Here is a 56,166-nt window from a genome sequence, read left to right as displayed (position 1 = left end):
GAAGTGGTCCGGATCGGTCAGAATGCGGATCGCGGTGTAGTAGCCGATCACCAATGTGGCCGGTACGCCCGGGGCGAGATCCACCGGCACCAGCGAACCGTACTTCTTGCGCATCTGCCCATAGGCCCGGTGCGGGTCGGCCGTGAATTCCGGGGTGTACATGACGATGCGCGGCCCGGCCCCGAAGCCCGGTGAGCCGCCTACCGCGGACCGTGATTCGGGCGGGTGATGTGTATGCGTTGCCACAGATGAACTCCGAACTTTTGAAAACTAAAGAACCTTGACAATCGAGCAGACCCAGCACTGGCCTCAGTTACGTCAGAGCAGCGAGCTTTCGGCAGGTTGGTGACAACGAATTACGAACAAACTGCTCGCACGACTTCAGTCGCGCCGATCTGCCCCACGTGGGCAGCCCGTGTGGTGCGGGTCATGAGCCCCCTGCCGGTGCCCATGATCCAAATCCGTTGCCCCAGACCAGTTCTTGAGTGTCCGCCGTCATGATAGCCACCGCCCATGAGACGCGCAGCCCCAACGGCCGTACGAGCAAGCATTCGCCCGGCGTCAGCAGATCAGGGCCCCACGGGCAGGCGTCATTCGGCTCGCCGGTTGCGGCCTACAGCAATCTTGCGGACCACGGTCAGGACAGTAACCACCATGACCGTCACCAGTTCCAACAGGTTCCAGGCGATCTGGTTCTCCGGGGCGGATTCGGCCGCCGCGATCGGTGGTCGGTGCGGGATGGTGGGGGTCGGCGTTTCCGGAGCGATCGCGAGTGCCGGTGCGGCGGCGGTGAATTCCGGTGCCGGTGCGGGTGGAGCGGGTATCGGTGGCGCGGGCGGCGGCGGGCCGAGTTGGAGCGGTATGCCCGGTGCTGCCGGTTCCGGGACCGGGAGTAGGAGCAGACAGGTCAGTAGTGCGCTGCCCGTCATCGCGCTGCCGACCACGACGCTGCCGAGCCCGGATCCGCTCGAACCGACCGAACCGGTGCCGATCAAACCGGATCCGGTTATGCCACTGCCGGTCACGCCGCTGCCGGTCGCCAGTCCGAGCAGTATTGTCGCGCTTCCCATTACGGCGCTGCCGGTGCAGGCGGATTGGACGCTGCCCGGGTCGAGACCGAGGGACTCGCCCGCTCCGGCCGTCGCATCCGCGCGCCCGCTGGCGGGTGGGTCATCGACACCGCTTTCGATGCCTGCCGTGTCGTCCCGTTTCGGATTGCCCGACCTCGCTGTCCCGGCAGCCGCACTGCCGGTGGCGACGCTGGGTTCGAGATCCAAGACGCCGCCATAGGAACCACTCCCGGAATCCGCGGCCGCACTCCCGGTCCCGATTGCGTCGCCAGCGGCACTCCCGGTGGCGATATCACCCATGACCGGCCACTCGGGCGCGGGCGGATCCGCGGCCGCGGGCCCGCCCATGAACAACGGCAGCGCCGTCGCCACCGCCAATCCCACTGCGGCCCTCCGTCTTTGCACAACCGACGCCATAATGCCGATATCCCATCCGTCGCAGCTCCGCGGGTGTCGAGCAGCCCGTCAGGTGATGTGGTCATACCGGGACATGGCGTATTCGAAGGCGTCCTTCGGGACACTGTTTCCGCCGGAGAACGGCCGGTCGAGGTTGTAGATCGCCAGCACCGTCGAGCCGACGACGATACCGAGCAGCGCGGTCATCAGCAGACTGCGCTTGGTGACCTCCACCCCCGACAGCACCGCGGTGCACAACAGCAGGATGGTGCCGAACCACAAGGCCGCGTAGAGGAATACCGGCATCTGGTAACTCGCGTCCATGGCCCGGTCCTGGCGCGCCTCGGCAGCCGCATCGAGGCTGGCCATGGCACTCGTGCGCAGATCCGCGACGTCCGGATCCGTCGTATTCACCGAAGCCACGGCATCGCGCAGGCTGTCGAACGTGTCCTGTGTGGGTTCACTCAGCCGCCGGTCCCCCTGCATGACCGGCCACTCCCGGTTGAGCACCTGATCGGTGTAATCCCGCACCAGGCCCTGGATCTGGCGATGCTCCTGATCCGGCATGGAATGTGCGGTCCAATACGTATCCACCAACGCCTTCGCTTCGGCAATGGTGTGATTGTGCGCGTTGTCGTACTCCTGCCAGCAGATCACCACCACGAAGGCGACCACCGCCAGAAACAGCGTGTTGATCAGTTCCAGTACGAGGGACCCGGCCGCTTCCTCCTCGGTCGACACCCACGAATCCGGTCGCAGTCGATCTCCGATCACGAAGATGGCCACCGCGATGATCGCCGCTAGGACGGGCACGATGAATATCAACAGCATGTGGCGACGCACCTCCCGAAACACACCGACCAGATCCGCGCCGCTGATACTCGCCGAGGGCGACTATCAGCGGCGTCGATCAACCTGTATTCGGTGCGGAGACCCGGATGGATGGTGTCCCAACACATTCCGCGTGTCGCGGGTGGATCTCGATGGGCCGTTCCGTCCAGTTCCTTTGGTGGCGTATACGTAGCCGCGGCCATCGAGTACGGCGCCGATCGCAGCGCTGCGGACGGGATGCGGTGGTCGCGGCTGGCCGTCAGCGGCATTATCCGATGGTCATGCGACACTTCCGATGTCGGATCAGGCGTCGAATTCGATACGTCGGATGGTGCCCATACCGATCAGGGCGAGGACGGCGAGCAGCCCGTGTGCCGACACGAACCACAGTGCGATATCGAACGAGCCGGTCGAGGAAACCAGATAGCCGATGACGATCGGGGTGACGATGCCCGCGATATTGCCGAAGGCATTCATGGTGGAGCTCACGAAGCTGACCGCCTGCGTCGGCGCGATATCGGTGGTGATCGCCCAGCCGAGGGAACCGATGCCCTTACCGAAGAAGGCCACGGTCAAGATCGCCACGATCACGGTGGTGCTGTCGCTGAAGTTGGACAGTGCGATCAGGGTGGCGAGCAACATGCCCGCGGCCGCCGGGATTTTGCGCGCCGCCGTCAGTGATCGACCGCGACGCAACAGGGCATCGGACAGTATCCCGCCCACCAGGCCGCCGATGAAGGCCGCCAATGCTGGCAGTGCGGCGACGAATCCAACGTGCACCAGCGACAGGCCGCGTCCCTTGTTCAGATAGATCGGGAACCAGGTGATGAAGAAATAGGTCAGCGCGTTGACCGCGTACTGGAAGACATAGACGCCCCACAGCGGCCGAGTGGAGAAGACGCGCACGAGCATGCGCCGATCGAGTCGCTTGCGCTGAGTCGCGTTCTCGCCCTTGGTCGTATCGAGGTCGACCAGCGCGCCACCGGCGATGATCGCATCGAGTTCGGCCGGGGTGACGCGGCGGTGTGCGCGCGGCGGATACAGCCAGCGCCACCAGAACACCGCCAAACCGAAGCCGAGCACGCCGAGCAGTGCGAATACCCAGCGCCAACCGAATTGATCGGTGACCCAGGCCATCACCGGGGCGAACATCACCGTCGCGAAATACTGCGCCGAATTGAAAACCGCTGTCGCCCTGCCGCGTTCGGCGGTGGGGAACCACATGGTCGACACCCGCGCATTACCCGGAAATGCCGGTGATTCGAATACACCGAGCAGCAATCGCAAGCCGAATACGATCGACAATGCGATCAGCACCGGGGTGGTGATCAGACCGACCGAGCTGGTCGCCGCGGTGACCAGCGTCCACAATGCCAGGCTCGCCGCATAGACCCGTCGTGCACCGAATCTGTCGAGCAGCATCCCGCCGGGCAATTGCGCGACGACATAGGCCCAACTGAATGCCGAGAAGATGTAGCCGAGTTGGACGGTGGAAAATCCGAGGTCCGCCCGGACCGCGCTGCCGGTGATCGACAGGCTGCTGCGGTCGGCGTAATTGACGGCGGTGATGACGAACAACAGCCCGAGCACCAGATAGCGGGTGGGAATGCGACGAACCGGCCGTTGTTCGGTGGGTATCACCACGGCGCGGGCGCCCCCGCCGGCGGGCATGGTCTCACGTTTCAACATCACTGTCCTCCTGTGACCGGCCGGTGTGCGCCGGATCACCCTGCAATGGGTGTGAAAGGAGGCTAAAGGGCCGAAGCGATACCCGTCGAACACCAATTCGGTATTGAGCGATACTCAAATGAGAGGTTGCCGCTCGGAAACCGCCCAGCCTGATCTGATGCCATTCGAGTATCGGTCGATTTCCAAACAGTGTTGGACCGGCATCGGGCAGCGGACCTAATCTCCAGAGAAATCAGCATTTCCGTTGCCAGGAGGATATCCGTGTCGCAGTTATCCGCTGAGGAATTGGGACCCGCGCTCGGGCGCGGATTGCTCTCGTTCCCGGTCACCCATTTCGACGCCGAACTGAACTTCGACGAGCGGGCCTATCGGGATCACATCGGCTGGTTGTCCCGATACGAGGTCGCCGGCCTGTTCGCGGCCGGTGGGACGGGCGAAGGCTTCGCCCTGACCAGTGCGGAAATCGATCGTGTGGTGCGCGCCGCGGTCGCCGAGACCGCCGGACGGGTACCGGTGATCGCGCCCGCGAGCGCGGGCACCAGGGTGGCGGTGGAACAGGCGCGCACGGCCGAGGCGGCGGGTGCGGACGGAATCCTGCTGCTGCCTCCCTATCTCGTGGAAGCCGCGCCGGACGGCTTGGTCGAACATGTGGCCCAGGTGTGTGCGGCTACCTCGCTCGGGGTGATCTTCTACAGCCGCGCCAATGCCGCCTGTGACGACGTGACCGTGGCCCGGATGGCCGAGCGCAGCCCGAACCTCATCGGCTTCAAGGACGGCGTCGGCAATATCGAGTCGATGACGCGGATCTACGCCAGGATGGGTGACCGGCTGACCTACATCGGCGGCCTGCCCACCGCGGAAACCTTCGCGCTCCCCTACACCGAAATGGGTGTGACCACTTATTCCTCGGCGATCTTCAATTTCGCCCCCGAGTTCGCGCTCGATTTCTATCGTGCGGTCCGCGCCCGTGACCGCGTGACCGTCTACGCGCACCTGCGCGATTTCGTCATTCCGTATCTCGATATCCGCGACCGCCGACCCGGCTACCCGGTATCGATCATCAAGGCCGGTCTCACCGCGGTCGGCAGACCATCGAGCCGGGTCCGTCCGCCGCTCACCGACCTCACCGAGGCAGAACTCGCCGAGCTGACCGCGCTTGTGAAGACGATCGCCTGACCCCGAAGGACCACCACCATGGACTCTCCCATCCTCGACCGGATCACCAGCGTCAAGATCTCTTCGGTCACGGTGCCCCTGCCGACCGGGATCAGCGATGCGAAGGTGCTGACCGGTCGACAGCGGCCTATGACCGAAGTCGCCGTGCTCTTCGCCGAGATCAGCACCGAAGCCGGACTCGAAGGCATCGGCATCGGCTACTCCAAACGCGCGGGCGGACCTGGACAGTTCGCACATGCCCGTGAGATCGCACCCGTTTTGCTGGGCGAGGACCCCAGCGATATCGCCAAGATCTGGGACAAACTGATGTGGGCGGGTGCTTCGGTGGGTCGCAGCGGACTGTCGGTGCAGGCGATCGCCGCTTTCGATGTGGCTTTGTGGGATCTCAAGGCCAAGCGGGCCGGATTGCCGCTGGCGAAACTGCTGGGCGCCCACCGTGATTCGGTGCGCTGCTACAACACCTCCGGCGGATTCCTGCACGCACCCGTCGAAGAGGTTCTCGACCGTGCCACGGCATCGCTGGAACACGGCATCGGCGGCATCAAAATCAAGGTCGGACATCCCGACCATGCGGTGGATCTCGCTCGCCTCACCGCGGTGCGCGAGAAGCTCGGCGACCGGGTGCCGTTGATGGTCGATGCCAACCAGCAGTGGGACCGGCCCACCGCCCGGCGCATGTGCCGAGCCTTCGAACCTTTCGAGTTGGTATGGATCGAAGAGCCCCTCGACGCCTACGATTTCGACGGCCACGCCCAACTCAGCGCCACCTTCGACACCGCCATCGCCACCGGCGAAATGCTCACCAGCGTCGCCGAACACAGCCAACTCATCGCCGCCCGCGGCGCGGATATCGTGCAGCCGGACGCACCGCGCGTCGGCGGCATCACCCAATTCCTGAAGGTGATGGCCCTCGCCGACAGCCAAAACCTGCAACTGGCACCGCATTTCGCCATGGAAATCCACATCCACCTCGCCGCCGCCTACCCCCGAGAGCCCTGGGTCGAACACTTCGAATGGTTCGACCCCCTCTTCAACGAGCGCCTGGAAATCGCCGACGGCCGCATGCACCTGTCATCCCGCCCTGGCCTCGGCGTAACCATCAGCAACCAAGCCCGCGCCTGGACCACCGCCGAACACACCACCCACTCCTGACCACCCCAGCGCGCCGGTCAGATGATCACCATGTGCTGGTCGCGGCATTCGCCGAGAGACCACTCCACCAGCGCATGGTGATCGCCTGTCCACTTCGTCGGGGGGCGTCTACTGCGTCAGTTCCAGTTGTCGATCTTGACGTCGTGCGGGTCGGGGGCGCCTTTTCCGGTCTCCACCAACGCCTTCAGGCTCAGCAGGAAGACCGCCCACTTGGTGCTGCAATGGTGCATGAATTCCACCGGCTCCTTCCAGCCTTCGTGCTTGAAGAGCACCACGGCGTAGTCGTCGACCTGGTCGAGACTCCAGTCCACGCGGGTGCCGACCCACTCCTCGGGGCCTTCGACGACCTCCCAGCGCACCCGCTTGCCCGGGTCGAGCTCGAGGACCTTCATGTCGAATCCACCGGCATCGAAACGGAATTGGAGTACGCCGCCCACGTCATTGCCTTTGCCCTGGGTGTTGGTCGCCCACCAACCGGCCAGTCCCTCGACGGTGGTCAGGGCCGCATAGACCTCGGTTGTCGACGCTTCGATGGCGACTCGGTGCAGGATATCCACCATTTTCGAATCCTCTTTCCAGTGTTGGAATTTCACTTCTGCTGATCTTTTGTGCGCTGAATCGCCTCGGCGATCCGCTTGATGCGCCGGAGCCTGGCGTCCCACGCCGCCCCGACCGAGGACAACTGCGCGATCGCGCGGGCAAGTTGTGCCTCATCCACTCGATACCTCCGCTCCCGCCCCGCGGGCGTGGCGTGCACCAGACCGACGCGGTCGAGTACACCCAGATGTTTCGCGATGGCCTGCCGGGTCACCGGGAGCTGCTCGCTGAGGCTGGTGGCCGTGCCATCCCCGGCCGCCAAGAGCAGGTCGAGCATCCGCCGACGGGTCGGATCCCCGACCGCGGACCACAGGTCGTCGTCGACGGTAGCGGTCACGGGGTCGACACCAGCCGCGCGATGTACTCGCCGAGCTGCGGAACGAACCTGCCCCAACCCTCCACGTGGTCGAGATAGGTCTCCTCCAACTTCGCGGCCTCCCACCCCATTTCGCGGAATCCGGACTCGGTGAGCCGAATCCTGGTGCCCGCGCCCGACGGGGTGAGCTCGAAGGTGACCAGCAGCGAGTCGGCGAGGTCGGTCGATCCTTCCGGGTAGCACCAGCGGAACGAGAACAGCCGTGGCCGCTCGACGGTCACCACGGTGATCGGGGCGACATGCTCCCGATCACCGAAGACCAGCTCACCGACCGCGCCGGGAGTCACCTGGAAATCGGCCGCGTCGGACCACCATTCCGAGATGTGTTCGGGACTGCTGACCACCTCGAAGACCACCTCGGGCGAGGCGTCGACGTGGATCTCGCGTTCGATGCTGCCGTACTCCATATTCTGCCTCCATCTGCAATGTTTGGTTGCACATCACGCTAGTCGACCGCGCCGCATCACGCAACCATTGGTTGCGCATTGGTGCGACCGAGCCGACACAACAGAAACCCGGCAAGTCCATCACGCATGGTCAGCGGGTACGACCCACATGGCAGACCTCGACGCGGCATGCAAGGCGGTCGCCAAGGCCCTGGATATCGCCGCCGATGTAGTCACGGTCGTCAAGATTGCGATGCTTGCCGAATTGACGGCGCTGGCGCTGAGTTACGCCGCCATCATCGCCACCCCCGCAGGCCGTCAACCCCCCCTTGCTGCGCACCGCGGCGCGCTGGAAATGCGATCAGCGCCCTGGCAAGCGTGACATCACCCCGCCCGAGCAGAGTCCGACCACCGATGGTCAAATCCCCTGTGGGGGAAGGGAAGTCGGGGTGTGCCGGTCGGCTATCTCGGTGAGAGCCTGAGCCCACCCGTCGAGGCGATCGGCCGCATCGCGCAGGTCGGCGACGATGGTGTCGAAGTTGTGCCGCAGCACCGCGCTTTCGGGGACCGCGAGAATCCGCCCCGCAGCGGCGACCACCTGTTCGTATTCGGCGACGCCGGTATCGAGGCGGCCGAGCGCGAATTGCATGTTCTCGGTAAGGCCAACGGCGGCAACAGATTTCGAGCGCCCCATGGCGCCGAGTGCTTGTTCCATCGCGGTGATATCGGCGGCCAGCGCATGCAGCGCGGCGGCGCCCGAACCCGCGGTCTCGATCATGTCGGCGAGTTCATCCTCGGGAAGCCGATTCGAACGGGCGATCTGTGTGCCAAGGCCGTGTAACGCCTTTTCCGCGCGAACCAGGCGAGCGATCGGTCCGCGCGCGGAGGACCACGGCGGTGGCTGCTTGCGCGGTATGAAGGCGGCCTGCGGCAGCGGTGCGCCGCGCAATTGGAGGTAGCGGCGGGCGCTCAGTGCGGTACCGGTGACCAGCGCCACGGCTCCCCCACCGACCACCACCACGGCCCATACCGGTGCCGAAAGCACCATCAGCCCAACGGTTCCCGCGGTGGTGAGACCGCCGACTGTGCCCAGTTGGAAGCTGCGGCGGCGGGCCCTGCGGCGCTTACGCAATTCCCGCTCGCGCGGGTCCGCCCAACGTCGCACCGCGACCAGCGCGTGCTCGCCCACCTCGCGCAAACTGTCGGGCAGACTCCCCGGCTGTGGTGCGAGCGCGGCCTGTGCCCGCACGAGCGCGGCGCCGCGACGACGACCGCCCTTACCCGGTTCGCGAGGTCCCTGCGGGCTCATCGGTCTCCTCCAGGCCACGCGTTCGGCGCGACCCGCGGTGGCCGGACAGGCAGGGCCCGAGCATGACCGACGGCCGACCCGCCAGGTACCCGTGCCATGTCTTCCACCGAACCAGTCCTCGCCGAACTGTACTTATTTCGAACGCTGTACCTATTTCGAACGAGGCGCTACTGCTGCGCGGTCTGCCCCTTGTTCATCTGCGGCTGCGGCTGTGCCGGATTCGCCTGCGCCGCAGCCGGATTGATCGCGGTCGCGCCACCGGCGGGCAGTGCATCGCCGCGCATCGAGGCACGGATCTGCTCCAGCTTGCTGTGCCCGGCCATCTGGATGCTGGCCTGCTGCACCTCGAGCATCCGGCCCTGCACCGTATTGCCCGCGAGCTCGGCGGCGCCCAGCGCGTTCGCGTAGCGACGCTCGATCTTCTCGCGCACGGCGTCCAGGCTCGGCGTGGTACCCGGCGCGGACAACGTCGAATCCATCCGCTGCAGCGATGCCGAGACCTGCTCCTGCATCTTGGCCTGCTCCAGCTGGCTGAGCAGCTTGGTGCGCTCGGCGACCTTCTGCTGCAACAGCATCGCGTTCTGCTCGACCGCCTTCTTGGCCTGCGCGGCCGCCTGCAGCGACTGGTCGTGCAGCACCTTGAGATCCTCGACGGACTGCTCGGCGGTCACCAACTGCGCGGCGAATGCCTCGGCGGCATTGGTGTACTGGATCGCCTTCTCGGTGTCACCGGCCGCGGCGGCCTGATCGGCGAGCATGACCGCCTGGCGCGCATTGGCATTGAGCTTCTCGACATCGTCGAGCTGACGGTTCAGCTTCATCTCCAGCTGACGCTGGTTGCCGATGACCGATGCGGCCTGCTGCGAGAGGGCCTGATGCTGGCGCTGAGCTTCCTCGATAGCCTGCTGAATCTGGACCTTCGGATCCGCATGCTCTTCGATCTTCGAATCGAAGAGGGCCATCATGTACTTCCAGGCCTTGACGAACGGATTAGCCATCGATTGATCCCGCCTCCATAAGATGCGCCGCGCTTTACCGCGACTCTAGTGCGCGACCGTCACGCACCCGATATGTGCCTATCCTCCACCATCTGGCACCCGGGCCGGGCGAACCCGGCCCAACTGACGCCTAGTACAGAATCTATCCGCTTTCGGCACTGGTTCGCAGTGTCGGCCGCGGAGGCTACCTCTCGTCTATCGATCAGTTGCTCTTCACCAGAACCAGCATGTCCGCCTTGGGCGCCGGAATGACGATCCGGGTCTCCTCGGCGATGTGCGGCCGGGCACCGGCCACCGACATCGTGGCGGTCGCGGGCTCCGGCGCGGCCTCGGCGGGTTCGGCCGCGGCGGTCCGCTCCGCCTCTGGTGCGTCGGCGGCCTTGGCGGGCGCATCGGCAGGCAGGCCGTCGGCACCGGCCATGATCGTGCTCACATCCCAGAGCACCCGCGACAGCGGCACATCCAGGGCCGCGCAGATGGCGGCGAGCAGTTCGCTGGATGCCTCTTTGCGACCCCGCTCGACCTCCGACAGATATCCCAGGCTCACGCGCGCCGAGGTGGAGACCTCACGCAAGGTCCGGCTCTGGGCGAGACGAGCACGCCGCAGACTGTCCCCGATCGCCTCTCGCAGCAGCGTCATGTCGTTCTCCTTAGCTCCCAGTAACCGGGCCCGCATGCGCCTACCAGCGCTGCGCACGCCGTCCTTTCTGGCACAACGTCGAACAGGGGCCGGTTGGTTCCCACGGTGCAAACCAGATGCCGAAGCACCCAGCCAGCTGACCCTTTCGAGCGACCGGCAAGCAGTCGCTAACGGTCGCCTCCCACGATACGACGCAACTCCCGTACCGCGCTGTGCGTAGCGCCGATTCGGATCGCCCACCGGTCACCGTCCAGTTTCAGCCGCATGACCTCGGTATGCCCCGGCCCGGCCAGTCCAAGGAAGACCGTCCCGACGGCATGCCCACCCTGGGATTCGGGTCCGGCGACGCCGGTCAATCCGATGCCCCAGTCCGCGCCGCAGCGCAACCGCGCACCGACGGCCAACTCTTCGGCCGTGCTCGCGGCCACCGGCCCTTCGGTGGCGAGCACTTCGACACTGACACCGGCGAGGCTGTGTTTGAGTTCCGTCGCGTAGACGACCAGCCCGCCGCGCAGCACCGCACTGGCACCAGGCACCCCGGCGATGGTCGCCGCGAGCAGGCCCGCGGTCAGCGATTCCGCGGTCGCCACGGTCTGCCGGGCAGCACCGAGCTCGCGCACCAATTCGACGACGGGCGCTCCGGCTGTCAACGGATCGGTCATGCGCCGCGCGCCCGGCCCGGACCTCCCGCGAGCCACACCCGCGCCGCCTGCCCCACATAGTCCAGGCCGGTGATGACCGTCAGCGCGACGGCCACATACATCAGTGCCATACCGGCGGTGGCGAAACCGCCGTGCAGCGGCAACAGCAGAACCGCGATGGCGACGGACTGCACCAGCGTCTTCAACTTGCCGCCGCGTCCGGCCGGAATCACCCCGCGCCGCACCACCACCAGCCGCAGCAGCGTGATCCCGATCTCGCGTCCGCAGATGACCAGGGTGATCCACCACGCAAGATCACCGAGCACGGAAAGTCCGATCACCGCCGAACCGATCAGCGCCTTATCCGCGATCGGATCGGCGAGTTTGCCGAAATCGGTGACCAGGCCGTATTTGCGCGCCAATTGCCCGTCGAAGCGATCGGTGATCGCGGCGACGCCGAACAGCGCGGCGGCCGCGATCCGCCAGCCGGTCTGGTGGCCGCCGTCCGCGAAAAGCGCGAGCACGAACAGCGGCACCAGCGCGATGCGCAGCATGGTCAGCACATTCGCGATATTCATGAGCGGGACGACGGGATCGGCCTGGGCGGGCGGGAATCCGGTACGGACCGCGGGTTCGCCCCAGCGTCGATCGATCTCTTCGGGCTGCACGCTCACGCCTCCGCCTCGCTGGCGCTCGGCTCCGGCGCGTGCGTGCACGGCTGTGACATGGTTCGCTCGCTGCGCTCCCTCACGGCCTCCGCCTCGCTGGCGCTCGGCTCCGGCGCGCAGGCCACACCCACCGCTACGAGGCTCGGACGCATGCCGACGCGATGCGGTGAGCGGAGCGGGTGGATGTGCGGCACACGTTCAGAGTATCGGTAACCTGGCCGACTACTGTGCACCCCATGACCTCTCGGGGACCACTTGGTGGTTCGACTAGCGACGCGTATCCGGACGCGGCTGCGGCCGCGCACAAATCCGTACCCCTGGTGCGACGCGCCCGAACCTCCGATGTGCCCCAGATCAAGGCCCTCGTCGATGAATACGCCGGTCGGATTCTGCTGGAGAAGAACCTGGTCACGCTCTACGAGGCGGTGCAGGAATTCTGGGTCGCCGAACTCGACGGCCGGGTGGTCGGCTGCGGTGCGCTGCATGTGCTGTGGGCCGATCTGGGCGAGGTGCGCACCGTCGCGGTGCATCCCGATGTCAAGGGGCATGGTGTCGGGCGGCTCATCGTCGACCGGCTGGTCGCGGTGGCCAGGGAGCTCGAGCTGGGACGGCTGTTCGTCCTCACCTTCGAGGTGGAATTCTTCGGCAGGCACGGGTTCGTGGAAATCGACGGGACACCGGTGACCGCCGAGGTGTACGCGGAGATGTGCCGGACCTTCGATCCCGGTGTCGCGGAATTCCTCGACCTCAGCTATGTGAAACCGAACACCCTCGGCAATACTCGAATGCTGCTGAACCTCTGACCAGAACGGATCGATCGTGCCCATCTTCGCCGTGCACTACACCTATTCCGACGCCACCGTCGAGGCGCGCGACACCTTCCGCCCGGAACATCGGGCCTGGCTCAACGGTCTGATCGATGCGGGCGCCCTGCTGACCAGCGGTCCCTACCCGGACGGTTCCGGCGCCCTGCTGCTGTTCCAGGTCGCGGACGAGGCGGCCATCAAGGAACTGCTGCCGCAGGACCCGTTCGCCCGCGAGAACCTCATCGACGACGTGCGCGCGGTCGAGTGGCTCCCGGTGATGGGCGCATTCGCTTCCTGACCGATTCGGCTGCCCGCCGCGTGTCACCGCTCGACACTCGACGGTCAGCAAACTTACGGCGACACGCCGTGCCAGGTGCGAGCGAATCCGAGCCCGCCGACGCAGACTCCCCCGTATGCGCATATCCGTCGCGATTTTCGCGTCGATGTCGGTCGCCGGCCTCGCGCTCACCACCTGCTCGACGGCCACCGATTTCGACAACTCGGCAAACTTGGCTGCCGGGGATCGTCCCCTGCTACGACCGGGTGTGGTCGACGAGTCGAAATACCGCGCCGCCGACGGCTACTACTTCCGGACCGCGGATGGCGGCATCGCGTGCGGCTTCCTCGATGAGCCGTTCGGACAGCCGAAACGACCGGTCGGCTGCCAGGGCACGACCCAACCAACCCCGCCGACGATGCAGGCCTGCTGGAGCAGCGACCCGAGCGCGGCTGCCCTCGCGGTAGGCGAGAGCGCCGGATATCTCTGCGTGAACCGGGGGTTCTTCGTCGGAACCACAGCCGGGGCCGACGCCGACGGGCCGGTGCTGCCGGTCGGGTCGAGCCTGAGTGTGTCCGGCTTCACCTGTCTGGCCCAGCCCGTCGGGGTGACCTGCCGCAATGACGCGACCGGGCGCGGCTTCGAGATCGCGCCCGAATACAACCGGGTGTTCTAATCGCCGATCCGGCTCTCGGCGGTCCGGGCCGCGCCACAGGTTTTGAGCAGGCTCGCCACGGTCGCGATGAGCAGAATCCCGATGATCACGCCCAGCGAGACCGGCGTGGAAATCTCCGGCACCTCGATGTGCCGACCACCGTTGACGAAGGGCAGGGTGTTCTCGTGCAATGCGTGCAGCACCAGTTTGACGCCGATGAACGCGAGAATCGCCGAAAGGCCATAGGACAGGTAGACCAGGCGATCCAGCAGGCCGCCGATGAGGAAGTACAGCTGCCGTAAACCCATGAGCGCGAACGCGTTCGCGGTGAACACGATGTAGGGCTGCTCGGTCAGACCGTAGATGGCGGGGATGGAGTCCAGCGCGAACAGCAGATCCGCGAAGCCGATCGCCAACAGCGCCAACAACAATGGGGTGACCGCGCGCCGACCGTCGATTCGAGTGAGCAGTTTGTCGCCGTCGTATTCGTCGGTGGTCGGGAGCACCCGTTTGGCCAGCGCCACGATCCGACTGTCGCGCTTCTCCTCCTGCTCGACCTCGTGTCCGCTCTCGCGCAGCAGCTTCACGGCCGTATAGACCAGGAACAACCCGAACAGATAGAACACCCAGCTGAACGCGCTGATCGCGGCCGCGCCGACGGCGATGAACACACCGCGCATGACCAGCGCCAGCACAATGCCGATCAGCAGCACCTTCTGCTGGTAGATCCGCGGTACCGCGAAGGTCGACATGATGATGACGAAGATGAACAGGTTGTCCACCGAGAGCGCCTTCTCGGTGACGAAGCCCGCGTAGTACTCGCCCGAGAAGGTCGAGCCCCACTTCAAGGCGACGAAACCACCGAATACCAGGGCCAGTCCGATGTAGATCGCCGACCAGATGCCGGATTCCTTGAACGTCGGATCGTGTGGCGTGCGGACATGGGCGTAGAAGTCGAAGACGAACAGACCCAGGATCACCGCGATCGTCAGGGTCCACTCGAGTGCGGTTACGTGCATGCGGGCTCCGGTCCCCAAACGTCTGTCATGACAACAATCATGCCCGATTTGTCCGTTCTGTCGAGCTAGCCGAGGAGTTGCTGACTATAATTTCACATACGGGTCCGGCGGCCGCCACGTCGCTCTCGCGAGCATGACCGACGACTACCTCATTCTGAACAAGGCGAAATGGGACGAGCGCTGGACGAATCTCACACCGACCACCCGACTTTCGGCTATCCCTACTTCGAAATGCCTGAGCCCATGGTGCTTTCGTCCGGAACGACTTATGTCGAGACCGATACGGAATTCACGCAGATCGCGACGACGAGTGGAACCACGGACTCGGTGACGTGGTGACCGCACTTCTCGAGCACGGCATGGCGATCACCGGACTGGTGGAACACCGCAGCGTTCCCCTGGGAGGCATTGCCTGGGCAGGTGACGCGCGAGGCGAATGGCGAATGGCGACTCAGCGACCATCCCGAACGCCTTCCGCTGACTTACACACTGCAGGCACGGCCGACAACTCGCCGGTGGGGAATAAATGGGTTCCTCATCGCGTCTTCCGGTGTTAGCGTTGTCTGCAACGTAATCGATCGGTTATCGGAACCACGAAAGGCAAAGGCAATGACCAGCACCCAGGACCAGGGACTACGCTCCCTCGCCGGTGCCTGGCAATTGCGTTCCGGCACCCATCGGCCGATGTCGCAGCTGCGCCTGAACTGGCTATTGATGTCGCAGCTGGGACAGGCGAGTATCCGGAGCCGCCCCTGAGGTCTCGATTCGAGAAGGCCTGAACAGGGGCCGCTCCAGGCGAAATACTCGCCACGGAGCGGCCCCTTTTCCTGTCCAACGGATGTAGCTCAAAGCGGAAGAGCAACGATCTCCAAAATCGTGAGCTGGGGGTTCGAGTCCCTCCATCCGTGCTCATAACTCCATAGTAATTATACGGCAGTAGGCATTTCGTATTACAGGAATTGAATAACCCTGCCGCATAACGGTTTTGCGCCCGTGTAGCTCAGCGGACAGAGCAGCGTCCTCCGACGGCGCAGGTCGGTGGTTCGATCCCACCCGCGGGCACCAAAACCAGTCCCTCGTAGCCCAATTGGCAGAGGCACCGGACTTAGATTCCGGTAGATGCGAGTTCGAATCTCGCCGAGGGAACCAGTCCCCGCGGATTGCGTGGATCAGCGCTCGTAGCTCAACGGACGGAGCACCTGTTTACGAAGCAGGCGGATGAAGGTTCGAATCCTTCCGAGCGCACTGATGGGGTGTGGTGTCAACGCAGAATCCTGGCACTCCAGCGCAGACCAACTCCAGGCTCATGCAGGTTCGCCCCGGGGCTCTCATAAGGCCCTGCCGCGTGGTTCGACTCCACGATGAGCTACCACGTCACACTCGTCTGGCTCCAGTCTCGCGGCAACCAGCCGCGTTCGCGAGTGGTTTGCCGAGCCGGTGCCTGGTCGGTGTACAGATACCCTTCGGACCAGATGTAGCGGGCACCACCCCAGCGCGCGGCGGCGGTCACATCCGGAAAGAACCCGCACCCTTCGGAATTCGCGCTGGTATTGCACAACACCGGTATGCCGCTGATGGTCTCGTACGCCGCCAGAATCCGCGCGGTCGCGCTCTGTGCCGCGGCATCGATGGTCTGCACTCGCGCGGTACCGTCCAGCTGCACGGCGGGAATGCGGTCGGCCCACTCCGGGCGGATGCGGTGCTCGAAGGTCAGGTACGGATCGCTGCCGCCGGGTCCGAACACCTCCGCCGCCCGTTCCGCCAGGCACACTGCCGCCACCGACCGGTCGGCCGCCCGGCGCTTGATGCCGTTGAGCCGGTCCCGCATGGCCGAATCCGTTGCGGGAGCGAGGATGCTGCGGTTGCCGAGGGCGCGCGGGCCGATCTCCGCGCGACCCGAAAGCACCATCACCGGCTCCCCATTCCGGTGCAGTAACTCCGCCACTCCCCGCTCGTCACAGAGCTGTCTGCGCCAGTTGTCCGGCACCCCGCATACCTTGACTCGTGGACCTGAGTACACACCCCACCGCAGCGCCGGATTGCGACCCTTCCGGAACATCTCGCAGCACGCCGCGCCGATGGCGGCACCGGAGTCGTCGGGAAACGGCGGAATCCAGATCTCCTCGACAATCCCCCGCAGTCGCGAGTTCCACTTGACATCGAGGGCGCTTTCCCCGGTCACCACGAGCTTCGATGGCAAAGAAGCGGCCTGGCGCACAAGCGAACTCAACGTCGACAGTTCGCTCGAATCGGCGCGGAAGGTGGCGACCGAGCGGACCTTTCGTGCTGCCGCCACGACATGGTAGAGCCGCCCGACAGATCCACCGTCCCCGACCAAGACCAGCGCATCTTCCCCACGTGCCGCGAACGGACTCGTGCAATAGCCGCTCATGATGTGCTGGTCCACATGGTGATAGCTGACGTATTCGTCGGCGGCGGAACCGAATCCATGACCGCTGAAGCGGTGCCGCGCCAGCGGTATGGTGCGTCCGGGCCGATCCTGATACGGCGCGATCGTGAGCTCGATCGGACGGCCGCCGACCAGCGTCGCAATGCGCGCGGGCTCGGTCGAATCCGGCTCCGGCCCCGAACCGTCCACCACGAACCGGTCGATATCAGCGGGCGTCAATCCCTGCGCACGCAATATCTCGGCGACCTGGTCGAGATCGCCCAACCTGCGGTGCCGCCTGTTGTTGTCCAGTTTCTCCAGCTCGATGCAGAAAACCAGCCGGTCGCCCTCGATCACTGCGACCCCACCATCGTGCGACACTCTGATTCCGCAGATCACCACGCCGAACCACTGTACCGACGCCACCGCCGCCCACCGGCGGTGAGAATAGCTGCGGCCGAGGCATTTTCACTGCTCCGGGTTATCCGGCTCCGCGTCCCCGCCGCCGCGGATCGTCCACAGCAGACCCTCGAGCTCATCGGGCTTGACCAGCACATCACGCGCCTTCGACCCCTCACTGGGGCCGACCACGCCGCGGGTTTCCATCAGATCCATCAGGCGACCAGCCTTGGCGAAGCCGACGCGCAGCTTGCGCTGCAGCATCGAGGTCGAGCCGAATTGTGAAGTGACGACCAGTTCCACGGCCTGGACGAAGACGTCCAAATCGTCACCGATATCTGGGTCGACATCCTTCTTCTCACCGGCCTTGGCGGCGGTGACGCCCTCCTGGTACTCCGGTTCGGCCTGGTTCTTGGTGAAGTCGACGACCGCGTGGATCTCCTCATCGGAGATGAACGCACCCTGCAGCCGGGTCGGCTTGTTCGCACCCATCGGCAGGAACAGTCCGTCACCCATACCGATCAGCTTCTCCGCACCCGGCTGATCCAGGATGACCCGCGAATCCGTCAATGATGAAGTGGCGAAGGCCAATCGGGACGGCACATTGGTCTTGATCAGACCGGTGACCACGTCCACCGAGGGTCGCTGCGTCGCGAGCACCAGGTGAATGCCCGCGGCGCGGGCCTTCTGGGTGATGCGCACGATCGCGTCCTCGACATCGCGGGGCGCGGTCATCATCAGGTCGGCGAGCTCGTCGACAATGGCGAGGATGTACGGATAGGGCCGGTAGACCCGTTCGCTGCCCAGCGGTGCGGTAATGGCACCCGACTTGACCTTCTTGTTGAAGTCGTCGATGTGGCGCACCTTATTGGCCTGCATGTCCTGGTAGCGCTGTTCCATCTCCTCCACCAGCCAGGCCAGCGCGGCGGCGGCCTTCTTCGGCTGGGTGATGATGGGGGTGATGAGGTGCGGAATGCCCTCGTAGGGGGTGAGTTCCACCATCTTGGGGTCGATGAGGATCATCCGGACCTCATCCGGAGTCGAGCGCGACAGCAGCGATACCAGCATCGAGTTCACGAAGCTCGACTTACCGGAACCGGTGGAACCCGCGACCAGCAGATGCGGCATTTTCGCGAGATTCGCCGAGACGAAATCGCCCTCGATATTCTTACCGAGGCCGATCACCAATGGGTGGTGGTCATTTCGGGTCGAAGGCGCCTTGAGCACATCGGCCAGGCGCACCAGTTCGCGATCGGCGTTGGGCACCTCGATGCCGACGGCGGACTTGCCCGGAATCGGGGCGAGCAGCCGAACATTCTCGGTGGCGACGGCATAGGCGATATTGCGGGCCAGCGCGGTGATCTTCTCGACCTTCACACCTGGACCGAGTTCCACCTCGTAGCGGGTGACCGTCGGGCCGCGCACGAAACCGGTGACCGCCGCGTCGATCTTGAACTGCACCAGCACCTCGGTGATCGCCTCGATCATCGATTCATTGGCGGCACTGCGCTTCTTGGGCGGATCGCCGTCGGTGAGCAGCGTCAGCGGCGGGAGCGTGTAATCACCCTCGACCTCGCGGTCGGTGATGAACTCCAGCTGCTTCGGCGGCGGCGGGGTCTGGTCCTCGACCTTGATCGGGGCACGCTTCTTCGGCTTGGGCTTTTCTTCGGGCGCCGCCTCTGCCGCAATCGGTTTCGCATCGCGCAACGGCGGTTCACCGATGATCTCGGTCACCGCATCGGAGCCGCCGAATTCGTCGGGCGGGTAGTTCTCCTCGGGCGTGCGACCGCGCCGCTTCGACTTGGCATTGCGATGCAGCGGGAATCCATCCGCGTCGTAGTTGGCCGGATCGAAATCGGAATCGCCGTCGTAGTCACCGTATTCGTCGCCGCCGCTGCCGGTGCCGAAGTATTCGCGCAATCGTTGCGGTACCTCACGCACGGTGGTTCCGGTTACCAGCAGCACACCGAAAATGATGGCCAGCAACAGAATCGGCACCGAAAGCCAGGCGGTGAGTCCGTCGGTGAGCGGTCCGCCGACCACGAAACCGACGAAACCCGCTGCGCGCGAACGGCCGTGCGCATCGGTCGGCGATCCGGCCGCGACATGCCACAGACCGAGGACCGGCAATCCGATCAGCAATCCGCCGAGCACCAGCCGCGGCCTGATCTCCGGACGTGCCTCGGTCCGCATCAGGACAATGGCGATTCCGGTGGCCACGAACGGCAATCCGGCCGAAGCCGATCCGGAGACCGCGCGAATCGCCTCCTCGACCCAGTGCCCGATCGGTCCGCCCGCCGAGAGCCATACCGCCGCCGCGATCACCGCGCTGACGGCGATGAGGGCCAGTGCGATGCCGTCGCGACGATGGCCGTGTTCGATTTCGCCCGCCCGACTCACCGCCCTGGTGGTGGCGCCGAGACCGCGCGCGAGCATATTCCAGCCGCTGCTGATCCCACGGCTGAACACCGCGAGCGGTGCGGTATTCGACCTGCGCCGGACCGGGCGGCGCGCCGGTGTGGTGCGGGCGCGCGGTGCGGGCGAGCGGCGTTGCGCGGTGGTGCGAGCCTGGCCCGAACGAGATGCCGCAGTGGTCCTCCCCCGGGCCGATCCCGCCCGCGCACGAGTGGTCGTGGAGCTGCGGGACTTACCTGCCATGGACTCAGGCTAGCCGCAAACGCCCCATCCAGACCATCAACCACACAGGTATCGCACGTCCCTCGCCCGCCTCCCCGGGTATTTCGCCGGGCGTGAGTGCCACCGAAGTACCTGGCCGGACCGGAAGTAAGAGCTAGGCGGCTTTTGGGCGTACCCGATGGGCTACCGACGTGCGTACGAAGTCAGTCGTCGCGAAAATCGGTCGCTCTTGGCGTGTCGGCCTCGATCACAAAGAGCGATCCACCGCGAGGACGGCCTGCACATCCGCCGGATCACCCGCGGTTTCGATCCGGACCGCATCGCGCCCGAAGGCGTGCAGCAGCAGTTCCGATGGCTTGCCGGTCAGCGTCACCCGCGCGGTTCCTGGCTTCGTATGCACCACGGCACGCCTGCCGTCGGGCGTGGCCAATTCGACGGTGACCGGCGCTTTGCGATAGGCCATCCGCCCCATGCGACGCAGCGCCGACCACAGCTTGTCCTCATCGGCGGCGGGCAGGTCACGCGGCTCCCAGCCGGGTTCCGCACGGCGCACATCCTCGTGATGGACGAACATCTCGGTCAGATTGACGACGGCATCGAGCGGTTTGAGCGGAGACCACCACGGCGGTCCGGACCGCACATCGGCCAGCAGTTCCGGAAAGGGCTGCCGCGCCGCCTTGGCCTGCACCGACTCCAGATATCCGGCGAACGGTTTCAGCATGATGCCGGGCGACGCGTCCGGGCGGCGCTCCCGAACTACCAAGTGCGCGGCCAGATCTCGCACCGTCCAGCCGCCACACAGCGTGGGCGCGTCCGGCCCCGCGGCGAACATTGTGTCCACCAGTGCCCGACGTTCCCGTTGCGCCATGCTCATCTGCTGAACATATCGGATGCGGTGTCGGCGCGGCAGTCCGACTCCGATGGGCGCACCGAAATCGGGAACTCAGGCCAGGGCACCGTCGACGTACCGCTGTCCACCTCGCACTACAGCTATTCGGCAGTAGCCACGGACACGCGAAAACCGCCGGATAGCAACGGCTTCCGGCGGTTTCCGGTACGTGTCAGACGCCGATGACCGTCGGCACGATCATCGGGCGGCGGCGGTAGGTCTCGGCCACCCAGCGACCGACCACCCGCCGCACACTCTGTGCGATCCGGTGGGTATCGGTCACCCCCTCACCGGCCAGCCGCAGCAGTTCGATTTCGACGAGTTCCGCGGCGTCGACGAGTGCGGTCGGATCATCGGAGAACCCGCGCCCACTCACCTCGGGTGTGCTGACCGCCTTACCCGTGGTCGAGTCGACCGCGAGGGTGATCGAGATGAATCCGCCCTCGCCGAGCACCAGTCGATCCGAGAGCGTCGATTCACCCACATCGCCGACCGAGAGTCCGTCGACATACACATGCCCGACCGGCACGCGCCCCACGATCGAGGCGATCCCGTCGACCAGGTCCACCACGACGCCGTCCTCGGCGAGCACCACCCGATCCTCGGCCACACCGGTCGCCACGGCCAGCGCGGCATTGGCGCGCAGATGCCGCCATTCGCCGTGCACCGGCATGGCATTGGTGGGCCGCACGGCGTTGTACAGGTAGAGCAATTCACCCGCAGAGGCGTGTCCGGAGACGTGCACCTTCGCATTCTGCTGGGTGATCACCGTGGCGCCGAGCCGCGACAGACCGTTGACCACCGCGAATACCGAATTCTCATTGCCCGGGATCAGCGAGGAGGCCAGCACCACGAGATCGTCGGCGCGGATATTGATCTGGCGGTGTTCACCGCGCGCCATCCGCGACAGCGCCGAGAGCGGTTCGCCCTGCGAGCCGGTCGAGATGAGCACCAGCCGATCGCCCGGCAGAGTCGCGGCGACATCGAGATCGACGACCACGCCGTCGGGCACCGTCAGATAGCCCAACTCCTGCGCGATCTCCATATTGCGCACCATCGAGCGACCGACGAAACATACTCGCCGCCCGTACTTCTGGGCGACATCGACCACCTGCTGAATGCGATGCACATGGCTGGCGAACGAGGCGACGATCACCCGGTGCCTGGCCTTGCCGATCACCGTATCCAGTACGCCGCCGATTTCGCGTTCCGGCGTGACGAAACCCGGCACCTCGGCATTGGTGGAATCCACCAGGAACAGATCGACGCCCTCGTCACCGAGGCGGGAGAATCCGGCCAGGTCGGTGAGGCGACCGTCCAGGGGCAGCTGATCGAGTTTGATATCGCCGGTGTGCAGGACGACACCGGCGGGCGTGCGGATGGCCACGGCGATGGCATCGGGAATCGAGTGGTTGACCGCGAAGTATTCGCAGCCGAACGGGCCGTGCGTGGTGTGCTGGCCCTCGACCACCTCGACCAGCTTGGGACGCTGCCGGTGCTCGCGGCATTTCGCGGCCACCAGCGCGAGGGTGAATTTCGAACCGACGACCGGGATATCGGCGCGCAGGCGCAGCAAGAACGGCACCGCGCCGATGTGATCCTCGTGGCCGTGGGTGAGCACGATGGCTTCGACATCGTCCATCCGGTCCTCGATGGGCCGGAAGTCGGGCAGGATCAGGTCGACACCAGGCTGCTGGTCCTCCGGGAAAAGTACGCCGCAGTCGACGATGAGCAGTTTGCCGCCGTATTCGAAAACAGTCATATTGCGGCCGATTTCCCCGATGCCGCCGAGCGCGAAGACGCGCAGACCGTTCTTGGGCAGCTTCGGCGGGGTACCGAGACGGTCGGCTGTTGCCCGCTCGACGGGAGCCGAAACGGGTTGCTCACCGCGTCCACGTCCGCGCTGCTGACGGCCGCGGGCCGGTCGGCGGGGCTGCTCGGCCGGGGCCTTCAGCGCGGCCTTTTTCGCGGGGGCCTGCTCCGGCGCGGTCTGTCTGGACGCGGTCTCGGACTGCGATAGGTCACCGACGTCGGATTGCGCTGCCTGATCGGGCCTTTCGGTGCCGACCGGTGGGCGCTGCGCGGGGGGTTCGGGTGCGCCCGCGGCCCGGCTCGCGCTCCGGCGGGGGCGACGGCCTGCTGCTTCAGTCATGACTGCACCTCATTACTGGTCGGTTCGATCATGTCTGACAATGTGGTGATTCTGATTCGCTCACTCCTCATGAAAGCACCCCTGCCAGCCGGAGATCGGCGGCGAGGGCATCGAGTTGTTCGGTGGTCGGCATCAATTGCGGCAGACGCGGTTCACCGGCATCCACCCCGAGCAGACGCAGCCCACCCTTGCTCATCGCGACGCCGCCCAGTCGCGACATCGCGGCATTCAACGGCAGCAGGCCCGCATTGATCTCGCGGGCGCGCACCACGTCACCGGCGGTGTAGGCATCGAGCAGGGCGCGCAGCCGCTCGGGCACGAGATGTCCGATGACACTGATGAATCCGGTCGCGCCGACCGAGAGCCACGGCAGGTTCAGCGCGTCGTCACCGGAGTAGAAGACCAGATCGGTATTCGCGATGAGATCGGCACCCGCGTTCAGATCACCCTTGGCATCCTTGACCGCGACGATGCGCGGATGTTCGGCGAGTTTGCGAATGGTGTCGCTGGCAATGGGAACCACCGAGCGCGGCGGAATGTCGTACAGGGTGACCGGCAGGTCGGTGGCGTCGGCGACGGCGGTGAAATGCGCGATCAGGCCGTCCTGGGTGGGCCGGGAGTAGTACGGGGTCACCACGAGCAGGCCGTGCGCGCCCGCGCGCTGGGCATTGCGAGCGAGCTCGATCGAATGCGCGGTGTCATAGGTGCCCGCGCCCGCGATGACGGTGGCGCGCGCGCCGACGGCGTCGACGACGGCGCGCAGCAGATCCGCCTTCTCCGATTCGGTGGTGGTGGGAGATTCCCCGGTGGTACCGGAAATCGCCAGCAAATCGACGCCGCGGTCGACCAGGCGAGCCGCGAGCGCGACCCCGGCATCGACATTGAGCTTGCCGTCGGCACCGAAGGGGGTCACCATCGCGACACCAACTGCGCCGGACGCGCGCAGCTCCCTAGGCGTCGATTCACCGTTCGTCATGGTCAGAAAGGCTACCCGCTCCCGGGAATAGCCTCGACACCCTCATCGCCGAACGGCCTGCCACGGCGAGTGATTCACCCCCCAGTATTCGATCATGATGTCAAATCCGCCCTTGAATGACATCAGATATGGCGTCACACTGATGTCATGGATTTGAACAAATACACCGCCCGGCTACGCGAGGATCTGATCGCGGCCGCCGCACTCGGCGATGAAAAGACCCAGGCCACCGCCGCCGCCTTGGCCGCGGCGACCGAGAGTTCGGCGCGATTGGCGCTGCTCGCGGCGTTATCTGACCTCGCAGCGGAGGTCAGCACCGAGCTCGGCGACCGCACGGTTCACGTCTCGGTGGATGGCACCGACGCCACCGTTGACGTCCGCAAGAATCCGGCGGCGGAAAGCGAGCATCCGACGATCGAGGAGATGACCGGCGATATCAGCCGAGTCACCCTGCGGATGGTCGAGCAGTTGAAGGCCAAGGCCGAGGAAGCCGCCGCCGCCAGCGGAGTCTCCTTGAACTCCTGGCTCTCGAATGCCGTCAGCGGCGCACTGCGCGACCAGATGCGCGGCTACGGAGGTCCCAAGCGCGACATTTGAAGAGAAGCGCCCCAGAGCAGCGACGAGGACACCTCCGGAAGTTAGCGAGAAGTTCACAGTAGCGGCGCGAGATCGCCGCGTTCGCCGATGACCACCTCGTCCAGTTCCAGCCAGTCCGCCATCTCGCGGAGCGCATCCGCCAGTGCCGCAGCGGTTTCCGGTGTGCGGTGGCCCGGCTCTGCGAACGCACTCGGCACCAGCAGCCTGCCCGACGCGCGCTCGGCACGCAGGTCGACACGGCCGACCAGTTGTCCGTTCAGGAGGAACGGAAATACGTAATACCCGTGCACCCGTTTGGGTTCCGGCGTGTAGATCTCGATCCGGTAGTGGAAGTCGAAGATCCGCTCGGTGCGGGTTCGGAAGAAGATGAGCGGATCGAAAGGGCACAGCAGGGCAGCACCCTCGATCCGGCGCGGCGTCGAGGCGCCGGTGCGCAGATAGGCGGGTTTACCCCAGCCCGCCACGTCGACCGGTTCCAGCTCCCCGGCATCGACCAACTCCGCGATGGCCGGTTCGGTTTGTGAGCGGTGCAGGCGGTAATAGTCGCGCAGGTCGGTCTCGGTCGCGACGCCGAGTGCGGTGCCCGCGCGCAGGACCAATTCCCGCACCGCCTCCGTCTCGGATACGTTGCGCGCCAAGATCTCCGATGGGATCACCCGCTCGGCCAGGTCGTAGTGGCGGGTGAATCCGACTCGCTTGTCGACCGAGAGCGCACCCGCGGCGAAGAGCGCCTCACAGATCATCTTGGTATCGCTGAGATTCCACCACGAACCCTTGGGGCGCGGCTTGTCCAGCTCGAGATGGCGTTCCACCTCACCGGCGGTGGACGCGCCGACCTCGGTGATGACGTCGAGAATGTCCTTGCCGAGGGTGGGGTTGCGTTCGGTCACCCGGCGCATGCCGCTCCAGCGCCCGTGTTCGTATTTCCGCATCCGCCAGCGCATGAGCGGCCAGTCCTCGACCGGGATCAGCGCGGCCTCATGTGCCCAGTATTCGACCAGTCGCCGCGGGCGTCGCACACCATTGCTCCAGGCAGCCTCGTCCAGCACCGTCCGGTCGTAACCGCCGATCCGGCTGAAGACCGGCGCATAGTGTGCGCGCACCACCGCCGATACCGAATCCAGTTGCAGCAGTTGGGTTCTGCCGAGCACATCGAGGATCGTCCGCCGGGTCGGCGTGGCCGGTTTGCGTCGCCCGAAACCCTGCGCGGCCAGCGCCGTCCGACGCGCCGCGGCCGCACTCATCGTCCGCATGCGCACGACAATGCCATGGGGGTACGACAGATTCGGGAGTGCATGCAACTCCCTGCCGAAGTGGGTGCGGGAAACGGTACGACGGATTACGTCGAGACCGAGACCTCGCCTGCGGTGTCGATCTCGGTCCGCCGATCCCGCTCGGGTGCGTTCGCGAGGACCGTGGCCAGCACCCGTCGACCCATCGGCAATACCCGCACGGTCACCGAACCGGCATTGGCCGCGTCCAATTCCCTGGTCGCCGATTCGATCACCTGCTGGCGCACCCATTTCGGTACACCAGCGAATCCGCCGTCGTCGAGCAGCACCACCTCGACCCCGCGCGAGCGCGCACCACGTGCGGCACTGCTCAACTCGTCGGTCACCAATTGCGGTGCGCGCAGACCATCGCGGAGTTCGGCCTCCAGCAGCCTGCACTCTTCGCGTTCGGCCGCGGTGAGTTCGGCGCCTTCGGCAATGCGTTCCAGAATCGGCCGGGCCACCTTGTCGAGCCGGGCCAGTTGCCGATCCCGCTCGCCGTTCTGCGCGGCCATGGTCGCCTCGGCGGCCGCACGCATGGTCGCCTCCTCGCGCAGCAGCCGCAGCGAGCGCTGCATCGGCCGCATCACCGCCGCGCCGATGGAAACCCCGGCCACCGTGGCGATCGGCACGATGGATCCGACCACCACCCGCAGCCCATTCGTCGCACCGACCACCGCGATCACCGCCGCGATGCCCGCGACACCGCACCAGGCCACGCCCAACCGGCCACGCACCACCAACACCGCGAGCACATAGGACGAAGCGAATGCGGTCCAGACCTGCTTGGACATGCCGTGGTCGATACCGACGGTGGTCAACGCCGCCGCGATCGGACCGGCCGCGGCCACCGCGATGGCGGCGGGCAGCGGCAGCGGATCGACCGGAATCACCAGAACCAGCACTCCGGCACCGGCCACCAACACCAGCGCGGTCACGGCCAGAAGCAGCGGCGATTCGGCGAAATTGCGCACCATGTACAGCAGGATCGTGGCCTCGAAGATGACCAGGAAGAGCCAGGCCGAGCGGTCCCGCAGCCCGAGCAGATCGCGCAGGCCGAATTCGTTATCGGTATCAGCCATCGCCACCCCAGACCAAGGTCACCGTGGTTCCCTCCCCCGGTTGGGATTCCACGAATCCGGCGCCGCCGGCCAACTGACGCATCCGCCCGAGGATGCTGACCGAGACCCCGAGCCGATCGGCGGGCACCCGGTCCAGATCGAAACCCGCGCCGTCATCACGGAATACGACCCGGATACCACCCGCACTGATCGTCACCGTGACGGTGCGCTGCACAGTGCGGCCCGCAACGGTGGCGTGACGCAGACTATTTCGCGCCGCCTCGGCAAGGGCGGCGGCGATGGTGCCCGCCGCATGCACGGGAAGGCGCAGGTCATCGAGTCCGGCCCAGCGGCGCGCGGTGAATCGGATGCCGGGATTCACCTCGTGGATCGCCGAGCGCAGGAAGCCGATCGCCGATTGCGCGTCCAGTCGGTCGGGTTCGGTATTGGTGCCGCGACATTCGTCGAGTTGCTCCAACGTGCGTTCGGCCTGACGGCGCAGCACCGGCGATTCGGCACCCGCGCGCGAGGCGTCGAGCAGGGTCGAGAGCACCGCATCGTGGATCAGTGCGGCGAAGCGCGCGCGCTCGCGATCCCGGGCCGCGGCACCGGCCACGGCGGCCGCGCGTCGGCTCGCGATCACCGATTCCCGGTCCACCCGCGCTGCCGCCGCGAGCGCGAAGATGCAGCACCACAGGAATAGTGCGCACAGGCCAGCGGCCCTGGCGAAATCGCCGATCAGGGACCAGACCGTCGTACTGGGCACCGCATACCGGTTCCCCACCGTCGCCGTTGCCGCGGCGACCAGCAGATAGCCGGTGGCCACCGCGGGACGCCAAGCCAATACTGCCGCAAGCACGCCGAGTGCGAGGACTCGATACATCCACACCGAAGTGGTGTCGGTCAACGGCACGGCATAGATGAACGGGATGGTCGCGAGCGCCGCAAGATAACTCACCGCGGCCGCCCCTGCCACCACGCGAATCGCCCTGCGGCCCATGGTGAACGAGACGACCGCGAGCACCGGGAACCAGCCGAGCGCCACGCCGACCACCAGGCTCACCCACGGGCCGGAGACGAATTTGGCCTGGTCGGCGATGTCGGGAAGCTCGACGATCGCGACGATTACACCGGCGATTCCGACGGCCAGCCCCATGCGGCGCAGAATCCGGTCCGAGGCCGCTTCGACAATCTTGTCCCTGGACACCGCGATCCGCCCACGACGCCATCGACTCACCCGGAACGGGTCGACGGAACTCGCAGTGGTTGTAGAGGTGTCCAGCGCGCTGGACGCGGTCATACCCGCGCCTCACTGGCGCTCGGCTCCGATACGCCCGCGATTGCGGCTGTGTTCATGGACGCTCGCTCATGCCCTGGGATGCCGCTCGGGAACCGGTAGCCATCCGTCCTCCACCGCCCGCTTGTAGAGATCGGTCTTGGTGGGCGCCGGACGACCCGCATCGGCGTACTTCTGCCGGATACGCCCCAGATAGTCGTTGACAGTCTGTTCGGACAGACCGGTCAGCCGCGCGACGCGGGAAGCCTTCTCACCGGAGGCATAAAGGGTGAGCACCTCTTCCTGGCGCGGACTCAAACCGACATCGGACAGTTGCGGGTCACCATCGATGGCGGCAGCCCAGTCGGTGGTCACCACCTGCTCACCGGAGGCCGCACGGCGCACCGCCGCGACTACCGTCGGCACATCCTCGGATTTGCGCACCACGCCGAGCACTCCGGCCTTCGCGGCCGCGCGCACCAGGAATGCGTTATCCGCGCCGGTGAATACGAGGACCTCGACACCGCGATTGCGCAGCGCGCGCACATTGTCTTCGGGCGCGGAGCCGTCGGCCAGTCGCAGATCGAGAACAACCAGATCCAGCGGGGCGCTATTCGCTGACGCCGCAAGCAGTTCCGGTACGGTCCCCGCGGTCAGCACCAGATCGAGATCGGGTTCCGGCGCCAGCATCGCAGCAAGTCCGATCGCCACCGATTCGTGGTCTTCGACCAGCCCGATCCGGCGCGGTGCTGTTTCGCCCCCTTCGGCCCACATCACCTCGATACTCCGTTCCCGAGCAAACTCGTCCACATCCCCGCCGCTACAACGTCGCCTCGTAGTATGCCCGGACTCACCGGATACCAGTCAGACACCAAAATTCGGGGGACGGCGCATTACCCCATGAGCTGCGCCGCGACGGTCGCGCCGAGCTCCCAGCACTGCTGGATCTCCGCTTTACCGGGCGCTCCCATCACGATGACCGGCGCGGCGACCTGCTCCCAGCCGAGTCCGGTGGTCACGCTGCGCACGCCGCGCTCGGCCCCCTCGGTGCCCTCATTGCCGTGCAGATAGAAGCCGAACGGCCGACCGCGCGTCGAGTCGAAGCACGGGTAGTAGAAGGTGTCGAACGCATGCTTGAGCGCGCCGGACATATAACCCAGATTCGCCGGGCTACCGAGCAGATAACCATCGGCGGCCAACACATCGCTCGCGGTGACCGCCAGTGCTGCCCTGCGCTCGACCTGCACCCCTTCGATCTCCGGATCCGTCGCCCCCGAGACAACCGCCTCGAACATGGCCTGCATATGTGGTGACGGAGTGTGATGAATGATCAGCAGCCGAGGCACATCCAGCAGCGTACTGCCGCCCTCGAAATCGAGTGATTCCAAGGGTCCCCGGCTATTGACTAGCGACAAAATAGGAGGAAAATAAAGGTTTACACCAGAAAACCGGAAAGCGCCGAAGAGTCGGCGGAGACGTCCAAAGACATCGGAGACGCTTTCAAGGATCTGGCCAGGCCCCCGGCAAGCCAGTCGAATATCCGGAGTTGTCAGCGACGACTGAGACTCATGGATTCGATGGAGACTACCGGGGACTGTTCTATGTTGGGGGTCTTTTGCGCGGGGGGTATGTCGCTCGAGGGCTGTTTTCAGGGCCTTTCGAGGGTCGTTCGATCGACCGGATTCGGGGTGCGGGCGAAGGTTAGGGGGTGTGGTCTAGTTTTTCCAGGGCTACTGCGCGGCGCATGGTTTCGCGGGCTCGGGTGCGGTCGCCCGCGTAGTCGTAGGCGCGGGCTAGGCGGTAGGAGACGCGCCAGTTGTCTGGGTCGGCCTCCCATTCCTGTTTGACCTTGTTGAAGAGTTCGTCTGCGGCGGCGCGTTCGATGCGGCCGGAGGGGCGGCGGGGGAGGTTCGAGGTGTCGAGTTCGAGGCCCTCATCGTGGATGCGGCGGGCGAGGTGTTGGTGGGCCAGGGCGGCGCGGAGGGTGGCGACGATTATCCAGACGCCGAGCAGCGGCAGGATCAGGACGCCGATGCCGATGACGACGGCGGCGAGGTCGCCGGAACCGATGAGGCTGAGCGCGATGCGGCCGAGCAGCAGGAAGTAGAAGCCGAGCACGACGACCAGCGCCGCGATGAATGCGACGACCTTGCGGACGTCGGTGCCGCGTGCGTCGGTGTCCGAGCCCTGGTCTTCCGGCTGGACCGGTTCCTGTGTCACAGATCCAGGAACGGGTCGAGCCCGACCGTCAGGCCGGGGCGATCGGCGATCTCGCGGACGCCGAGCAGTACGCCGGGGGCGAAGGACGAGCGGTCGATGGAATCGTGCCGGATGGTGAGGGTTTCGCCCTGGGTGCCGAAGAGCACTTCCTGATGCGCGACGAGTCCGGCCAGGCGCACCGAATGCACCCGCACGCCATCGACGTCGGCGCCGCGCGCGCCCTCGAGTTCCTGGGTGGTGGCGTCGGGGCTGCGGCCGACTCCGGCCTTGTCCCGTGCGGCGGCGATCAGGCCCGCGGTCCGATATGCGGTGCCCGAGGGCGCGTCGACCTTGTTCGGGTGATGCAGTTCGATGACCTCGACCGAATCGAAGAATCGCGCCGCCTGCTCGGCGAATCGCATCGACAGCACCGCGCCGATGGCGAAGTTCGGGGCGATGAGGACACCGGTCTCCGGCCGCCCTGCCAACCAGCCGCGCACTTCGTCCAGTCGGGCCTCATCGAATCCGGTGGTCCCGACGACCGCGTGAATTCCGCGTTCCACCAGGAACTTCAGATTCCCCATCACCACATCGGGATTGGTGAAGTCGACGACCACCTGGGTGCCCGATTCGGTGAACGACTCGAGCGAATCGTCCTTGTCGACGGTCGCGACCAACTCCAGATCGTCGGCCGCCTGCACCGCCGCACAGATCGCCTGACCGACTTTCCCCCGCGCACCGAGCACTCCGACCCGAATGGTCACCGCACCTCCTAATTCCACCAACGACTCCGCCAGCCTATCGACCCCACTCCCCTCCCGGTCCGCTGACCTCCGGTGATCGGCAGCACGCGGTCACGCGCCAGCCATATTCTCGGCCATCTTCTCCAGCAGGCGAACGGCCTCGACGTACTCGTCGTCGGTGATCCCGTCGAGCATGGCGCGGCGGCGCTTGCCGATCAGGGCGAAGGCTTGGTGGTGGGTGATACGGCCCGCCTCGGTGAGGGCGAGAGTGCCCGAATCATCGGTGATGTCACCGCGATCCACCAGCTGTGCGAGTTGGATGCCCCACTCCGAAGCGTCGTTCCAGAACGGGGCGAGGCCGTCGCGGATATCGGCGGCGGAGCGGGGACCTTCGGCGAGTGAGTTGAGGATCTGCCAGTGGCGACGAGTCAGACCGGACGCGGCCAGATCGTCCTCGAAGCGGGCGTCGATCCGGCGGTCGAGTTCCTTGAGCCAGTAGCCGATCGGGCGCTGTGCTGCCATCGTTCCTCCAAAGCATGTAGAATTACAACTACATGTAATATGACATGAAAGTGGAGCGGATGGAAGAGCGCGACACGGTGGCCGCGGCCGTCGAGGCTGCGATGGTGCGAATCCGGCGGCGGCAGACCCGCGGGGCACTCGGCAAGGATTCGCCGGTGCCGATCTCGGTGTTCCGAGTGCTGGACGCGGTGGCCGGTGCGAATGCGGACACCGTCGGAACCCTGGCAGCGGCACTTGGCGTCGATCAACCGCGCGCGAGTCGCCTTGTCGCCCAGGCGGTTTCATCCGGTCACCTGGAGCGGGTGGCGGATCAGCAGGACGGCAGGCGCGCCGTCCTACGACTCACTCCCGCCGGACGCGCCGCCGTCACCACAGCACGCGACGGCCGTCGCGCCGCCATGGCGGCCGCGATGTCCGACTGGACGGACCGCGAACGCACCGAATTCGCCCGTCTCCTCGCACGATTCGTCGACGCACTCGACGAAAGCCCCCGTACCCGAGGCGAGGTGGCTGAGCACTGAGACCAACTTGCGCGTCTCGAGGCGGTCACACAGTGCACCCGCCAGATGCTTTCGATTGCGAGGTACCGTTCCGAGCACAGCGCGCAGTGGCATGCCAAAAGCGCCGCGGCGAACGGCCGCACACCGGCCCGCTACGCAGGTCCACCGCACACCGGCCCGCTACGCAGGTCCACCGCACTCAGTGCAGAACGCCTCCACCTCAGTCACGAAGGCGGACGACCTACTCGAACACGATCACCTGCCGCAACGCGTGCCCGGCAGCGAGTTCGTCCATAGCGCGGTTGATTTCCTCCAACCCGACATGCGAGGACACCAGCTTTTCGACCGGCAGCCGCCCTTCGCGCCACATGCGGACGTACTCCGGAATATCCCGAGAGGGCACTGCCGAGCCGAGGTAGCTGCCGACGATGGTGCGGCCCTGAGCAACCAACGCGAGGGGCGAAATGCTCGCGCGCGCGTCGGGGGCAGGAAGCCCGACGGTGACCGTCGTACCACCGGGTCCCGTTGCGGCGATGGCGGTTTCGAAGGCACGAACATTGCCCGCGGCCTCGACCACGACATCCGCCTGGATGCCCTGTTCCGCCAGTTCGGCCGGTGTGTACGCGGCGCTCGCACCGAGTTCCTTTGCGAGAGCCAGCTTTTCCGGCACGGTATCGACAGCGATCACTTCGTGCTCGCCGAGCGACACCGCGACGAGCACCGCCGCCATGCCGACACCACCGAGCCCGACCACCATGATCCGGTCGGCCGCACCGGGTTTCGCGGAGTTGAGCAGCGCACCACCACCGGTGAGCACCGCGCAGCCCAGTACCGCGGCAACCTCCGGCGGCACATCGGGATCGACCGGAACTACCGATCGGCGATCGACGACGGCGTGTGTTGCGAAGGCGGACACGCCGAGATGATGGTGCACGTCCGCACCCTCGCGATGCAGCCGTCGCCCACCGTTCAATAGCTCACCCGCATTATTGGCAACACTGCCCGGTCCGCATGGCGTGCGCCCGTCACTGGCACAGCCCGCGCACTCCCCACAGCGCGGCAGGAAGGTCATCACCACGCGCTGCCCCACCGCCACGTCACTGTCACCGGGCCCGATCGCCTCGACGATGCCCGCCGCCTCGTGCCCGAGCAGCATCGGCACCGGTCGCACCCGGTTTCCGTCCACCACCGACAGGTCGGAATGACACAACCCGGCGGCCTCGATCCGCACCAGCAGCTCACCCGGACCGGGCTCCCCCAGGTCCAGCTCACAGACGGTGATCGGCGCCGACTCGGCGAACGGAGTGGGCGCCGCGATCCGCTCCAGGACCGCCCCTCGAATCTTCATTCCACGACGCTACCGCGCAGCGTCACAGACAGAGCAAGATGGCCCACATCACTCAGGGGTGGCACCATGGAGCGCGATTGGCTAACCTCGACGCCCGTGACGGTGCTCCCGTAGGCCGCCTTGTACCGAGCCCGGGGTCGGGACCGTCACGACACAAGGAGAAATCCCCTGCCAGTACAGTTCAACCACACCATTGTCGGCTGTCGCGACAATCGGGTGTCCGCCGAATTCTGGTCGGACATCCTGGGTTTGGAACTAGGAAAGGAATGGGGTCCGTTCATCCCGTTGCCAACGGGCAATGGAGTCACCTTCGACTTCGCGAACGTGCCACCGCACATCACCGAAATCCAGCCCCAGCACTACGCATTCCTGATCTCCGACGCCGAGTTCGACGCGGCCTACGCCAAGATCCAGCGCTACAAACTGGAGCATTGGGCCGACCCCCGCCAACAGGGCGTCAACGAGATCAACCACAATGATGGCGGTCGCGGCGTCTATTTCCTCGACCCCAGTGGTCACTTCATGGAACTGATCACCGTCCCCTACGGTGGTTGGCCGACGTAACCGCTACACTGCGGCGGTCGGCGGCCATGGATTCGGCTTGACGCTCGTTGGTTTGCGGGTGGGCGCGTCATCCCAGTCGAAATGCGTGCCCACCCAGGCCCTCGGCCGATCGAAATGGATTTCGTTGGCGGCGAAACGCGTGCCGAGGAACGAGATATCGCCGAAGAAGTCGCCCTCGGTGAAGTCGACCGTGCGTCCGCCGAGCACCGTCCGCGGGAATCTGACGCCGCCGTGAAACTCGGCCTGCGAGAAATCCGTTTCGCGAGTTCCTCGGTTGCGTAGTCGGTTCTGCGCGCCGATCTTCGCCTCGTCGAAGGCGGTGAGCGTGGCGTAGAACTGCGTACCGCTGAATACGACTCGGGCACTGTTGAATTCGGTGCGGTCGAAGGCAATGTGGTCGCCATCGAAGACGGCGCGCTCGAACAGGGTCAGCTCCGCCCGGAACTTCGTGTCCTGGAATGAGGTCCGTGCACCGAGGAAGCGGGCGCCGCTGAAGTTGGTGCGCGGGCCTTGGAAACAAGCGCTCTCGAACGACACGCCACTCTCGAATGTGGCATCGGCGAAAGTGGTGCCATTACCTGCCGGTTCGTGCTTTTCGATACGGCTGGTATCGAACTTCGCGTGGTCGAACAGCGCCGGGCCGTCCCGGAAGGTCGCGTCCCGGAAGGTGACATGGTGGCCGTCGAACCGCACACGCTCGAATGTCGCTGGCCCGATGAACGTCGCGCCCGCGAACGAGGTATGCCGCCCCGAGAACACCGCGTCCCGGAAATCGACCTTCTCCAGCACCGCGCCGTTGAACGTCAGGTTGCACGCCGACCAGCGGATATCCGCGGATGGTCGCAGATGTTGGGCGATCAGGCGGACGATGGCGCGGCGCACCTCCCGGTCATTGCGCCGGAATTCGTACACCCGCTCGACCTTCATCCCGGCTTCCTCCGCCGATTCGGCCCGCGAGACAAGATGATTCGCGCCATCGGCCGGTTCGTACGGCAGCTGCAGATATCCACACAGCACGTCGATGCACTGCTGTCTTCGACTCGGCGCGGAAAACTCATCGGCCACCCCTGCCATCGCATACACCCCGGCGATGCGAACAGCCGGATCCGCATCCCCCAACTGCCGCGCCGCGGCCCCGAACAACTCCGCGAACCGGCCGCGCTCCAGATCCCGCTGCCGCCGATACGCCACCACCAGCGCGACTGCACCGCCAACCCCGGCGGCCACCGACAGCGCGATCTTGGTGAGGTCCAACTGATTCGGCGTCTCGGCCGTCGCACCCAAAAGCCACCACAACAACCACCAGGTCAGCCCGGCAATCACCAATCCACCGACAACCGCGCCCAACACCGCGAGCAACAGTGCCGCGCGGTGTAGTCGGTCGCCCAACCGCCCCCATCGCATCACCGCATGGTAGCCGGGTTGTCGCTCGCCGACTACCTGGCCAGCTCAGCTACCCCTGCGGCCCTTACCTTTTCGAATGCGATTCATGCGGAGCGGCCAGATGACCCGATCCGGCGGTCACGGCAGGTCGGTCACGCTCGGCCCTGGATCGGCTGTTGGTCGAACCGGCCGCGCAATTGTTCGGTCACATCCCATAGGCGCCGTGCGGTCGTCACGTCGTAAGACTGTGGGGACGACTTGACCGGTTTGAATCTGTTGTAATACGAACCACTTTCGATGTCCGGGCTGGTGGCCAGTTCGATGATCGGTGCCGCCCCCTTGGCCGTCGGAAGTGAAATGGCGTGCATGGGTGCCACCCGCAAGCGAGAGAACCGCCGACCGAGGTCGGAGCGAACCATTCCGGGATGCAGTGCGACGACGGCCAATTCGGGATGTCGACGCTGTAATTCATAGCTGAACAACAGGTTTGCCAGTTTGCTGCGGCTATAGGCGAGGAACGGATCGTAGTGGCGTTCGCTGCCGAGGTCGGCGAAGTCGAGATCTATCGCACCCGAATGGAACAGCGCCGCGCGATGGCCCTCGGAATTGACATTCACCACTCGCCCGGCGCCGCGTTGCAACAGCGACAGGAGAACGCCGGTCATGGAGAACGGCGCCAGGTGGTGCACGGCGAAGTTCAGCTCGACGCCCTCGGCGGTGACCTCTCGATCGGGCACCATCACTCCGGCGTTGTTCACCAGTGTGTCCACCGCATCGGTCACCTGGGCGATCTGCGCTGCGGCACGGTCGATTCCGGCCGCCGTGGCAATATCGGCCGTGATCACGGTGGCATCCGGCAACTCGGCGCGCAACTCGGCGGCGCGGCGCGGGTCGCGTCCGATGAGGATCAACCGGTGTCCGTCGCGCGCCAGCCGCCGCACTGCGTGCCTGCCCATTCCAGATGTGGCCCCGATGAAGACGATGGTTCGCGATACCGATGCGCTCACACCGCACCCACCACACGAGATGCCGAGCGCAGCCCATACGCGGTGGAGATCGCGCGTTCGCGCAACGATACAGGCAGGTGGGCCAGCAGCGCGAAAGTGCGGACTCCGGTTCCCGCGGCATAGTGCCGCTTGGGCTTTCGCGTCGTCACCGCCCGCACCACCGCTCGGGCGACCGGACCGACCGGACCGAGTTTCATGCGTTCACCGGCCGCCGCGACGGCCTCGAGCTGACCGCGGTAGAGCGCGACGCGCTCCGTACTGGAGTCGGAGATCGCTTGCTGGGTGCCCAGTTCCGCTTTGGCGAAGATCTCCGTGCGGGTGCCGCCCGGCTCAACGAGAACCACCGGAATATCCCAGGCGGACAGCTCCAGCCGCAACGCATTCGACCACGACGCCAGCGCCGCCTTGCTGGCCGAAATCGGCGCCATGAACGGTATCGGGATGCGGGCTGTCGGCGCACTGATATTGACGATGCGGCCTCGGCCCGCGCGCACCAGCGGCAGAAACTCTCGGCAGACATACGCCGGGCCGAGCGTGTTCACGTCGAACTGGTGGCGCAGCTGATCGGGCGTTACCAGCTCGAGCGGCCCCTGCACGATGATTCCGGCGTTGTTGATCACCGCGTGCAGTCCCTCGGCGCCGACCTGCGCGGCGACTGCGGCAGCCGCCCGTGCCACGCTGTCGGGATCGGTGACATCCATTGCTACCGAACGAATTTCGGCGGAATCGCGGCTGGGTGCCGTGGTGTGCACGCCCGCATAGACGGTATAGCCCCGCTGGACCAGTAGATCGGTGACCGCGGCGCCGATGCCGCCGGTGGACCCGGTAATGAAGACATTGCCCTGACCGTGTTGAGGCACGGCTCCTCCAGTTGTTCGAATCAACATGTTACTTTGAACAGGTGCATGCAAAGGAAGCGTCGCAGATATCCATCGACATGTCAACAGCAACATGTCCACATGAACATGACAAGGATGGTCAGCCGTGTCGCTGAGACATGCCCTGCTGGGACTGCTCGCCGAAAACCCGGCAAGCGGCTGGGATCTGAGCCAGCGATTCGACGAGGTACTCGGTTCGGTATGGCCCGCCGGGCATCCACAGATCTACAGCGAGCTGCGCAAACTACAGGAGAACGGATATATCGCTGTCGACGCCGAGGGCCCGCGCGGACGCAAGGACTACCGGATCACCGAGGCGGGCCTGACCGAGGTCCGGCGCTGGCTGACCCAGACCGAGGTCGATCACACCATTCGACTGGAACCGCTGCTGCGTTCGGTCTTCTTCTGGCTGATGACACCAGAACAGGTGGCCGAGCACCTCGACCGCGAGGCCGCCTACTATCACGGCCTCGCGGAGAACTACCGCAAGATCGCCGCGGCCAAGGACCGCGGCGAATACGGTCGAAGCCCGCAGACGGAATCGCTGCGCATCGCCGCCGAGGCCGGAATCCGGCTGACCTCGGCCCTCGGCGACTGGGCGGACTGGACCAAGGCGCGTCTATCGCAGGAGTCGCCAGACGAGTAGCGCCGAACCGGCTAGTCCCCTTGCTTTTTCGCTTCCTGATTCCGGCGCAGTCCGAGCCCGGCCGCCACCAGGCACGCCAATGCGACCGCACCGACGAACCATGGGAACACCTCGCTCAGCCCCCATTCGGTGGCCGCCCATCCGGCGAGGATGGTCGGCAGCGCCATGGCCGAGTAGGCGAGCAGGTAGTACGCCGACATGGTCTCGCCCCGCTTGTGTTGCGGCACAACCTCGGACAGATGCCGCAGCGAACCGCCGAACCCGAGCCCGAAGGTCGCGCCGAGCAACACTCCGGCCAGTAGCACGATGACCCAGTTGCCGGTGTGCAAAGCGGGCACCGTGAGGACCAGCGCCACCGCCATGCCGGTATCGCCGCCGATCGCCGCGCGTCGCGCCGGAATTCCGGTGGCGAACAGCTGGGCGGTCGCACCGGCCACCGCGGTCGACGCGACGACCGCGCCACCGAAGACCAGATTGTGGATGCCGGTCTCGGCCGAAGCGAGCGACGGATACAGCGACAGCAGTACGCCCAGCACCGACCAGGCCGCCATCACGCCCAGCGCCGAGAACCAGAAGTCACCGCGAATCTCCTGCGGCACAGCCGGTTTCGCGATCGTGATGCGTCCGGCGATCCGAGCGGTATGCGGTTCCCGCAAAGCGATGACACCGGCGCCGATGAGCAGGCACACCACCGTGATGACGACATAGGGCGTGCGCAGCGGATGCGGCGCGTACTGGGCAAGCAATGCCGAACCCAGAATCGCCACGGCCATACCGACATTGAAGGCAACGCCGCTGAGCTGACCGGACCGCGCGCCGTGCTTCGGGCGCAGATCGAGCAGTGCCGCGGCGCCGGCGACCACCGTCGAACCGACCGCCAACCCGTGTAGCGCCCGCGCCACCAACAGCATCGCGACATTGTCGGCCAACAGGAACACCACCAGCCCGACGATCATGGTGGCGAATGCGCCGAGCAGCACCGGCTTGCGACCGACCACATCGGAGATGCGCCCGGAGACCAGCACCGCGGCCAGCGCCGCCAATGCGTACACCGCGAAGACGAAGGTCGTCGTGAGCGGCGTGAAATGCCACTCCTTCTGGTACATGCCGTACAGCGGTGCGGGCACCCCGGAGACGCCGAGCGCCACCCCGCTGGCCGCCAGAATCAGCGCATAGGCCCAGCGCTGTGAGGTCTGCTGGTCGGCCGCCACCGTCATTGTCGCTGCCATCGGAACCCCGATCAGGTAAGTTTGATGATGATCGAACTTCAATTGACGATACAGCCGGTACGATAACCATCAAACCACTGTGAGGTAGATCATGACCGAAGCGAAGGAATCGGCCACCGAGGCGCCGCCGGTCGCCTCGTTACCCGCCGTGCTGGGCGCATTGCAGGATCCGGTGCGGCTGGAGATGGTGCGTCGGCTGAGCAATGCGGGCACCGCCGTGCGCTGCGGCGCGCTCTATGAGGTGATCAACAAGTCGACCGCCACCCACCACTTCAAGATTCTGCGCGAAGCCGGTGTCATCGAGCGACTGATTATCGACGGCCAGACCTGCCAGCGCCTGCGCTCGGAGGATCTCGACCACGCCCTGCCCGGCCTGCTGCCCTCGATCGTCGAGGCGGCCAACCGCGCCCACAGCGACTGAGACCTAACCCGCGGGTGTCGGCAGCACCGGCGGCGTGAAGTGGAACGTCGGGACGGTCGGCGGTGACTTCGGGGCAGTCGGCACCGGAGTCCGCTCGTCGCTGTGGAAGGTTTGCGTCGCGGTCTGCTGCAAACCCCACCAGAGCGCGAGCGCGGTCAATGCCGCGACCAACAGCACGCCCCCGGCGTACGCGTCGAACATCCGCCACCGGTACTCCAACGCCTGTACCAGCAGAATCTCGAGCAGCAACGTCACAACCACAATGCCGACGATCGCGACGAACACCCCGAACGCCGCCGGCTGACGAGCCCAATGCCGCAGCGCGGCAAGCATTCCCACGAATGGCAGCCCGCCACCGAGCACGATGATCACGCTCAGCAGCGCGAATTCCTCCCCCGCACCGCGATCCGACTCGCCGTCGCGCCGCACGACCCACGCCACGAACAGCAGCAGATGCGCCAGTGCGGCACCCACCGCTCCGACGAGCACCGCGATGTACCCGCCGCGTATACCCTCGGCCGACCAATCCGATCGCAATACCAGCGCACCGATATCGGTGACGAAACTCGACAACAGCCCGATCACCAACGCCAGCAACGCTTCCGGCCGCCGCAGCAGCCGCTTGCGCAGATATCCCCGCGGCAACTGGCGAACCAGCTTGCGGAATACACCGAACCACGCACCGAGCACACCAACGAACAGCGCAGGTGTCAGGACCCGCAGACCACCGGTGGGCATCCACATCGACAGCGAAACCACGGCCGCCGCGAAGAACCACACCCAGGCGGCCAGCCTGATCAGCGCCCGCCACATGATTTCGGCGAGCAGCCGACGTGCACCAGCATCGCCCGGATTCGAGCCGAGCAGTCCACGCAGCGTCGCGACGGCCTTATCCCTGGTCGCGATGTTCTCGAAGTCCAACCGCGCCCGAGTCTGCAGCAGTTCGGCATGTACCGGATCCTCGGCGAGACCGGCCTCGACGTGGCGACGTGCGGCGCCCGAATCATGCAGTCGCCGATAGGTTTCCGCCGCGTGGGCGTGTGTGCCCGCATGCGCGGGGGCGAGTCTCGTTGCCCGTTCGAGGGCATCGCGGGCTTCGGCTCGCGGCCTATCGGAGGTCGCCGCATTGGCGATGACCCGAGCCAGCACCAGCAGGGCCGCGACATTGTCCGGCGCCAACCGAGTCGCCATGCGGGCGTGCCGCTGCGCTTCCGCACGCATGCCGTAGGCGTCGTAGGCCAGGGCCGCGGTCAGGTACGCGTCGAGGCGCGCCGGGTCGGCGGCGATCGCCGCGGTCGCGTAGCGCAGCGCCTCGTCGGTCTGATCGAGTCGATAGGCGATGTCGGCCATGCGTTCCAACAGCACCGGGTCGTCCGGTTGGGCGACCAAGGCCGCACCGATGATCCGGCGCGCCTCGTCGAGCCGTCCGAGTTCGGCCGCCACCTCGGCGCGACCGAGCGCCGATCCCGTCATATCCACCCCCGATCGGATCGGTAGCCGACGCGAATCACGTCGGCCACCAGGTGATCTACCTCAGCCCTCGACCAATCGCCGCACCGCAGCGGGCAAGTCCCTGGTGCGTCGGTACGGTCCGGCCACCGAGGCCGCGAACGGTCGCGCCAGCAGGGAGCGGGCGATCGCGGAAACCTCGTCGGTGGTCACCGCATCGATGCGGGCCAGCGTCTCCGAGACGCTGCGGTGGTTGCCGTAACTCAGTTCGCTGCGACCGATCCGGTTCATCCGCGATGCCGAATCCTCCAGGCCGAGCACCAGTCCACCACGCAACGACCCCTTGGCGCGCGCGCATTCCGCGTCGGTAATGCCATTGGCCGCAATCTCATCCAGCACCCCGCGCGCCAATGTCGCCACCTGGCCGAGATTTTCCGGTTGGCAGCCGATATACACCGAGAACGCGCCGGTATCGGCGAAGGTGTCCACGCTGGAGTACACCGAGTACGCCAGCCCGCGTTCCTCCCGAATGCGTTGGAACAGCCGCGAACTCAGGCCACCGCCGACCACGGTATTGAGCACCGACAGCGGCCAGCGCCGCTCCCCCTCGTGCCGCCCGAAGGCGCGCACGCCGAAGACCAGGTGCGCCTGTTCGCTGTCACGGTGGCTCCAGTGCAGTTCCGGTGCGCTGTGCGGTCGAAACCGGCCCTCGCGCCGTGGTGCGGGTTCGGCGGATGGATCGAGCCGGCCGGCGAAGGCATGGTGCACCAATTCCACGGTGTGGTCGTGCTCCACATTGCCCGCGACCGCGACGACCATCCGGTCCGGCCGGTAGCGGCGCAGATGGAAGCCACGCAGCTGGGTGGCATTCATCGCCTCGACGGTTTCGATGGAGCCGATCACCGGCCGCCCGATCGGGTGATCACCGAAGAGCGCGGACAGGAATGCGTCACCGACCAGATCCTCCGGATCGTCGTCGCGCATGGCGATCTCCTCGAGCACCACCTGCCGCTCGACATCCACATCCTCGGCCCGGCACAGACCATTGAGTACGACATCGGAAACCATATCGACCGCCAGCGGCAGATCCTCGTCGAGGACGTGGGCGTAGTAGCAGGTCTGCTCCTTCGCGGTGAACGCGTTGAGTTCACCGCCCACCGCATCCATCGCCTGCGCGATATCCAATGCCGAACGCGTCGGAGTCGCCTTGAAGAGCAGGTGTTCCAGGAAATGCGCGGCGCCCGCGACGGTGGGGCCCTCATCGCGCGAGCCGACCCCCACCCAGACCCCGATCGATGCCGAACGCACGCCGGGCACATGTTCGGTGACCACGCGCAGCCCGCCGGGCAATACGGTGCGCCGTACCCCCGCGTCGGTGCCCCGCATCTGGTCCATCCGCAGCTCCAGAGACGAACCCCCCTGCTCGCCGCGGAGCAGAGGGGTTGCCGTCTTCTTCTTCGTCACAGAGACAAGTACTACTCGGTCTCCGCCGTGCCCGCATCAGCGGTTTCGGCCGCCTCGGGCTCGTCAGCGTTCTCGTCGACCGGGACCAGCGAAATCTTGCCGCGGTTGTCGATATCGGCGATCTCCACGCGCAGCTTGTCGCCGACGTTCACCACGTCCTCGACCTTGGCCACGCGCTTGCCGTTGCCCAGCTTGGAGATGTGCACCAGACCGTCGCGGCCGGGCAGCAGCGAGACGAACGCGCCGAAGGCGGTGGTCTTGACGACCGTGCCGAGGAAGCGCTCGCCGACCTTCGGCAGCTGCGGGTTGGCGATGGCGTTGATCTGGTCGATCGCCGCCTGCGCCGCGGGGCCAGTGGTCGCACCGACGTAGACGGTGCCGTCGTCCTCGATGGAGATATTGGCGCCGGTCTCCTCGGTGATCTGGTTGATCACCTTGCCCTTCGGGCCGATGACCTCACCGATTTTGTCGACCGGGATCTTGATCGCGGTGACGCGCGGAGCGTACGGGCTCATCTCGTCCGGGGTGGCGATGGCCTCGGCCATGACCTCCAGGATGGTGGTGCGGGCATCGTGCGCCTGGCTCAGCGCACCGGCCAGCACCTGCGAGGGGATGCCGTCCAGCTTGGTGTCCAGCTGCAGTGCGGTGACGAAGTCCGGGGTGCCCGCGACCTTGAAGTCCATGTCGCCGAAGGCATCCTCGGCGCCCAGGATGTCGGTCAGCGCGACGTAGCGGACCTCGTCCTCACCCTTGTCGTTCTTGATCGTGTCCGACACCAGGCCCATGGCGATACCGGCGACCGGGGCCTTCAGCGGCACACCGGCGTTCAGCAGCGACAGGGTCGAGGCGCAAACCGAACCCATCGAGGTGGAACCGTTGGAGCTCAACGCTTCCGAGACCTGACGGATGGCGTACGGGAACTCTTCCTGGCTCGGGAGAACCGGAATCAGCGCCCGCTCGGCCAGCGCGCCGTGGCCGATCTCGCGACGCTTCGGCGAACCGACGCGACCGGTCTCACCGGTGGAGAACGGCGGGAAGTTGTAGTGGTGCATGTAGCGCTTGGAGGTCTCCGGGCCGAGCGAGTCGACCTGCTGGGCCATCTTCACCATGTCGAGGGTGGTGACGCCCATGATCTGGGTCTCGCCACGCTCGAACAGCGCCGAACCGTGCGCCCGCGGGATCACGGCGACCTCGGCGGAGAGGGCACGGATATCGGCCAGCCCGCGACCGTCGATGCGGAAGCCGTCGGACAGGATGCGCTGGCGCACCAGCTTCTTGGTGACCGAGCGGAATGCCGCGCCAAGTTCCTTCTCACGACCGGCGAAGTCGTCGGCCAGCCGATCCAGCACGGCGAGCTTGATCTCATCGATCTTCGCCTCGCGCTCCTGCTTGTCGGCGATGCCGAGCGCCTCGCCCAGCTCGCGCTTGGCGGTGCCCTCGACGGCCTCGTAGACATCGGCCTCGTACGGCGGGAAGAGCGGGAACTCCTCGGTCGGCTTGGACGCCAGCGAGGCCAGATCCTGCTGCGCCTTGCACAGGCGGGCGATGAACGGCTTGGCGGCCTCGAGGCCCTGCGCCACCACGGCCTCGGTCGGCGCCTGCGCCCCGCCCTCGACCAGCGCGATGACCTTCTCGGTGGCCTCGGCCTCGACCATCATGATGGCCACATCACCGGATTCGACGACCCTACCCGCGACGACCATGTCGAAGACCGCGCCCTCGAGCTGCTCGACGGTCGGGAAAGCGACCCACTGGCCATCGATCAGCGCGACGCGCACGCCGCCGACCGGGCCGGAGAACGGCAGGCCGGCGATCTGGGTGGACGCGGATGCGGCGTTGATGGCCACGACGTCGTACAGATCGTTCGGGTCCAGGCTCAGCACGGTGACCACGACCTGGATCTCGTTGCGCAGACCGTCGACGAAGGACGGACGCAGCGGACGGTCGATCAGGCGGCAGGTCAGGATCGCGTCGGTGGAGGGACGACCCTCCCGGCGGAAGAACGAACCCGGGATGCGGCCGGCGGCGTACATGCGCTCTTCGACATCGACCGTCAGCGGGAAGAAGTCGAACTGATCCTTGGGGTGCTTGCCCGCGGTGGTCGCGGACAGCAGCATGGTCTCGTCGTCCAGGTAGGCGACGACCGAACCGGCGGCCTGGCGGGCCAGACGGCCGGTCTCGAAGCGGACGGTGCGGGTTCCGAAGGTGCCGTTATCGATCAGCGCGACGGATTCGAACACACCGGGTTCGACCTCGATGGCCGAGGTTGTGGTTGTTTCGGACATTTTTCTGCTCTCAACCTCTCGTCTTCGCCGGATCGAGCGCCGCAAAGGCGCGATCCAGCTGTCGTCAGCCGTACCGGATACGGACGCGCGGCAACCCTCCTGGCTGCGACGCGCACACCCGGCCGATTCCCCTTGGAAACGGCGACGCGGAGGCGGTCATCGATCGAAGCCCGCCGGCGACTGCGCGCCTGCCGGGAGGCCACTACCGAAGACCGACGCCACGCGGGCGGGTGCATACGGCTGTGCAATGTTGTCGTGCAAACGGGGTGTGAATACCCCTCATACACATATAGCCAACGGGGAGATTGTACTTCTCCCCGTTGGCCACCTGACCGACCGGCTCTGCTAAGCAGCGTGTCGAGCGCTTCCACACCCGACTCGGCCACCACCGAGCGAGTCTTACGAGCGACGTTCGTGGCCCGTCTCGCGTCCGAGTCGTCGAAGCGCATGCGACGAAGTCGCGAGTCTCGACGGCTCGGATGCGAGACACCAGGGGCCGCGAACACGCAGCGCCGCAGGCGCTGCAAAATGTTACCGACGCAGACCCAGGCGCTCGATGAGCGAACGGTAGCGCTGGATGTCCTTATCGGCGAGGTACTTCGACAGGCGCTTGCGACGACCGATCAGCGCCATCAGGCCGTGGCGGGTGTGGTGGTCGTGCTTGTGCTTCTTCAGGTGCTCGGTGATGTCGGCGATCCGCTTGGACAGCAGCGCGATCTGCGCCTCCGGGGAACCGGTGTCCTTCTCGTGCAGGCCGTACTCGGCGAGAATGGCCGACTTCTGCTCGGTGGTCAGCGCCATGGGGCATCCACTCCTATTTCTCAGTTCCGCGCTCGAGGATTCCGGTTACCCGGTCGGGTGCCGCCGCGGACCGCAGCAAACCCGAGGATCCACCTTACCGGATTCGGTTCGCCGCACCGAATCCGATATGACGAACCGAATCGCGCGAACAAATCCGCTGGTGGGGGCGTCAGTCGAGGGCGGCGAGGACCTTGCGCGCGTTTTCCACGTCACGCCCCATGGCCTCGAGCAGTTCTTCGATGGAGTCGAATTTGCGCATCCCACGTAGGTGCTCGACGAAATCCACTGCGACATGCTGACCATAAAGATCAGCGTCACAGTCGAGGACATACGCCTCGACGGTGCGCGCGCGACCGGAGAAGGTGGGGTTGGTGCCGATGGATATCGCGGCCATCGCACGCTCCCCCGGCGTCACGGTGCCGATGGTCGGGCCCGGGCCGAGCACGGTGAACCAACCCGCGTAGACGCCGTCGGCCGGAATCGCGGCATACATGGGCGGCGCGATGTTCGCGGTCGGGAAACCCAGCTCGCGGCCGCGACCGTCGCCGTGCACGACCACGCCCTCGACCCGGTGCGGACGACCCAGCGCCTCGGCGGCCGCGGCCATATCGCCCGCGTCGACGCAGGCACGGATGTAGGTGGAGGAGAAGGTGACCGCGTGCTCGCTGAGCAGCGTCACACCGTCGACCTCGAAGCCGAAGCGCCCACCGAGTTCGCGCATGGTCTCGACGGTGCCCGCGGCCTTCTTACCGAAGGTGAAATTGTCACCGACCACGACCTCGGCCACATGCAGCCGCTCGACCAGCAGATCGTGGACGTAACGCGCCGGGGGCAGCTTCATGAATTCTTGGGTGAAGGGCATCACGCAGAAAACGTCGACGCCCAACTCCTCGGCCAATTCCGCGCGCCGGGTCAGCGTGGTCAACTGCGCCGGATGCGAGCCGGGGCGCACCACTTCCATCGGGTGCGGGTCGAAGGTCATCAATACCGCCGGAACTCCCCGCGCGGCAGCGGACTTCACGGCCCTGCTGATCAGCTGCGCGTGGCCGCGATGCACACCGTCGAATACGCCGATCGTGAGTACGCACCGCCCCCAGTCCGCGGGTACGTCGTCGAGGCTCCGCCATCTCTGCACAGTCCGCAGCCTACGCAAAATCAGGGACGAACAGTATTCGGAGGTGTCCATCCACACTCATGTCTCGAGCGCCGTGTGTACATGGGGTGAATTGCGGGTTCGACCGGTGCAGGTGTAGCCCGAGCTTCATGCCGATTCCATTGCCACCGAACTCGTCGGAACACCAGCCGCCCGCATCGGCTCCGCACGGTCGGGCTGACCGCACACCGGTGCCCCCGAGAGCGGCCCTGACCAGCCGAAACCGACTGATCGGCGAGCCGGATCGACGCTGCCGGACAACGGCACCGAGTGTTCAAGTGTCTGAATGTGTGAATCGCGAGTCCTATGCATAAGCTCGAAGATGTGCCCGGTAAACGAGACATCGCAACCCGACGCGAGCTGGCCGACACCGCAGCGCAGCCGACCGAGACCACAGGCCCCCACGGCAGCACCGCGACGATCGCGCCGGAGCTCACCTCGGTCGCCCAGGACTATTTGAAAGTGATCTGGACCGCTCAGGAGTGGTCGCAGGAAAAGGTATCGACCAAACTGCTCGCCGAACGGATCGGCGTCTCGGCCTCCACCGTCTCCGAGGCGGTGCGCAAGCTCGCCGATCAAGGCCTTGTCGAACACGCGCGGTACGGATCCATCACCCTCACCGAACACGGGCGGCGCGCGGCGGTCGCCATGGTGCGTCGGCATCGGCTGATCGAGACATTCCTGGTCAACGAACTCGGCTACGGCTGGGATGAGGTGCACGATGAGGCCGAGGTGCTCGAGCACGCGGTTTCGGAGTTGCTGATGGCGCGCATCGACGCGAAACTCGGCTATCCGGACCGGGATCCGCACGGCGATCCCATTCCCTCGGTCGACGGCGCGGTGCCGACGCCGCCCGCCCGCCAGCTCAGCGATTTCCGAGCGGATGAATCCGGCCATGTCGCACGGATTTCCGATGCCGATCCGGACATGCTGCGCTACTTCGATTCGGTCGGCATCGCCCTCGATACACCGATCGTCGTGGTGGAACGCCGAGACTTCGCGGGCACCATCGCGATTCGCATCGGGGACCGCACCATTGATCTCGGTCGCCCTGCGGCCGAAGCCATCTGGCTCAGCGACTGACTCGCGTGCCGGTGGTGACGGTCCGTTGTCACCACCGCACGCCGCCGCGGCCACCGCGTCCGCGGCAAGAACACACTCCGCTATTCCCCTATCGCAGCGCCGGTCCTCGGAGTTAGCACAGGTCAAGCCCCATAGATATGGCGGACGCCGAATCGGTCCGCCGAACCCAGTAGCGCACTCGACTTCGGTCGCCGCGCCCGTTGGCGCATAGCCACCGACTACTTCGCACAGGGCACACCCTGTGCGAAATAGTCATCCGATATGCGACACCTGCCCGGAGACCGGTCAGCCTGCGGCGGGGACGTGGGTAACAGGTGGATCGGTGTGCTTTGGGTGGGCGGCGGTCAGCCAGAAGAAGATCGGGGGTAGGGCGAATTCTATTGCGGTGAGGACGATTTGGAACCAGTGCGGCCAGCCGTAGACGGCTACCGAGATCAAGCGGGCGATGCCGCTCAGTAGGAAGATTCCGGCGAGCCAGCGCACCGCGAGTGTCGAGATCGGGACTTGACGGGCGGCCCAGATCCAGGCGACGCCGTAGCCGACGAAGATGCCGCCGAAGAAGCGGGTCTGGCTGTCGGCGGTGACGCCGGAGGAGCCCATATCGGGAATGCCGTCGATACCAGCGGCCATGTGGAAGATGCCGATACCCACGATGACAATGCCCATCGCCATGGACAGCCATTTGAGTGCCGCGGCCATGAATTCCTCCCTTCACTAGTAGACGTATGTCTACTAAGCCCGACCCTACGACGCTTAGTAGACATACGTCAACTAAGCTCGCAGAGGTGACCCGCCGCCGCCTCGCCCCCGACGAACGCCGCCGTCTGCTACTGGACGCGGGCGCGAAACTGTTCGCCGAACGCGCCTACGATGCGGTGCTGATGGAGGATGTCGCGGCGGCGGCCGGAGTTTCGCGCGCCCTGCTCTACCGCCACTTCCCGACCAAACGCGACCTCTTCGCCGGCGTCTACCAACTGGCCGCCGATCGCCTGCTGGTCGCCACGAAACTCGATACCGAAACCCCACTGCCCGAACAGCTCGCGGCCGGACTCGACGAGCACTTCGACTACTTCGAGGCGAACGCCAATACAGTGGTGGCCGCCAATCGCCTGCTCGCGGGCGATCCGACCATCCAGGCGATCATCTCGGGTGAACTCGGCGAACTCCGAGTACGTCTGCTCGACGTCATGGGCGTCGAAGGCCATATCCGCGAGCTCACCTCATCCGTGCTGATGGGTTGGCTGACCTTCGTCCGGGTGCTATCGGTCGATTGGCTGGAGAACCGCACCTGCAGCCGCACCGAACTCCGTGATATCTGTGTCGGCGCGCTGCTCGGCGCGCTGGAACCACTTGGCGCGGTTAGAGATTCGACGGACGCACGACCATGACCGAAGCCGCGCGCTTACCGCTCTCCTGCAATAGCGCGATCGCACGCCCGGACGGATCGATGGCGGCGTAGACACCCGATATGCCGACCGGCTCGAGCCAGCGGCCGTTGCGCAGATCGTCGGCCTGTTCGTCATCGATATCGCGCTGCGGGAATGCGGTTCGGATGGCGTCATCGATATCCAGGCTCAACGGCGCGTCCTCGGATTCGGCCAATTCGTCGAGGGTTCTCGCGTGTTCGAGGGTGAATGGGCCGACCCTGGTGCGACGCAACGCGGTCAGATGACCACCGACACCGAGTGCGGCGCCCAGATCGCGCGCCAGCGCACGAATGTAGGTGCCGGACGAACATTCGACGACCACATCCAGATCGACAAACTCCGAAATATCGCGGCGGGCAAGGATATCGAAGCGTGAGACAGTGACCGGGCGAGCGGCGAGCTGGACCTCCTCACCGGCCCGATGCCGGGCATAGGCGCGTTCGCCGTTCACTTTGATGGCACTGACCGTGGCAGGCACCTGCTCGATCTCGCCGGTCAATTTCACGGTGTGCGTTGCGATTTCGGCATCGGTGAGATGGGTCGCCGATGCGGTCGAGAGCACTTCGCCTTCGGCGTCGTCGGTGGTGGTGGCCTGGCCGAGCCGGATGGTCGCGGTATAGGCCTTGGTTGTCAGTGTGAGCAGGCCGAGCAGTTTGGTGGCGCGCTCGACGCCGAGCACCAGTACGCCGGTTGCCATCGGATCGAGTGTCCCGGCGTGCCCGACCTTCTTGGTGCGCAATAGTTTCCGACATTTCGCCACGACATCGTGACTGGTCCAGCCGCCGTCCTTGTCGACGATCAGCAGACCGCCGAGTGCGTCGATCCGTGCGTCGGCCATCAGTCGTGCACGATCGCCGTGAGGATGAGTCCGTCGCCGATCATCCAGCGGCCGTCGAAGGACATCAGCGGCGCACCACCGTCGGTGACCTGTCCGGGCACCAGGATCTGGCTGTGGAAGGTGCCCGAACCCGCGCCGTCCGAGCTCTCGTCGATGATGAAGGTGATGTGGGCGTCCTCGAAGCCGAGCCAGCGTGCGGTCAATGGCCACCATGCCTTGTAGGTGGCTTCCTTCGCACAGAACAGCAAGCGGTCCAAGTGCAGACCGGAGCCGCCGACCCGCGCCAACCAATCCCGCTCGGGCGGCAGGCTCACCGAATCCAGCACGCCCTCGGGCAGGGTGCCGTGCGGTTCCGCGTCGATGCCGATCGAACGGAACCGCAGCTTGTGGCCCAAGGCCGCGGCCCGATAGCCGTCACAGTGCGTCAGGCTGCCGACAATGCCGCGCGGCCACACCGGCGCACCCCGCTCGCCCTTGCCGATCGCGACCGGTGCCTCACCCAGTTCCGCCAGCGCCAGCCGGGCGCAGTGCCGTGCGCCGATGAAGTCCCGGCGGCGCTTCTCCACCGACTTCTCGATGAGGTGCGCCTCGGCCGGATGCGGCTGCAGATTCTCCGGATATTCCAAGAGCTCTGCCGAAGCAACACCAGCGGGAAGAATTTTCTCGATCAGCTCGTCCGCCTCCCCGCACCTTCGACTCGAGTGCCACGCGAGCGGCGTCGGCGTCCGGCGGTCAGAGGGCAGGTGAGTTTGCCCGTACCCGACGACTTACCCATGTACACACCAAATCAGTAGTTGCGCTGCGAATCAAATTGCCGCCGCGATGCCGCACCAAGAGGTCATACGCCGCGGCGACGCTCGGCTTTGGCGCGCATCTCGTCGGCCGCGGCCTCCATCTCGGGGGTGACCTTGAAGTGACCGCCCCATTTGTTCAGCGAGCCCGGCGGGTAGTCGGGGGTCGGCAGGATTTGACGCAGCAACTGGTCGGGCAGTCCGCGGCGTTGCCATTCGCGGGGGTAGCCGAGCGATACCTCTTCGAAGCGCACGCCGTCGTAGTAGGAGGTGCGCGGGATGTGCAGATGGCCGTAGACCGAGCAGACCACGTTGTAGCTGGTGTGCCAGTCGGCGGTCAGATCGGTGCCGCACCAGAGCGCGAATTCCGGGTACCACAGCACGTCGGTGGGCTGGCGGACCAGTGGGAAGTGATTGATCATCACGATCGGCGTCTCGGCTGGCAGGGCGTCCAGCTTCCGCTTGGTGACCTGGACGCGGGCATGACACCAGGCGTCCCGGGTCAGGTACGGATCAGGTGAGAGCAGGAATTCGTCGGTCGCCACCACATTGCGTTCCCTGGCCAGAGCGAGGCCCTCGGCCTTCGTTTTGGTGCCCTTGGGCAGGAACGAGTAGTCGTAGAGCAGGAACATCGGAACCAGCGTCACCTGACCGCCGTACTGCTCGGACCCAGCGCCGGTCCACACCGGGAACGGATCCTCCGGTGTGATGACATCGAGGTCTCGGCAGATCGATACCAGGTAGTCGTAGCGCGCGACACCGTGCATCTGCACCGGATCCTTCGCCGTGGTCCACAATTCGTGGTTGCCCGGCACCCAGATCACCTTGGCGAAGCGGCCGCGCAGCAGCTCGAGCGCCCAGCGAATATCGTCGGACTTCTCCCCGACGTCTCCGGCCACGATGAGCCAGTCTTCGGGCGAATCCGCCCGAATCTGCTCGACGACCGGACGATTCCCCTGGTGCCCGACGTGAATGTCGCTCACCGCCATCAACTTGGGTATCACCACACCTACATTGGCATATCCGCGCGCGTCGCCGCCGTTCGGCTCGATGATCATGGGCGATGCCCGGCGCTAGCGGCCGCGTTCGTACGGCCGGTCCGGAGCCTCGATCCGCTGGTAGTCGGTGACGACGACGGTGGGCGTGTGATCCGGATCCCGCTGGGCACTGCCGGATTCCACGACACCCCGGACCTCCAGCCACGCATCGTCCTCGATCACCTCCGGCATCCCCGACAGGTGCACCAGCACATACCGCGCATCAGCGACACAGCAGGTAATGACCACCCGCGCGAGATCCGCATCGGGCGTATCCGGATGCTGCTGCTCGAGATCCTTGGGCCGAATAATGAACCCACTGATCGTGACCTCGCGCCCGTCCAGGGAGTGGCTGGAGTCCTGCAGCGCCCGATCCACCAGATCCACAATCGGCAAGCGCGGTGCTGGCTCGGCAGGAAGCGGCGGGAAGGCCCAGAGCTTCGGCTGCTCCGCGGCGATGTCGCGCGGCACGACTTGAACAGGCGAACTGGTCACCGCCGCCCCCGCACCCAGTGCGGGTGGTGCGATGAGCAAGAGCGCGGCGACCGGGGCGAGCAACAACCATTGCGCGCGGCCGGAACCATGGTCGTGCTCGCCATGCCCGACCGTATCCTCGTGGCTCCGCGCGTCGGCGTGGCCCCGCGCGTCGGCGTGGCCCCGCGCGTCGGCGTGGCCCCGCGCGTCGGCGTGGCTCAGTGCATCGCCGCGGCCAAATGCGCCCTCGATCATGTCACCGTCGCGGTACGAATTCGCTTGGCCGACCAGGTCGCTGCGGCCGACCATGTCGGCGGGGCCATCCACACTGCCCGGGCTCAGTACGCCCCCATCTCCCGCCACATCGTCCTGACCGAATGTGCCTTTGTGACCGATCACGTCACCACGGCCGTCCATGCTGGCATGGCCCATCCCAGCATCGCCCGCGCTCAGGTCGCCACGGCTGAATGTGCCCGTACGGCCGACCATCTCACTGCCGCCGCCCGCGCTGTAGCCCAGTGCGCCGGCACCGCCTAGCAGGTTGTTGGGGCGGCGGATGTCGATGTGGCTGAACACCTCACTGTGGCCGTGCATGTTCACGTGGTGGTCGGATGCGGTGCCGCGGCGGATATCCCGAATGATTGCGATCAGAGCCAGCAGGATGAAGCCGGTGCTGCTGATCAGCAGGAAGGGGTAAAGGCTCGGTTTTACGTAGCGTAGGTAGCTGCCATCGAGGGTTATCCAGAGCACTGCGCTGCCGATGAGGAGCAACAGCAGGTTTTGTGTTTCGCGCTTCATCGGGCACCTCCGAGGAAGATGTATCCGGCCACGGTGCCGCAGGTCACAGCGACCGCGAAGGTCAAGGGGGCGAAGCGCATTGCGAAGCGGCGGCCGAAGCTGCCCGCCTGCATGGCGAAGAGCTTCACGTCGACGGCGGGGCCGACAACCAGGAAGACCAGACGCGGTAGCAGCGGCAGCGTCGACATGCTCGCCGCGACGAATGCGTCGGCCTCCGAGCACAGCGCGAGCACGATCGCCAGCACCGCCATGACCAGGATCGCGACCACCATCTGCCCGGCCAAACGCTCGTACCAGGTGGGCGGTACCAGTACATGCAGCGCGGCGGCGGCCGCGGCGCCGAGTACCAGAAATGCGCTGGCCTGCAAGAGATCGTGTCGTGCGGCCTCGGTGAAGACCTCCCACCTGGTTCGCCCCGTCACACAGTGGTCGCGTCCAGCGCCGCGCGGCAGCAGCCAGGCCGGGCGTCCGATCCGCGACCAGATCAGCCCCATCACCACCGCGGTGGCCAGCGAACCGGTGAACCGCGCCGCCACCATTCCCGGCTCCCCGGGAAACGCCACCGCCGTGGCGATCAACACCACCGGGTTGATCGCGGGAGCCGACAGCATGAAGGCCAAGGCGACCGATCCTGGCGCACCCTGATCGGTCAGCCGTCGCGCCACCGGCACCACACCGCACTCACAGCCGGGCAGCGCCATCCCGGCGAGTCCGGCGACACCGATCGCCGCAGGCTCGTTGCGCGGCAATACCTTTCGCAGCAGCTCGGGTGAGACGAAGGCCGCGATACCGCCGCTCACCAACACCCCGAGTGCCAGAAACGGCACCGCCTGCACGAAGACACCCGCGAAAATCGTCACCGCGGTCTGCAATCGCGCGGACGCACTCACCGCATGCGCCAACGGCACCTGCAGGAGCAGTCCGAGGACGATCAGCGCGGCGAGCACATATGTCGAGGACACCCGCGTCCGTACCGAATTCACAGCGTTCTGTGCGAGCACGTTCCCATCCTGCCTTGTGCGGTCGGGGATCCCGCTTCTGGGCGATCAGCCGCGTCGCGCCGCTGGATCGCGGCGAGCGTTCGGCGCGTGCGACATCACGGGTCCGCCCATAATCGCAGCACAGCGGCTGAACGCCAATCGGGCAGCCCATCCACGCGAGCCGCACGTAGCACTATCGAGGTCCCCGCGGTTCGTTGCCGCATCTCGAGATGCACGGCACGCAGACCGATCTCGACTACCCGAACCAGCGGATCCGCGCGTTCGGCGCGAAACCCGCGGCGACCGTGAGCTTTCCGTTGGGTTCGCGGCGACAGGATGCGATGGCGATGTGGCACGGTCGCGGGATATCGGGCGGAATACGGACGCCGCCGTCGATTTCGTACCGCATATTGGTGACCTTCCAGGAGCGAGCCTGTGGGTCGTCCGGGGTGATCGGCGGCTGGTCGGGCCGCACGACGGCCATGACTTCGGTGACGCCGGTGGGCCAAATGAAGACCAGAAGTCCCGCCTGCTCGGCGAGGCCGCTCACAGCCGGGATGCCACCGGGCGACCGATCGTCCTGCGATTGTTCTTGTCTGCCTTGCGGTTTCGCGGCCTCGCCGATATCGGATCGGGTGATCTCGGAGTACCGGCCCGCGACGGCGGCGGCCACGGCGTACACCGGCTGTCCGACGGCGGGCGCGCCACCGTCCTCGAGTTCGGTCGCCTGGGTGCGGCCGACGACGCGCCACGACCCGTCCGGCTGCAATCTGGTCACTCGGTAGGCGACGTTATCCGTCGACGTCGGCGACCACGCCACGAGCACCGACCCATTCGCCAAACGGGTGGCCTCGACGCGCTGCGGAGCCTCGATCGGCGACTCCGCGAGAGCAGTGGCCGCGCCGGCGTGATCGGCGCATACCTCGACCGCGGCGAGCAGTCCGCGCATCCTGGCATCGGCCGGACCCGCTTGCGCCTCGGCGACGAAGCGGTCCGCTTCGGCAATGGCCTCCCGGGCTTCGGCGAGCAACTGGTCGATATTCGGCACCTGGTTCGGCGGCAGCAGATCGGATGCGGTGCGGCGCACCTGTTCCAGGTGGGGCAGGGCCTCGACATACCGCTTTGCCGCACACGCGGCCGTGGCATCACGCCAGTGCGTCTGTGCCTCGTTCAGTACGCGGTCTACCTCATCGGATACCGACCGAATCTGGGTGAGCCCTCCCCCATTCGGGCCGACCAGCCGGTGCGCCTCCTCGACATGCCGAGCGGCTTCTCGTGGGCGTCCCCCGCGCAGCGCCGCCCGAGCGGCCTTGAGTGGTGCCTCCCAAAGTCTGGGCGCAGGTGGTTCGGGTTGCGGCGGGGCGGTGGAAGCCGAAGTCGATACTCGCGCACCGAGTTCCGCGGCGATTTCGGTGAGCACCCGGCCGGCGTCGGCCCGATCGAGGCCCAATCGCATCGCCTCATCGAGCAGGTATTGGAAGTCGTCGCCGACGAGTTCGTCCTCGACCAGCACCGCCGCCCTGACCTTCGGCCGCAATTCCGTGGCGACATCCTCGGCCACCGCACGCAGATACTCCCGCAGCGTCGCCTCGTCCGATTCGAGCACATCCTGGATGTGAATCAGCAACTCGTCCAACACAACTCGAATGCGCCCCGGCGGTAGCTCGCGCGACCGGGCGCGCAGCGCATCGGCGCGCAATCGAATCTCCTGGGTTTGACCGGCTTTCGCCGGATCCACCCGCAGCAGCGCGAACAGCGTCGGCGTCGGTTCACCGTCGATGAGCCGTTCCCATTCGCTGAGCAACTGCCGGAT

57 protein-coding genes and 4 tRNA genes (2 of these 61 only partly in view) are annotated in these 56,166 nt (G+C 66.0%); 18 read left to right on the top strand and 43 right to left on the bottom strand.

Annotation, left to right across the window (positions count from 1 at the left end):
* The 4 genes from ACQP1T_RS12310 to ACQP1T_RS12295 all read right to left on the bottom strand — a co-directional run.
* Window positions 1-246, bottom strand: partial view of a cytochrome P450 gene (locus tag ACQP1T_RS12310; protein WP_433760068.1) — the 5' end (the start) only. 1,029 nt of this gene lie to the left of the window's left edge; the window shows 246 of its 1,275 coding nt (coding positions 1-246); its start codon is at window positions 244-246; its stop codon lies beyond the left edge, outside the window.
* Window positions 247-590: 344 nt separating this feature from the next.
* The gene (locus ACQP1T_RS12305; RefSeq protein WP_433760066.1) at window positions 591-1,454 is read right to left on the bottom strand and encodes a hypothetical protein; all 864 of its coding nucleotides are present in this window, start codon (window positions 1,452-1,454) and stop codon (window positions 591-593) included.
* Between the two features lie 81 nt (window positions 1,455-1,535).
* On the bottom strand, window positions 1,536-2,297 hold the full coding sequence (locus tag ACQP1T_RS12300) for a DUF4239 domain-containing protein (protein WP_433760063.1): 762 nt from the start codon (window positions 2,295-2,297) through the stop codon (window positions 1,536-1,538).
* Between the two features lie 303 nt (window positions 2,298-2,600).
* Complete coding sequence (locus ACQP1T_RS12295) at window positions 2,601-3,986, bottom strand: MFS transporter (protein ID WP_433760062.1); 1,386 nt, start codon at window positions 3,984-3,986, stop codon at window positions 2,601-2,603.
* Between the two features lie 261 nt (window positions 3,987-4,247).
* Between ACQP1T_RS12295 and kdgD the strand changes: the two genes are divergently transcribed.
* The gene (gene kdgD, locus ACQP1T_RS12290; protein WP_433760059.1) at window positions 4,248-5,162 is read left to right on the top strand and encodes a 5-dehydro-4-deoxyglucarate dehydratase; all 915 of its coding nucleotides are present in this window, start codon (window positions 4,248-4,250) and stop codon (window positions 5,160-5,162) included.
* 18 nt (window positions 5,163-5,180) lie between these two features.
* The gene (locus ACQP1T_RS12285) at window positions 5,181-6,314 is read left to right on the top strand and encodes an L-talarate/galactarate dehydratase (RefSeq protein WP_433760058.1); all 1,134 of its coding nucleotides are present in this window, start codon (window positions 5,181-5,183) and stop codon (window positions 6,312-6,314) included.
* Between the two features lie 116 nt (window positions 6,315-6,430).
* On the opposite strand, the gene ACQP1T_RS12280 is transcribed toward ACQP1T_RS12285, so the two are convergent.
* Genes ACQP1T_RS12280 through ACQP1T_RS12270 form a run of 3 tightly spaced genes read right to left on the bottom strand, consistent with a single transcriptional unit; the run spans window position 6,431 to window position 7,694 of the window.
* Window positions 6,431-6,874, bottom strand: coding sequence for an SRPBCC family protein (locus ACQP1T_RS12280; protein WP_433760057.1), 444 nt, complete (start codon window positions 6,872-6,874; stop codon window positions 6,431-6,433).
* Between the two features lie 29 nt (window positions 6,875-6,903).
* The gene (locus tag ACQP1T_RS12275; RefSeq protein WP_433760056.1) at window positions 6,904-7,248 is read right to left on the bottom strand and encodes an ArsR/SmtB family transcription factor; all 345 of its coding nucleotides are present in this window, start codon (window positions 7,246-7,248) and stop codon (window positions 6,904-6,906) included.
* Window positions 7,245-7,694, bottom strand: a complete 450-nt coding sequence (locus ACQP1T_RS12270; protein ID WP_062991155.1) for an SRPBCC family protein — start codon at window positions 7,692-7,694, stop codon at window positions 7,245-7,247. The genes ACQP1T_RS12275 and ACQP1T_RS12270 overlap by 4 nt, the downstream gene beginning before the upstream one ends.
* Before the next feature lie 148 nt (window positions 7,695-7,842).
* Here ACQP1T_RS12270 and ACQP1T_RS12265 point away from each other — a divergent pair, with 148 nt between their 5' ends.
* Entirely contained in the window at window positions 7,843-8,055 is a 213-nt protein-coding gene (locus ACQP1T_RS12265) for a hypothetical protein (RefSeq protein WP_433760055.1), read from the top strand.
* 36 nt (window positions 8,056-8,091) lie between these two features.
* Here ACQP1T_RS12265 and pspM read toward each other — a convergent pair whose 3' ends face one another.
* The 5 genes from pspM to pgsA form a co-directional block, all read right to left on the bottom strand.
* Window positions 8,092-8,982, bottom strand: coding sequence for a phage shock envelope stress response protein PspM (pspM, locus tag ACQP1T_RS12260; protein ID WP_433760054.1), 891 nt, complete (start codon window positions 8,980-8,982; stop codon window positions 8,092-8,094).
* Between the two features lie 167 nt (window positions 8,983-9,149).
* Complete coding sequence (gene pspA / locus ACQP1T_RS12255) at window positions 9,150-9,980, bottom strand: phage shock protein PspA (protein WP_433760053.1); 831 nt, start codon at window positions 9,978-9,980, stop codon at window positions 9,150-9,152.
* Between the two features lie 202 nt (window positions 9,981-10,182).
* Complete coding sequence (locus ACQP1T_RS12250; protein ID WP_433760051.1) at window positions 10,183-10,620, bottom strand: helix-turn-helix domain-containing protein; 438 nt, start codon at window positions 10,618-10,620, stop codon at window positions 10,183-10,185.
* Window positions 10,621-10,787: 167 nt separating this feature from the next.
* Window positions 10,788-11,282 (bottom strand): CinA family protein, encoded by a 495-nt coding sequence (locus ACQP1T_RS12245; protein WP_433760050.1) that lies wholly within the window; start codon window positions 11,280-11,282, stop codon window positions 10,788-10,790.
* Window positions 11,279-11,935: a CDP-diacylglycerol--glycerol-3-phosphate 3-phosphatidyltransferase gene (gene pgsA, locus ACQP1T_RS12240; protein ID WP_433760049.1), complete on the bottom strand. Its 657-nt coding sequence runs from the start codon at window positions 11,933-11,935 to the stop codon at window positions 11,279-11,281. The genes ACQP1T_RS12245 and pgsA overlap by 4 nt, the downstream gene beginning before the upstream one ends.
* 230 nt (window positions 11,936-12,165) lie before the next feature.
* Here pgsA and ACQP1T_RS12235 point away from each other — a divergent pair, with 230 nt between their 5' ends.
* The 3 genes from ACQP1T_RS12235 to ACQP1T_RS12225 all read left to right on the top strand — a co-directional run bounded on the left by ACQP1T_RS12235 (window position 12,166) and on the right by ACQP1T_RS12225 (window position 13,688).
* Window positions 12,166-12,732 (top strand): amino-acid N-acetyltransferase, encoded by a 567-nt coding sequence (locus ACQP1T_RS12235; protein WP_433760048.1) that lies wholly within the window; start codon window positions 12,166-12,168, stop codon window positions 12,730-12,732.
* 16 nt (window positions 12,733-12,748) lie between these two features.
* Window positions 12,749-13,033, top strand: a complete 285-nt coding sequence (locus ACQP1T_RS12230; RefSeq protein WP_433760047.1) for a YciI family protein — start codon at window positions 12,749-12,751, stop codon at window positions 13,031-13,033.
* A gap of 115 nt (window positions 13,034-13,148) precedes the next feature.
* The gene (locus tag ACQP1T_RS12225; RefSeq protein WP_433760045.1) at window positions 13,149-13,688 is read left to right on the top strand and encodes a hypothetical protein; all 540 of its coding nucleotides are present in this window, start codon (window positions 13,149-13,151) and stop codon (window positions 13,686-13,688) included.
* On the opposite strand, the gene ACQP1T_RS12220 is transcribed toward ACQP1T_RS12225, so the two are convergent.
* Complete coding sequence (locus ACQP1T_RS12220; protein ID WP_433760044.1) at window positions 13,685-14,686, bottom strand: TerC family protein; 1,002 nt, start codon at window positions 14,684-14,686, stop codon at window positions 13,685-13,687. The two genes, ACQP1T_RS12225 and ACQP1T_RS12220, sit on opposite strands and share 4 nt — an antisense overlap.
* A gap of 609 nt (window positions 14,687-15,295) precedes the next feature.
* On the opposite strand from ACQP1T_RS12220, the gene ACQP1T_RS12215 reads away from it, so the two are divergent.
* The 5 genes from ACQP1T_RS12215 to ACQP1T_RS12195 all read left to right on the top strand — a co-directional run bounded on the left by ACQP1T_RS12215 (window position 15,296) and on the right by ACQP1T_RS12195 (window position 15,931).
* Entirely contained in the window at window positions 15,296-15,442 is a 147-nt protein-coding gene (locus ACQP1T_RS12215; protein ID WP_433760043.1) for a hypothetical protein, read from the top strand.
* Between the two features lie 78 nt (window positions 15,443-15,520).
* Window positions 15,521-15,594 (top strand) — tRNA-Trp (locus ACQP1T_RS12210).
* An 81-nt stretch (window positions 15,595-15,675) separates the two neighbouring features.
* A tRNA-Arg gene (locus ACQP1T_RS12205) sits at window positions 15,676-15,751 on the top strand.
* 7 nt (window positions 15,752-15,758) lie between these two features.
* Window positions 15,759-15,835, top strand: a tRNA-Leu gene (locus tag ACQP1T_RS12200).
* A 23-nt stretch (window positions 15,836-15,858) separates the two neighbouring features.
* Window positions 15,859-15,931 (top strand) — tRNA-Arg (locus tag ACQP1T_RS12195).
* A gap of 121 nt (window positions 15,932-16,052) precedes the next feature.
* Here the strand turns inward: ACQP1T_RS12195 and ACQP1T_RS12190 are convergent.
* The 5 genes from ACQP1T_RS12190 to dapA all read right to left on the bottom strand — a co-directional run bounded on the left by ACQP1T_RS12190 (window position 16,053) and on the right by dapA (window position 24,128).
* Window positions 16,053-17,474 carry a carbamoyltransferase N-terminal domain-containing protein gene (locus ACQP1T_RS12190; RefSeq protein ID WP_433762171.1) on the bottom strand — a complete coding sequence of 474 codons (1,422 nt, stop codon included), beginning with the start codon at window positions 17,472-17,474 and terminating at the stop codon, window positions 16,053-16,055.
* A 69-nt stretch (window positions 17,475-17,543) separates the two neighbouring features.
* Entirely contained in the window at window positions 17,544-20,132 is a 2,589-nt protein-coding gene (locus ACQP1T_RS12185; RefSeq protein WP_433760042.1) for a DNA translocase FtsK, read from the bottom strand.
* 226 nt (window positions 20,133-20,358) lie between these two features.
* Entirely contained in the window at window positions 20,359-20,985 is a 627-nt protein-coding gene (locus tag ACQP1T_RS12180) for a TIGR03085 family metal-binding protein (protein WP_433760041.1), read from the bottom strand.
* Window positions 20,986-21,172: 187 nt separating this feature from the next.
* Entirely contained in the window at window positions 21,173-23,152 is a 1,980-nt protein-coding gene (locus ACQP1T_RS12175) for a ribonuclease J (RefSeq protein ID WP_433760040.1), read from the bottom strand.
* Between the two features lie 67 nt (window positions 23,153-23,219).
* A complete protein-coding gene (gene dapA, locus ACQP1T_RS12170; protein WP_433760039.1) occupies window positions 23,220-24,128 on the bottom strand; it encodes a 4-hydroxy-tetrahydrodipicolinate synthase in 909 nt (302 codons plus the stop codon).
* A 147-nt stretch (window positions 24,129-24,275) separates the two neighbouring features.
* Here dapA and ACQP1T_RS12165 point away from each other — a divergent pair, with 147 nt between their 5' ends.
* A complete protein-coding gene (locus ACQP1T_RS12165; RefSeq protein ID WP_433760038.1) occupies window positions 24,276-24,725 on the top strand; it encodes a toxin-antitoxin system HicB family antitoxin in 450 nt (149 codons plus the stop codon).
* Between the two features lie 53 nt (window positions 24,726-24,778).
* Here ACQP1T_RS12165 and ACQP1T_RS12160 read toward each other — a convergent pair whose 3' ends face one another.
* The 8 genes from ACQP1T_RS12160 to ACQP1T_RS12125 form a co-directional block, all read right to left on the bottom strand.
* Window positions 24,779-25,978, bottom strand: a complete 1,200-nt coding sequence (locus tag ACQP1T_RS12160) for a winged helix-turn-helix domain-containing protein (protein WP_433760037.1) — start codon at window positions 25,976-25,978, stop codon at window positions 24,779-24,781.
* Between the two features lie 86 nt (window positions 25,979-26,064).
* Window positions 26,065-27,078: a hypothetical protein gene (locus ACQP1T_RS12155; protein ID WP_433760036.1), complete on the bottom strand. Its 1,014-nt coding sequence runs from the start codon at window positions 27,076-27,078 to the stop codon at window positions 26,065-26,067.
* Window positions 27,071-28,357, bottom strand: coding sequence for an ATP-binding protein (locus ACQP1T_RS12150; RefSeq protein WP_433760035.1), 1,287 nt, complete (start codon window positions 28,355-28,357; stop codon window positions 27,071-27,073). Before ACQP1T_RS12150 ends, ACQP1T_RS12155 begins: the two co-directional genes overlap by 8 nt.
* Before the next feature lie 66 nt (window positions 28,358-28,423).
* Window positions 28,424-29,107: a response regulator transcription factor gene (locus ACQP1T_RS12145; RefSeq protein ID WP_433762169.1), complete on the bottom strand. Its 684-nt coding sequence runs from the start codon at window positions 29,105-29,107 to the stop codon at window positions 28,424-28,426.
* Between the two features lie 119 nt (window positions 29,108-29,226).
* Window positions 29,227-29,679, bottom strand: coding sequence for a flavodoxin family protein (locus ACQP1T_RS12140; RefSeq protein WP_433762167.1), 453 nt, complete (start codon window positions 29,677-29,679; stop codon window positions 29,227-29,229).
* Between the two features lie 355 nt (window positions 29,680-30,034).
* Window positions 30,035-30,553 (bottom strand): hypothetical protein, encoded by a 519-nt coding sequence (locus ACQP1T_RS12135; protein WP_433760033.1) that lies wholly within the window; start codon window positions 30,551-30,553, stop codon window positions 30,035-30,037.
* A complete protein-coding gene (dapB, locus tag ACQP1T_RS12130; protein WP_433760030.1) occupies window positions 30,550-31,296 on the bottom strand; it encodes a 4-hydroxy-tetrahydrodipicolinate reductase in 747 nt (248 codons plus the stop codon). Before dapB ends, ACQP1T_RS12135 begins: the two co-directional genes overlap by 4 nt.
* Window positions 31,297-31,386: 90 nt before the next feature.
* Window positions 31,387-31,797, bottom strand: a complete 411-nt coding sequence (locus ACQP1T_RS12125; RefSeq protein ID WP_433760029.1) for a MarR family winged helix-turn-helix transcriptional regulator — start codon at window positions 31,795-31,797, stop codon at window positions 31,387-31,389.
* A 59-nt stretch (window positions 31,798-31,856) separates the two neighbouring features.
* Between ACQP1T_RS12125 and ACQP1T_RS12120 the strand changes: the two genes are divergently transcribed.
* Window positions 31,857-32,318: a MarR family winged helix-turn-helix transcriptional regulator gene (locus tag ACQP1T_RS12120; protein WP_433760028.1), complete on the top strand. Its 462-nt coding sequence runs from the start codon at window positions 31,857-31,859 to the stop codon at window positions 32,316-32,318.
* 220 nt (window positions 32,319-32,538) lie between these two features.
* Here the strand turns inward: ACQP1T_RS12120 and ACQP1T_RS12115 are convergent, their stop codons facing one another.
* On the bottom strand, window positions 32,539-33,645 hold the full coding sequence (locus tag ACQP1T_RS12115; RefSeq protein WP_433760027.1) for a zinc-binding dehydrogenase: 1,107 nt from the start codon (window positions 33,643-33,645) through the stop codon (window positions 32,539-32,541).
* A 168-nt stretch (window positions 33,646-33,813) separates the two neighbouring features.
* On the opposite strand from ACQP1T_RS12115, the gene ACQP1T_RS12110 reads away from it, so the two are divergent.
* Window positions 33,814-34,209: a VOC family protein gene (locus ACQP1T_RS12110; protein WP_433762165.1), complete on the top strand. Its 396-nt coding sequence runs from the start codon at window positions 33,814-33,816 to the stop codon at window positions 34,207-34,209.
* Window positions 34,210-34,212: 3 nt separating this feature from the next.
* Here the strand turns inward: ACQP1T_RS12110 and ACQP1T_RS12105 are convergent, their stop codons facing one another.
* From ACQP1T_RS12105 to ACQP1T_RS12095, 3 genes are all read right to left on the bottom strand, one after another.
* Window positions 34,213-35,613, bottom strand: coding sequence for a pentapeptide repeat-containing protein (locus ACQP1T_RS12105; protein WP_433760026.1), 1,401 nt, complete (start codon window positions 35,611-35,613; stop codon window positions 34,213-34,215).
* Between the two features lie 131 nt (window positions 35,614-35,744).
* On the bottom strand, window positions 35,745-36,599 hold the full coding sequence (locus ACQP1T_RS12100; RefSeq protein WP_433760025.1) for an SDR family NAD(P)-dependent oxidoreductase: 855 nt from the start codon (window positions 36,597-36,599) through the stop codon (window positions 35,745-35,747).
* The gene (locus ACQP1T_RS12095; protein ID WP_433760024.1) at window positions 36,596-37,459 is read right to left on the bottom strand and encodes an SDR family NAD(P)-dependent oxidoreductase; all 864 of its coding nucleotides are present in this window, start codon (window positions 37,457-37,459) and stop codon (window positions 36,596-36,598) included. The genes ACQP1T_RS12100 and ACQP1T_RS12095 overlap by 4 nt, the downstream gene beginning before the upstream one ends.
* A gap of 124 nt (window positions 37,460-37,583) precedes the next feature.
* On the opposite strand from ACQP1T_RS12095, the gene ACQP1T_RS12090 reads away from it, so the two are divergent.
* Window positions 37,584-38,123: a helix-turn-helix transcriptional regulator gene (locus tag ACQP1T_RS12090; RefSeq protein ID WP_433760022.1), complete on the top strand. Its 540-nt coding sequence runs from the start codon at window positions 37,584-37,586 to the stop codon at window positions 38,121-38,123.
* Window positions 38,124-38,134: 11 nt separating this feature from the next.
* Here ACQP1T_RS12090 and ACQP1T_RS12085 read toward each other — a convergent pair whose 3' ends face one another.
* The gene (locus tag ACQP1T_RS12085; RefSeq protein WP_433762163.1) at window positions 38,135-39,364 is read right to left on the bottom strand and encodes an MFS transporter; all 1,230 of its coding nucleotides are present in this window, start codon (window positions 39,362-39,364) and stop codon (window positions 38,135-38,137) included.
* Window positions 39,365-39,443: 79 nt separating this feature from the next.
* Here ACQP1T_RS12085 and ACQP1T_RS12080 point away from each other — a divergent pair, with 79 nt between their 5' ends.
* A complete protein-coding gene (locus ACQP1T_RS12080; protein WP_433760021.1) occupies window positions 39,444-39,773 on the top strand; it encodes an ArsR/SmtB family transcription factor in 330 nt (109 codons plus the stop codon).
* Window positions 39,774-39,776: 3 nt separating this feature from the next.
* On the opposite strand, the gene ACQP1T_RS12075 is transcribed toward ACQP1T_RS12080, so the two are convergent.
* The 5 genes from ACQP1T_RS12075 to ACQP1T_RS12055 all read right to left on the bottom strand — a co-directional run bounded on the left by ACQP1T_RS12075 (window position 39,777) and on the right by ACQP1T_RS12055 (window position 46,907).
* Window positions 39,777-41,246: a tetratricopeptide repeat protein gene (locus ACQP1T_RS12075; protein WP_433760020.1), complete on the bottom strand. Its 1,470-nt coding sequence runs from the start codon at window positions 41,244-41,246 to the stop codon at window positions 39,777-39,779.
* Between the two features lie 60 nt (window positions 41,247-41,306).
* The gene (locus ACQP1T_RS12070; RefSeq protein WP_433760019.1) at window positions 41,307-42,617 is read right to left on the bottom strand and encodes a M16 family metallopeptidase; all 1,311 of its coding nucleotides are present in this window, start codon (window positions 42,615-42,617) and stop codon (window positions 41,307-41,309) included.
* An 80-nt stretch (window positions 42,618-42,697) separates the two neighbouring features.
* Entirely contained in the window at window positions 42,698-44,971 is a 2,274-nt protein-coding gene (locus ACQP1T_RS12065) for a polyribonucleotide nucleotidyltransferase (RefSeq protein ID WP_433760018.1), read from the bottom strand.
* 531 nt (window positions 44,972-45,502) lie between these two features.
* On the bottom strand, window positions 45,503-45,772 hold the full coding sequence (gene rpsO / locus ACQP1T_RS12060; protein ID WP_062991119.1) for a 30S ribosomal protein S15: 270 nt from the start codon (window positions 45,770-45,772) through the stop codon (window positions 45,503-45,505).
* Between the two features lie 169 nt (window positions 45,773-45,941).
* Window positions 45,942-46,907 (bottom strand): bifunctional riboflavin kinase/FAD synthetase, encoded by a 966-nt coding sequence (locus tag ACQP1T_RS12055; protein ID WP_433760017.1) that lies wholly within the window; start codon window positions 46,905-46,907, stop codon window positions 45,942-45,944.
* 324 nt (window positions 46,908-47,231) lie between these two features.
* Between ACQP1T_RS12055 and ACQP1T_RS12050 the strand changes: the two genes are divergently transcribed.
* The gene (locus tag ACQP1T_RS12050) at window positions 47,232-48,008 is read left to right on the top strand and encodes a metal-dependent transcriptional regulator (protein ID WP_040692983.1); all 777 of its coding nucleotides are present in this window, start codon (window positions 47,232-47,234) and stop codon (window positions 48,006-48,008) included.
* 285 nt (window positions 48,009-48,293) lie between these two features.
* Here ACQP1T_RS12050 and ACQP1T_RS12045 read toward each other — a convergent pair whose 3' ends face one another.
* A complete protein-coding gene (locus ACQP1T_RS12045; RefSeq protein WP_433760016.1) occupies window positions 48,294-48,707 on the bottom strand; it encodes a DUF4345 domain-containing protein in 414 nt (137 codons plus the stop codon).
* Window positions 48,708-48,793: 86 nt separating this feature from the next.
* Here ACQP1T_RS12045 and ACQP1T_RS12040 point away from each other — a divergent pair, with 86 nt between their 5' ends.
* Entirely contained in the window at window positions 48,794-49,396 is a 603-nt protein-coding gene (locus ACQP1T_RS12040) for a TetR/AcrR family transcriptional regulator (protein ID WP_433760015.1), read from the top strand.
* Here ACQP1T_RS12040 and truB read toward each other — a convergent pair.
* From truB to ACQP1T_RS12010, 6 genes are all read right to left on the bottom strand, one after another.
* Window positions 49,368-50,273, bottom strand: a complete 906-nt coding sequence (gene truB / locus ACQP1T_RS12035) for a tRNA pseudouridine(55) synthase TruB (protein WP_433760014.1) — start codon at window positions 50,271-50,273, stop codon at window positions 49,368-49,370. The genes ACQP1T_RS12040 and truB overlap by 29 nt on opposite strands.
* Window positions 50,273-50,944: a 4'-phosphopantetheinyl transferase Npt gene (gene npt / locus ACQP1T_RS12030; RefSeq protein WP_433762161.1), complete on the bottom strand. Its 672-nt coding sequence runs from the start codon at window positions 50,942-50,944 to the stop codon at window positions 50,273-50,275. The genes truB and npt overlap by 1 nt, the downstream gene beginning before the upstream one ends.
* Window positions 50,945-51,111: 167 nt before the next feature.
* Complete coding sequence (locus tag ACQP1T_RS12025; RefSeq protein ID WP_433762159.1) at window positions 51,112-52,068, bottom strand: metallophosphoesterase family protein; 957 nt, start codon at window positions 52,066-52,068, stop codon at window positions 51,112-51,114.
* A 69-nt stretch (window positions 52,069-52,137) separates the two neighbouring features.
* Window positions 52,138-53,373, bottom strand: a complete 1,236-nt coding sequence (locus tag ACQP1T_RS12020; RefSeq protein WP_433760013.1) for a TIGR03943 family putative permease subunit — start codon at window positions 53,371-53,373, stop codon at window positions 52,138-52,140.
* Complete coding sequence (locus ACQP1T_RS12015; RefSeq protein ID WP_433760012.1) at window positions 53,370-54,374, bottom strand: permease; 1,005 nt, start codon at window positions 54,372-54,374, stop codon at window positions 53,370-53,372. Before ACQP1T_RS12015 ends, ACQP1T_RS12020 begins: the two co-directional genes overlap by 4 nt.
* A gap of 235 nt (window positions 54,375-54,609) precedes the next feature.
* On the bottom strand, window positions 54,610-56,166 hold the 3' portion of the coding sequence (locus tag ACQP1T_RS12010; protein ID WP_433762158.1) for an Ig-like domain repeat protein. Its footprint extends 528 nt past the window's final position; 1,557 of the gene's 2,085 nt are visible here — the last part of the coding sequence; its start codon lies beyond the right edge, outside the window — the gene reads right to left on this strand; it ends in the stop codon at window positions 54,610-54,612.

It is taken from the genome of Nocardia sp. CA-135398 (assembly GCF_050955845.1).
GTDB lineage: Bacteria > Actinomycetota > Actinomycetes > Mycobacteriales > Mycobacteriaceae > Nocardia.
This window is presented reverse-complemented; position numbering and strand designations above follow the sequence as displayed.

Bases quoted from the DNA above. Each gene is read 5' to 3' on its own strand.
- ACQP1T_RS12295 (WP_433760062.1), bottom strand. From the start codon at position 3,986: ATGTTGAAACGTGAGACCATGCCCGCCGGCGGGGGCGCCCGCGCCGTG.
- ACQP1T_RS12235 (WP_433760048.1), top strand. From the start codon at position 12,166: ATGACCTCTCGGGGACCACTTGGTGGTTCGACTAGCGACGCGTATCCG.
- ACQP1T_RS12185 (WP_433760042.1), bottom strand. From the start codon at position 20,132: ATGGCAGGTAAGTCCCGCAGCTCCACGACCACTCGTGCGCGGGCGGGA.
- ACQP1T_RS12045 (WP_433760016.1), bottom strand. From the start codon at position 48,707: ATGGCCGCGGCACTCAAATGGCTGTCCATGGCGATGGGCATTGTCATC.
- rpsO (WP_062991119.1), bottom strand. From the start codon at position 45,772: ATGGCGCTGACCACCGAGCAGAAGTCGGCCATTCTCGCCGAGTACGGC.
- ACQP1T_RS12080 (WP_433760021.1), top strand. From the start codon at position 39,444: ATGACCGAAGCGAAGGAATCGGCCACCGAGGCGCCGCCGGTCGCCTCG.
- ACQP1T_RS12065 (WP_433760018.1), bottom strand. From the start codon at position 44,971: ATGTCCGAAACAACCACAACCTCGGCCATCGAGGTCGAACCCGGTGTG.
- ACQP1T_RS12180 (WP_433760041.1), bottom strand. From the start codon at position 20,985: ATGAGCATGGCGCAACGGGAACGTCGGGCACTGGTGGACACAATGTTC.
- ACQP1T_RS12215 (WP_433760043.1), top strand. From the start codon at position 15,296: ATGACCAGCACCCAGGACCAGGGACTACGCTCCCTCGCCGGTGCCTGG.
- ACQP1T_RS12050 (WP_040692983.1), top strand. From the start codon at position 47,232: ATGCATAAGCTCGAAGATGTGCCCGGTAAACGAGACATCGCAACCCGA.
- ACQP1T_RS12280 (WP_433760057.1), bottom strand. From the start codon at position 6,874: ATGGTGGATATCCTGCACCGAGTCGCCATCGAAGCGTCGACAACCGAG.
- ACQP1T_RS12225 (WP_433760045.1), top strand. From the start codon at position 13,149: ATGCGCATATCCGTCGCGATTTTCGCGTCGATGTCGGTCGCCGGCCTC.
- ACQP1T_RS12105 (WP_433760026.1), bottom strand. From the start codon at position 35,613: ATGCGATGGGGGCGGTTGGGCGACCGACTACACCGCGCGGCACTGTTG.
- ACQP1T_RS12175 (WP_433760040.1), bottom strand. From the start codon at position 23,152: ATGACTGAAGCAGCAGGCCGTCGCCCCCGCCGGAGCGCGAGCCGGGCC.
- ACQP1T_RS12125 (WP_433760029.1), bottom strand. From the start codon at position 31,797: ATGGCAGCACAGCGCCCGATCGGCTACTGGCTCAAGGAACTCGACCGC.
- ACQP1T_RS12285 (WP_433760058.1), top strand. From the start codon at position 5,181: ATGGACTCTCCCATCCTCGACCGGATCACCAGCGTCAAGATCTCTTCG.
- pspA (WP_433760053.1), bottom strand. From the start codon at position 9,980: ATGGCTAATCCGTTCGTCAAGGCCTGGAAGTACATGATGGCCCTCTTC.
- ACQP1T_RS12220 (WP_433760044.1), bottom strand. From the start codon at position 14,686: ATGCACGTAACCGCACTCGAGTGGACCCTGACGATCGCGGTGATCCTG.
- ACQP1T_RS12245 (WP_433760050.1), bottom strand. From the start codon at position 11,282: ATGACCGATCCGTTGACAGCCGGAGCGCCCGTCGTCGAATTGGTGCGC.
- truB (WP_433760014.1), bottom strand. From the start codon at position 50,273: ATGGCCGACGCACGGATCGACGCACTCGGCGGTCTGCTGATCGTCGAC.
- ACQP1T_RS12150 (WP_433760035.1), bottom strand. From the start codon at position 28,357: ATGACCGCGTCCAGCGCGCTGGACACCTCTACAACCACTGCGAGTTCC.
- ACQP1T_RS12160 (WP_433760037.1), bottom strand. From the start codon at position 25,978: ATGCGGACGATGAGTGCGGCCGCGGCGCGTCGGACGGCGCTGGCCGCG.
- ACQP1T_RS12075 (WP_433760020.1), bottom strand. From the start codon at position 41,246: ATGACGGGATCGGCGCTCGGTCGCGCCGAGGTGGCGGCCGAACTCGGA.
- ACQP1T_RS12020 (WP_433760013.1), bottom strand. From the start codon at position 53,373: ATGAAGCGCGAAACACAAAACCTGCTGTTGCTCCTCATCGGCAGCGCA.
- ACQP1T_RS12120 (WP_433760028.1), top strand. From the start codon at position 31,857: ATGGAAGAGCGCGACACGGTGGCCGCGGCCGTCGAGGCTGCGATGGTG.
- ACQP1T_RS12270 (WP_062991155.1), bottom strand. From the start codon at position 7,694: ATGGAGTACGGCAGCATCGAACGCGAGATCCACGTCGACGCCTCGCCC.
- ACQP1T_RS12070 (WP_433760019.1), bottom strand. From the start codon at position 42,617: ATGGACCAGATGCGGGGCACCGACGCGGGGGTACGGCGCACCGTATTG.
- ACQP1T_RS12155 (WP_433760036.1), bottom strand. From the start codon at position 27,078: ATGGCTGATACCGATAACGAATTCGGCCTGCGCGATCTGCTCGGGCTG.
- dapA (WP_433760039.1), bottom strand. From the start codon at position 24,128: ATGACGAACGGTGAATCGACGCCTAGGGAGCTGCGCGCGTCCGGCGCA.
- ACQP1T_RS12145 (WP_433762169.1), bottom strand. From the start codon at position 29,107: ATGTGGGCCGAAGGGGGCGAAACAGCACCGCGCCGGATCGGGCTGGTC.
- ACQP1T_RS12165 (WP_433760038.1), top strand. From the start codon at position 24,276: ATGGATTTGAACAAATACACCGCCCGGCTACGCGAGGATCTGATCGCG.
- pspM (WP_433760054.1), bottom strand. From the start codon at position 8,982: ATGAGCCCGCAGGGACCTCGCGAACCGGGTAAGGGCGGTCGTCGTCGC.
- ACQP1T_RS12300 (WP_433760063.1), bottom strand. From the start codon at position 2,297: ATGCTGTTGATATTCATCGTGCCCGTCCTAGCGGCGATCATCGCGGTG.
- ACQP1T_RS12265 (WP_433760055.1), top strand. From the start codon at position 7,843: ATGGCAGACCTCGACGCGGCATGCAAGGCGGTCGCCAAGGCCCTGGAT.
- ACQP1T_RS12250 (WP_433760051.1), bottom strand. From the start codon at position 10,620: ATGACGCTGCTGCGAGAGGCGATCGGGGACAGTCTGCGGCGTGCTCGT.
- ACQP1T_RS12115 (WP_433760027.1), bottom strand. From the start codon at position 33,645: ATGAAGATTCGAGGGGCGGTCCTGGAGCGGATCGCGGCGCCCACTCCG.